The organism is Mesorhizobium sp. WSM3224 (genome assembly GCF_000427725.1).
In the GTDB taxonomy this organism is placed as follows: domain Bacteria; phylum Pseudomonadota; class Alphaproteobacteria; order Rhizobiales; family Rhizobiaceae; genus Mesorhizobium.
The window spans coordinates 75,816-120,792 of sequence record NZ_KE386578.1 but is presented as its reverse complement, the minus strand read 5'-3'; the positions used below and the strand labels follow the sequence as shown (position 1 = coordinate 120,792).

At 60.3% G+C, this 44,977-nt stretch carries 48 protein-coding genes and 1 pseudogene (1 of these 49 running past the window's edge); 26 read left to right on the top strand and 23 right to left on the bottom strand.

The window, feature by feature from the left end:
- Positions 1 to 328, top strand: a pseudogene (locus YU3_RS0135705) (IS5/IS1182 family transposase); the annotation flags it as partial.
- Positions 329 to 467: 139 nt separating this feature from the next.
- Complete coding sequence (locus YU3_RS0135700) at positions 468 to 827, top strand: L-lactate permease (protein WP_027170593.1); 360 nt, start codon at positions 468 to 470, stop codon at positions 825 to 827.
- Between the two features lie 323 nt (positions 828 to 1,150).
- Here YU3_RS0135700 and cydB read toward each other — a convergent pair whose 3' ends face one another.
- From cydB to YU3_RS38980, 7 genes are all read right to left on the bottom strand, one after another.
- Entirely contained in the window at positions 1,151 to 2,161 is a 1,011-nt protein-coding gene (gene cydB, locus YU3_RS0135695; protein WP_027170592.1) for a cytochrome d ubiquinol oxidase subunit II, read from the bottom strand.
- Positions 2,158 to 3,561, bottom strand: coding sequence for a cytochrome ubiquinol oxidase subunit I (locus tag YU3_RS38530; RefSeq protein WP_036260472.1), 1,404 nt, complete (start codon positions 3,559 to 3,561; stop codon positions 2,158 to 2,160). The genes cydB and YU3_RS38530 overlap by 4 nt, the downstream gene beginning before the upstream one ends.
- 330 nt (positions 3,562 to 3,891) lie before the next feature.
- On the bottom strand, positions 3,892 to 4,446 hold the full coding sequence (locus tag YU3_RS42210) for a redoxin domain-containing protein (RefSeq protein ID WP_280799228.1): 555 nt from the start codon (positions 4,444 to 4,446) through the stop codon (positions 3,892 to 3,894).
- Complete coding sequence (locus tag YU3_RS0135680; RefSeq protein ID WP_027170591.1) at positions 4,409 to 6,427, bottom strand: hydantoinase/oxoprolinase family protein; 2,019 nt, start codon at positions 6,425 to 6,427, stop codon at positions 4,409 to 4,411. The genes YU3_RS42210 and YU3_RS0135680 overlap by 38 nt, the downstream gene beginning before the upstream one ends.
- A 4-nt stretch (positions 6,428 to 6,431) precedes the next feature.
- Positions 6,432 to 6,770, bottom strand: a complete 339-nt coding sequence (fdxA, locus tag YU3_RS0135675; RefSeq protein WP_027170590.1) for a ferredoxin FdxA — start codon at positions 6,768 to 6,770, stop codon at positions 6,432 to 6,434.
- A 10-nt stretch (positions 6,771 to 6,780) separates the two neighbouring features.
- The gene (locus tag YU3_RS0135670) at positions 6,781 to 7,473 is read right to left on the bottom strand and encodes a CBS domain-containing protein (protein ID WP_156913719.1); all 693 of its coding nucleotides are present in this window, start codon (positions 7,471 to 7,473) and stop codon (positions 6,781 to 6,783) included.
- A gap of 11 nt (positions 7,474 to 7,484) precedes the next feature.
- The gene (locus tag YU3_RS38980) at positions 7,485 to 7,994 is read right to left on the bottom strand and encodes a hypothetical protein (protein WP_051334237.1); all 510 of its coding nucleotides are present in this window, start codon (positions 7,992 to 7,994) and stop codon (positions 7,485 to 7,487) included.
- 15 nt (positions 7,995 to 8,009) lie between these two features.
- Between YU3_RS38980 and YU3_RS42060 the strand changes: the two genes are divergently transcribed.
- From YU3_RS42060 to YU3_RS0135640, 4 genes are all read left to right on the top strand, one after another.
- The gene (locus YU3_RS42060; RefSeq protein ID WP_245273754.1) at positions 8,010 to 8,612 is read left to right on the top strand and encodes a hypothetical protein; all 603 of its coding nucleotides are present in this window, start codon (positions 8,010 to 8,012) and stop codon (positions 8,610 to 8,612) included.
- 93 nt (positions 8,613 to 8,705) lie between these two features.
- Positions 8,706 to 8,912 carry a hypothetical protein gene (locus tag YU3_RS0135655; RefSeq protein ID WP_027170587.1) on the top strand — a complete coding sequence of 69 codons (207 nt, stop codon included), beginning with the start codon at positions 8,706 to 8,708 and terminating at the stop codon, positions 8,910 to 8,912.
- A 306-nt stretch (positions 8,913 to 9,218) separates the two neighbouring features.
- Positions 9,219 to 9,677: a nucleoside diphosphate kinase regulator gene (gene rnk, locus YU3_RS0135650; protein WP_027170586.1), complete on the top strand. Its 459-nt coding sequence runs from the start codon at positions 9,219 to 9,221 to the stop codon at positions 9,675 to 9,677.
- 162 nt (positions 9,678 to 9,839) lie between these two features.
- Positions 9,840 to 10,403 (top strand): hypothetical protein, encoded by a 564-nt coding sequence (locus YU3_RS0135640; RefSeq protein WP_027170585.1) that lies wholly within the window; start codon positions 9,840 to 9,842, stop codon positions 10,401 to 10,403.
- Positions 10,404 to 10,411: 8 nt separating this feature from the next.
- Here YU3_RS0135640 and YU3_RS0135635 read toward each other — a convergent pair whose 3' ends face one another.
- Both YU3_RS0135635 and YU3_RS0135630 read right to left on the bottom strand, forming a co-directional pair.
- Positions 10,412 to 10,957, bottom strand: coding sequence for a DUF488 domain-containing protein (locus YU3_RS0135635; RefSeq protein ID WP_027170584.1), 546 nt, complete (start codon positions 10,955 to 10,957; stop codon positions 10,412 to 10,414).
- Positions 10,958 to 11,026: 69 nt separating this feature from the next.
- Positions 11,027 to 11,872 (bottom strand): LysR family transcriptional regulator, encoded by an 846-nt coding sequence (locus YU3_RS0135630; protein ID WP_027170583.1) that lies wholly within the window; start codon positions 11,870 to 11,872, stop codon positions 11,027 to 11,029.
- Between the two features lie 121 nt (positions 11,873 to 11,993).
- Here YU3_RS0135630 and YU3_RS0135625 point away from each other — a divergent pair, with 121 nt between their 5' ends.
- The 3 genes from YU3_RS0135625 to YU3_RS38515 all read left to right on the top strand — a co-directional run bounded on the left by YU3_RS0135625 (position 11,994) and on the right by YU3_RS38515 (position 15,029).
- Complete coding sequence (locus YU3_RS0135625; protein ID WP_027170582.1) at positions 11,994 to 12,656, top strand: 5-formyltetrahydrofolate cyclo-ligase; 663 nt, start codon at positions 11,994 to 11,996, stop codon at positions 12,654 to 12,656.
- 102 nt (positions 12,657 to 12,758) lie between these two features.
- Entirely contained in the window at positions 12,759 to 14,354 is a 1,596-nt protein-coding gene (gene ctaD, locus YU3_RS0135620) for a cytochrome c oxidase subunit I (RefSeq protein ID WP_027170581.1), read from the top strand.
- A gap of 54 nt (positions 14,355 to 14,408) precedes the next feature.
- Positions 14,409 to 15,029 (top strand): Tim44/TimA family putative adaptor protein, encoded by a 621-nt coding sequence (locus YU3_RS38515; RefSeq protein ID WP_051334236.1) that lies wholly within the window; start codon positions 14,409 to 14,411, stop codon positions 15,027 to 15,029.
- Between the two features lie 190 nt (positions 15,030 to 15,219).
- Here YU3_RS38515 and YU3_RS42325 read toward each other — a convergent pair whose 3' ends face one another.
- Positions 15,220 to 15,573, bottom strand: coding sequence for a universal stress protein (locus YU3_RS42325; RefSeq protein WP_348631208.1), 354 nt, complete (start codon positions 15,571 to 15,573; stop codon positions 15,220 to 15,222).
- Positions 15,574 to 15,595: 22 nt separating this feature from the next.
- On the opposite strand from YU3_RS42325, the gene YU3_RS42050 reads away from it, so the two are divergent.
- Positions 15,596 to 15,955, top strand: a complete 360-nt coding sequence (locus YU3_RS42050) for a hypothetical protein (RefSeq protein WP_245273753.1) — start codon at positions 15,596 to 15,598, stop codon at positions 15,953 to 15,955.
- Between the two features lie 212 nt (positions 15,956 to 16,167).
- On the opposite strand, the gene YU3_RS0135605 is transcribed toward YU3_RS42050, so the two are convergent.
- The 8 genes from YU3_RS0135605 to YU3_RS38975 form a co-directional block, all read right to left on the bottom strand.
- Positions 16,168 to 16,464 (bottom strand): hypothetical protein, encoded by a 297-nt coding sequence (locus YU3_RS0135605; RefSeq protein WP_027170580.1) that lies wholly within the window; start codon positions 16,462 to 16,464, stop codon positions 16,168 to 16,170.
- Positions 16,465 to 16,547: 83 nt separating this feature from the next.
- Positions 16,548 to 18,080, bottom strand: a complete 1,533-nt coding sequence (locus tag YU3_RS0135600) for an FAD-dependent oxidoreductase (protein ID WP_027170579.1) — start codon at positions 18,078 to 18,080, stop codon at positions 16,548 to 16,550.
- A gap of 279 nt (positions 18,081 to 18,359) precedes the next feature.
- The gene (fsa, locus tag YU3_RS0135595) at positions 18,360 to 19,016 is read right to left on the bottom strand and encodes a fructose-6-phosphate aldolase (protein WP_027170578.1); all 657 of its coding nucleotides are present in this window, start codon (positions 19,014 to 19,016) and stop codon (positions 18,360 to 18,362) included.
- 126 nt (positions 19,017 to 19,142) lie between these two features.
- Positions 19,143 to 19,514, bottom strand: a complete 372-nt coding sequence (locus YU3_RS40315; RefSeq protein ID WP_027170577.1) for a DUF488 domain-containing protein — start codon at positions 19,512 to 19,514, stop codon at positions 19,143 to 19,145.
- Positions 19,514 to 19,732: a hypothetical protein gene (locus YU3_RS0135585; RefSeq protein WP_027170576.1), complete on the bottom strand. Its 219-nt coding sequence runs from the start codon at positions 19,730 to 19,732 to the stop codon at positions 19,514 to 19,516. The genes YU3_RS40315 and YU3_RS0135585 overlap by 1 nt, the downstream gene beginning before the upstream one ends.
- Positions 19,733 to 19,771: 39 nt before the next feature.
- Positions 19,772 to 20,179: a cytochrome c family protein gene (locus tag YU3_RS0135580; protein WP_084508537.1), complete on the bottom strand. Its 408-nt coding sequence runs from the start codon at positions 20,177 to 20,179 to the stop codon at positions 19,772 to 19,774.
- Between the two features lie 117 nt (positions 20,180 to 20,296).
- Complete coding sequence (locus tag YU3_RS0135575) at positions 20,297 to 22,066, bottom strand: GMC family oxidoreductase (RefSeq protein ID WP_027170574.1); 1,770 nt, start codon at positions 22,064 to 22,066, stop codon at positions 20,297 to 20,299.
- A gap of 27 nt (positions 22,067 to 22,093) precedes the next feature.
- The gene (locus YU3_RS38975; protein ID WP_084508535.1) at positions 22,094 to 22,945 is read right to left on the bottom strand and encodes a gluconate 2-dehydrogenase subunit 3 family protein; all 852 of its coding nucleotides are present in this window, start codon (positions 22,943 to 22,945) and stop codon (positions 22,094 to 22,096) included.
- A 105-nt stretch (positions 22,946 to 23,050) separates the two neighbouring features.
- On the opposite strand from YU3_RS38975, the gene YU3_RS0135565 reads away from it, so the two are divergent.
- Complete coding sequence (locus tag YU3_RS0135565) at positions 23,051 to 23,902, top strand: LysR family transcriptional regulator (RefSeq protein ID WP_027170573.1); 852 nt, start codon at positions 23,051 to 23,053, stop codon at positions 23,900 to 23,902.
- A gap of 17 nt (positions 23,903 to 23,919) precedes the next feature.
- On the opposite strand, the gene YU3_RS0135560 is transcribed toward YU3_RS0135565, so the two are convergent.
- The 3 genes from YU3_RS0135560 to YU3_RS0135550 form a co-directional block, all read right to left on the bottom strand.
- Entirely contained in the window at positions 23,920 to 24,750 is an 831-nt protein-coding gene (locus YU3_RS0135560; RefSeq protein WP_027170572.1) for an ATP-binding protein, read from the bottom strand.
- A 114-nt stretch (positions 24,751 to 24,864) separates the two neighbouring features.
- Positions 24,865 to 25,386, bottom strand: a complete 522-nt coding sequence (locus YU3_RS0135555) for a plastocyanin/azurin family copper-binding protein (RefSeq protein ID WP_027170571.1) — start codon at positions 25,384 to 25,386, stop codon at positions 24,865 to 24,867.
- Positions 25,383 to 25,796, bottom strand: coding sequence for a DUF5602 domain-containing protein (locus YU3_RS0135550; RefSeq protein ID WP_027170570.1), 414 nt, complete (start codon positions 25,794 to 25,796; stop codon positions 25,383 to 25,385). Before YU3_RS0135550 ends, YU3_RS0135555 begins: the two co-directional genes overlap by 4 nt.
- 419 nt (positions 25,797 to 26,215) lie before the next feature.
- Between YU3_RS0135550 and YU3_RS38495 the strand changes: the two genes are divergently transcribed.
- The 4 genes from YU3_RS38495 to YU3_RS41515 all read left to right on the top strand — a co-directional run bounded on the left by YU3_RS38495 (position 26,216) and on the right by YU3_RS41515 (position 28,203).
- On the top strand, positions 26,216 to 26,731 hold the full coding sequence (locus YU3_RS38495) for a PTS sugar transporter subunit IIA (protein ID WP_051334233.1): 516 nt from the start codon (positions 26,216 to 26,218) through the stop codon (positions 26,729 to 26,731).
- Between the two features lie 176 nt (positions 26,732 to 26,907).
- Positions 26,908 to 27,372 (top strand): group III truncated hemoglobin, encoded by a 465-nt coding sequence (locus tag YU3_RS0135540; RefSeq protein WP_027170569.1) that lies wholly within the window; start codon positions 26,908 to 26,910, stop codon positions 27,370 to 27,372.
- Between the two features lie 58 nt (positions 27,373 to 27,430).
- A complete protein-coding gene (locus YU3_RS0135535; protein ID WP_027170568.1) occupies positions 27,431 to 27,892 on the top strand; it encodes an Rrf2 family transcriptional regulator in 462 nt (153 codons plus the stop codon).
- 167 nt (positions 27,893 to 28,059) lie between these two features.
- A complete protein-coding gene (locus YU3_RS41515; protein WP_198021781.1) occupies positions 28,060 to 28,203 on the top strand; it encodes a hypothetical protein in 144 nt (47 codons plus the stop codon).
- Between the two features lie 107 nt (positions 28,204 to 28,310).
- On the opposite strand, the gene YU3_RS0135525 is transcribed toward YU3_RS41515, so the two are convergent.
- Complete coding sequence (locus YU3_RS0135525) at positions 28,311 to 28,571, bottom strand: hypothetical protein (RefSeq protein WP_027170567.1); 261 nt, start codon at positions 28,569 to 28,571, stop codon at positions 28,311 to 28,313.
- 326 nt (positions 28,572 to 28,897) lie between these two features.
- On the opposite strand from YU3_RS0135525, the gene YU3_RS40310 reads away from it, so the two are divergent.
- Positions 28,898 to 29,281 carry a hypothetical protein gene (locus YU3_RS40310; RefSeq protein WP_084508543.1) on the top strand — a complete coding sequence of 128 codons (384 nt, stop codon included), beginning with the start codon at positions 28,898 to 28,900 and terminating at the stop codon, positions 29,279 to 29,281.
- Positions 29,282 to 29,283: 2 nt separating this feature from the next.
- Positions 29,284 to 29,775: a thermonuclease family protein gene (locus YU3_RS38485; RefSeq protein ID WP_245273757.1), complete on the top strand. Its 492-nt coding sequence runs from the start codon at positions 29,284 to 29,286 to the stop codon at positions 29,773 to 29,775.
- 443 nt (positions 29,776 to 30,218) lie between these two features.
- Here YU3_RS38485 and YU3_RS41150 read toward each other — a convergent pair whose 3' ends face one another.
- On the bottom strand, positions 30,219 to 30,908 hold the full coding sequence (locus YU3_RS41150; protein ID WP_245273756.1) for a PAN domain-containing protein: 690 nt from the start codon (positions 30,906 to 30,908) through the stop codon (positions 30,219 to 30,221).
- Between the two features lie 518 nt (positions 30,909 to 31,426).
- On the opposite strand from YU3_RS41150, the gene YU3_RS38970 reads away from it, so the two are divergent.
- From YU3_RS38970 to YU3_RS38465, 9 genes are all read left to right on the top strand, one after another.
- Positions 31,427 to 33,085, top strand: coding sequence for a serine protease (locus YU3_RS38970; protein ID WP_051334232.1), 1,659 nt, complete (start codon positions 31,427 to 31,429; stop codon positions 33,083 to 33,085).
- Complete coding sequence (locus YU3_RS0135495) at positions 33,082 to 34,398, top strand: hypothetical protein (protein WP_027170564.1); 1,317 nt, start codon at positions 33,082 to 33,084, stop codon at positions 34,396 to 34,398. The genes YU3_RS38970 and YU3_RS0135495 overlap by 4 nt, the downstream gene beginning before the upstream one ends.
- Before the next feature lie 76 nt (positions 34,399 to 34,474).
- A complete protein-coding gene (locus tag YU3_RS0135490) occupies positions 34,475 to 37,597 on the top strand; it encodes a virulence factor SrfB (RefSeq protein WP_027170563.1) in 3,123 nt (1,040 codons plus the stop codon).
- A gap of 15 nt (positions 37,598 to 37,612) precedes the next feature.
- Positions 37,613 to 40,318 carry a putative virulence factor gene (locus YU3_RS38475; RefSeq protein ID WP_051334231.1) on the top strand — a complete coding sequence of 902 codons (2,706 nt, stop codon included), beginning with the start codon at positions 37,613 to 37,615 and terminating at the stop codon, positions 40,316 to 40,318.
- Positions 40,315 to 41,274: a hypothetical protein gene (locus tag YU3_RS0135480; protein ID WP_027170562.1), complete on the top strand. Its 960-nt coding sequence runs from the start codon at positions 40,315 to 40,317 to the stop codon at positions 41,272 to 41,274. Before YU3_RS38475 ends, YU3_RS0135480 begins: the two co-directional genes overlap by 4 nt.
- A gap of 62 nt (positions 41,275 to 41,336) precedes the next feature.
- Positions 41,337 to 42,077 carry a PAN domain-containing protein gene (locus YU3_RS0135475; RefSeq protein ID WP_027170561.1) on the top strand — a complete coding sequence of 247 codons (741 nt, stop codon included), beginning with the start codon at positions 41,337 to 41,339 and terminating at the stop codon, positions 42,075 to 42,077.
- A gap of 45 nt (positions 42,078 to 42,122) precedes the next feature.
- A complete protein-coding gene (locus tag YU3_RS0135470) occupies positions 42,123 to 42,995 on the top strand; it encodes a PAN domain-containing protein (RefSeq protein ID WP_027170560.1) in 873 nt (290 codons plus the stop codon).
- A 3-nt stretch (positions 42,996 to 42,998) separates the two neighbouring features.
- Positions 42,999 to 44,183, top strand: a complete 1,185-nt coding sequence (locus tag YU3_RS38470; protein WP_084508532.1) for a glycoside hydrolase family 3 N-terminal domain-containing protein — start codon at positions 42,999 to 43,001, stop codon at positions 44,181 to 44,183.
- A gap of 102 nt (positions 44,184 to 44,285) precedes the next feature.
- On the top strand, positions 44,286 to 44,977 hold the 5' portion of the coding sequence (locus YU3_RS38465) for a PAN domain-containing protein (RefSeq protein WP_245273752.1). Its footprint extends 304 nt past the window's final position; only the first 692 of its 996 coding nucleotides appear in the window; it begins with the start codon at positions 44,286 to 44,288; the stop codon falls past the right edge of the window.

Here is a 44,977-nt window from a genome sequence, read left to right as displayed (position 1 = left end):
TTTGCCCGGCCAGCGTCACGACAGCATCGGGGTCGAGCCTTTGATCGCCGGCCTCGATTTTGAGGCACTCCTCGGCGACAAGGCCTTCGACAACAACTGGCTGCGCGCCAACCTGAATGAACGCGGCGCCGTGGCGGTCATCCCGTCAAAAGCAGACCGGGCCGGGNGCATCCCTCACGACACCGANATGTACAAATGGCGCCATCTCGTCGAGAACTTCTTCTGCCATCTCAAGGCATTCCGACGCATTGCAACCCGTTACGAAAAGACCGATGCTTGCTTCGCCGGACTCCTCAATCTCGTCTCCGCTTTCCTCGCAATCCGATGAATGTAAACAGGCCTTAGTCGACGTGATCTCGAACGTGGTCACGCGGTCCTTCGCGGTGATCTCGATAAGTCGCTGACCTAGCGAGGAAGGAAGTGTCGGGCCACGGCAGCGGAATCGGCCGTCCACCCGAAGAGCGCAAATGGGTTCCCGGATCGGCCCCGCCTTCATCATCGTTGCTCCGCTGCTCGGCTTCATCGGGGTCGCCCTGTCGGGCAGCAACACTTCCACCAACGCAATGTTCGGCAAGTTCCAGGCGCTTGTCGGGCAACTCCTCGGCTTTCCGCCGCTGCTGTTGCCGACCGTCAACTCGGTCGGCGCGGAGATCGGAAAGCCGATCGCGCCGCAAACCGCCAGTGTCGGCGTTTCCACCACGCGCTTCGTGCGCAACGAAGGCGCGGTCATCCGGCACAATTTCTTCTGGTGCGTGGTGGTGCTTTGCTATCTCATCGTCGTCAGTGTTGCCTGCTATCTTTTCTTTCCCGGCATCGCCATCCTCTGAGCTGTTTACGACACCGCCAAGTCGTCCCCGGCCCCTCCTCCTCCAGGAAAGCATGGGCCTCGCTTCGGCCTCGCGACGCAGCGCCAGCGAGCGTGAGCGGGCAACAGAACTCATCACATCGTGATGAAATAGATGCAATCCAATGCAGGATGCAGGGTTCACGACATAAGTCATCCGCAACCGTCATGATCTAAAAATAGAGCGGCTAGCTGCGCTGCGGCTTCGTGTCGACAGGTTGCGAAACCTTTTGGTCGCAGCGCACAGCCTCCTTTGTTGAGCTGCCAGCGAGCAAGCAAGCGACTGAGTGGATCCGCACAGCGAAATCAATGGTATCCCACATCTGCTCGGACCTTGCCGCGAAACACCCAATAGGACCAGCCGGTGTACATCAGGATGACCGGCAGCAACACAAGCGTGCCGACAAGCAGGAAAGCCTGGGTACGTTCGGATGAAGCTGCTTCCCAAAGTGTGAAACGATAAGGAACAATCATCGGAAAGAGGCTGATCGCGATCCCGAGGTAAGAGAGCATGAAAAGACCTATCGCGCCAATGAAGGGCCTTATCTCGCTTGCGCTGTCCAGAGCCCGCCAGGTGAAGAATGCCACCGCGGCCGTCGCTACGGGCACCGGCGCCAAATATAGAACGTTCGGCCAGGCAAACCAGCGCGAGGCGATGGCGTCACTCATGAATGGGGTCCAGATGCTGACCACGCCTGTACCGACGAGGACACCGACAAGGCACATGCGGCCGTGGCGGCGCGCAGTCGCCTGCACCTCTCCCTCGGTTTTGAGAACCAGCCAGCCGGCGCCCAGAAGACCGTAGCCGAACAGCAGGGCGAAACCTGTCAACAGCGAAAATGGCGTCAGAAAATCGGAGGAACCGCCTGAAAACTGCCTGCCGGTGACCTCAAAACCCTGGATGAAGGCGCCAAGCACCACCCCTTGAGCAAAGGTAGCGATGGCCGAGCCATAGCAGAAACCATGGTCCCAGAAGGTCTTGTGCTCGGCATCGCGGAAGCGAAACTCGAACGCCACGCCACGAAACACCAGCGCCAGCAGCATGACGAGGATCGGAAAATACACCGCAGGTATGATGATGGCGAAGGCAAGCGGAAACGCCGCAAGAAGTCCTAAGCCGCCCAGCACCAGCCAGGTCTCGTTGCCGTCCCAGATCGGCGCGATCGAGTTCATGATCGCGTTGCGAGACGCCGTGTCGGGCGCGAAGCCGTAAAGCATGCCGACGCCAAGGTCGAAGCCGTCCAGAAGCACGTAGAAGAACACCGCCATGCCGAGGATCAGCGTCCAGATCGGCACGAAATCGAGGACCTGGCTCATCGCACTTCCCCCTCTCGAAGTTCGACCGCTCCGGCTCGGACCGGCGCCTCGGGCCTGCCCCCTTCGATCTCAGCGCCGTCGTCGGCGACGATGGACGGGCCGCTGCGCACGATGCGCAGCATCAGGAAGAGGCCCGCGGGATAGATGATGAGATAGACAGCGATATAGCCAAGCAGCGAGATCACAACATCGGACCTCGTTAGTGACGGTGTCACCGATTCCGCCGTACGCAGAAGGCCATAGACCGTCCAGGGCTGACGTCCGACCTCGGTGGTGATCCATCCGGCGATAACCGCCACGAAGCCAATGGGCGCCGCGATTTGAGTGGTCGTGAGAAAAGCCCGCGACGTGTCCATCCGGCCGCGCCAGCGAAGCCATCCGCCAAAGAGGACGAGGCCGAGCATCAGGAGGCCGCAGCCGACCATGACGCGAAAGGCGAAGAAGGGGACCGCGACGGGCGGACGCTGGTCGGCCGGAAAGTCCTTGAGGCCCTTGACCTCGCCATCGAGCTCGTGGGTGAGGATGAGGCTGCCGAGCCATGGAAGGTCGATGGCAAAGAGGTTGCGCTCGCCCTTGTCGTCCGGAATGGCGAAAAGCGTCAGCGGCACCTGCCGCTCGGTTTCCCAGCGCGCTTCGATCGCAGCGATCTTGGCCGGCTGGTGGTCGAGCGTGTTCAGACCATGCTGGTCGCCGATGAATATCTGTAGCGGGACGAGCACCGTTAGCAGCCACAACGTCATCGACAGCATCGTTCGCCCTTCCTCGGTCGACCGCCCGCGACGCATCAGATAGGCGCCGACGCCCATGACCACGAAGCCGGTCGTGACGAAGAAGGCGACGACGGTATGCGCCAGCCGGTAGGGAAAGGAAGGATTGAAGACCACCTTGAACCAGTCCGTCGGAAAGAAACGACCATCGATGATCTCGTAGCCGGCAGGCGTCTGCATCCAGCTATTGGCCGACAGGATCCAGAAGGAAGAAAGCAAAGTTCCGAATGCCACCATCAGTGCGGCAACGAAATGCGCCCAGCGCGGCACCAGTTGCCGTCCGAACAGAAGGACGCCGAGGAAGGCCGCCTCAAGGAAAAACGCCGTCAAGCCTTCATAGGCAAAAAGCGGGGAGAGCACGTTGGCGGTGGCGTCGGAAAAGCGGCTCCAGTTCGTACCGAACTGGAAAGGCATGATAACACCGGTGACGACGCCCATCCCGAACGCAATCGAGAATATTTTGATCCAGAACGTCGAGATGCGGAGATAGATGTCCCTTCCGGTGAATAAATTGAGGCCTTCCAGCATCGCAATGAATGCGGCCAATCCCACCGTAATGGCAGGCAGCAGAATGTGCCAGCCGATCACCCAAGCGAATTGCAGTCGCGACAGGAATACAGGATCAAAGTCCATACTCGTCTCTCCTGCAAGCGAGCCGGCGAGAATCACTTTATCTGCTGCAGCAGCCGCAAACGGTGACCACGGCTCGCTTCAACGCCGTGATCAAGCTACAGAAATTGGCGGCGGTGTCGATATCGGATTTCGAAACCGATCTTCCGTCTAGCCATCAACCGGGAACCAGCCCACACTTCCTAATGAGCCCTCGAAGGAGCCAGCCAAAGGAGTCGTCCAGCGGCTACTGCGTCGAGATGGGACGGTCGGCGGCGCCCCGTTCGCCGCTGTAAAGAATTGATCGCAAAGCCTACGGGCGAACCTGCAACTTGGAGCGGCATTTGCGGGCATTCAGTCCTGCAACTGCGCCATGCGGAGACAAGGCCGCAGTTCCGTCCAGCCTTGCGGAAACCGTTCCTTCGCCTGCGGGTCTGTGAGGCTTAGTGAGATGATGACCGGCTGATCCGGCTCCCAGTTCACCGGCGTCGAGACGTTCTGGTTGTCGGTGAGCTGCAGGCGGTCGATGGCGCGCAGGGTCTCGGAAAAATTGCGCCCGGCGCTCGGCGGATAGGTCAGGCTGAGACGAATTTTCTTGTTTGGATCGATGACGTAGACGGCGCGCACCGTCACATTGGGGTCGGTCTCGGCGTGGATCATGCCGTAGAGGTTGGCGACCTTCTTGTCGGTATCGGCAAGCATCGGGAAATTGAGCGCATGGCCTTGCGTCTTCTCAATGTCTTCAAAAAGCCCGACCGGTCGGAATGGATTTTTTTGGTTTGGATACGGAAAGCCTTCGACGGCAGCGGGCTTTTTGCGACCCTGATCCCGTAAGACGAGCCAATCGGTTGCTGAATCCGTCCCTATGGCGTTACGACGCGATGCGTGGCCGCCCAGTAGCGGTCGCAACGACAATGGCTTCGACGAAACTGCGTTCGCCCTCGATTGTAGCTACCCGTATTTCCCGCGCGATTTCGATCCGCGCCTGATCGGTCCCGGCGCGCTCGGCGAGACCTGCCGCCAAGGCACGAATGTGGGCCTCGGCGGCAGCCATCGCTTCGTCCTCGGTGTCGTAGTCATCCAACCGCGCGCCGGAATTGAGACGGAAAAGCCCGATCTCCGGCTGGGTGACACGCGCTTCCGCCGACATTCGCACCTGTCCAACCACGGCGCCCAACGCATTCGCGACATCGGCGTGTTCGGCAATGCTGCATTCATTGCCGATCAATCGCGGCAGCCCGGCATAGTGCAGCGAAGCCGAGGCCCCGAGGCCGATCACCGGCCGATCGAGCGTGATCGACAGCCGTGCCATGCCGCCTTGCCCGCCAACCGCCCGCTGAACCAGCGGATTGGCAACGGAGACGCCGCCATCCAGCCCGTCCTCGGCAAAGACCGATTCAAGAATTACTTCGGCAGAACGCCGGGTGACGGCGGTGAGGACCATCTCGGAAAACGCTTCCGCTCCTTTGGCGACACGATGGCCCTGGCCGTCGCGCTTGCGTGCGAATAATTCGGCGCCCAGTCGAGCCACGGCAGGATCCCAATTCGCTTGCCGACCGAGCACATGGGCCGCGTCGGACGGTGTGAAGCCCGCGATGTGCACGAGGCCACGGGCGACCAGGCGATTGAGTGTAGCCACCTGTGACGTCGATACGAGCAGCCGATCAAGCGCGGCGGGAATTGCCGAAATTTCAGCATAAAGCCGCGTCTCGGTAACTGTCAGGCCGGCAGCGAGACGCTCGGGCACGCCTGTGCGCAATGCGAAACGGCCGTCCAAGCGGCTGGCGTTAGGGCTGAGCAATTGCCGCTGGAGGCCTTTGCATATGGCGTCGCCGTGTTTCACCGCGGCCAGCGCCAGCGGTACAAGCCGACGGGGGCCGAGGACGATCGTCGAAGCCAGCGACAGCTGATGGAGCGAGACTTCCGAATCTCCACCAAGACCAAAGGTGCGCATGGCGACGGCTTCTACCATGGTTCGCATTCCGCCGACGGTGGCGCCTTCCGGATCGAGCCGCAGGCGGCCGCCGTCCAGAACGGCGATGTCGGTGGTGGTGCCGCCGATGTCGGACACCACCGCATCATCGATGCCGGTCATGTAGCGCGCCCCCACCAGGCTTGCTGCTGGTCCTGACAGAATTGTCTCGATCGGCCGTGCGCGGGCGAATTCAGCGGTGACCAGCGCGCCGTCGCCGCGCACGACCATGAGCGGAGCGGCGATCCCGCGTCTTGCCAGAAAGCCCTCGGTGGCGCCGATAAGGCGATCGATCATCGAGATCAGTCGCGCATTGAGAAGCGTGGTCAGCGCCCGACGCGGTCCGCCGAGTTTCGACGACAGCTCATGCGAACAGGTCACAGGAAGCCCAGTACGCTCGCGGATGACATCGCGTACCGCGACCTCATGTTCGGGATTGCGAACGGCAAAATAGGAGGCCACGGCGACGCCTGAAACCGTGTCGGCGAGAGAGGGCAACGCAGCCACGAGAGCGTCCAGCACCAGCTGACGCGGATCGCCGTGGACGTCGTGCCCGCCCGGGCAGAAGAGCACCGGATCGGAGCCGAGAGCCTTTGACAATCCATTCCGGGCAAGGTCGGCTTCAGCGAAGCCGATCATCACCAGCGCGACCCGTCCGCCTTGCCCTTCGACGAGGGCGTTAGTCGCGAGCGTGGTCGACATCGAGACGAGCTTGATAGCGCCGGGTTCGATGGCAGCCTCGGACAAAACAGCGTCGACGGCGCCGGCGATGCCCTCGGCAAGATCGTGCCGCGTGGTCAACGATTTGGCCTTGGCCACGATGCCTGTAGATTCCGACCACAGCACGGCATCGGTGTACGTGCCGCCGGTGTCGATGCCCAGATAAAGTGGCGACGGCTGGTGCGCATGTGCGTTCATGTGATCAGTCGCCCAGCCCCGGTTCCGGCGAGAAATATTTCGCGAGCTTGTTCGCTTCGCCGTCGAACGCCTTGGCGTCGACGGGTGGATTGCGCTTGACGGCGATGTTAGGCCACACAGACGCGTACTCAGCGTTCAGCGCGAGCCAATCGTCCAGACCAGGCACGGTATCGGGAAAAATAGCTTTCGCCGGGCATTCGGGCTCGCACACGCCGCAGTCGATGCATTCGTCGGGGTGGATGACGAGCATGTTCTCGCCTTCATAGAAACAGTCCACAGGACAGACCTCCACGCAGTCCATGTATTTGCATCTGATGCAATTGTCAGTGACCACGAACGTCATTCGGTGGCCTTCAGACCAAGCCGTAGGTCATATCGAGGGGAATGCGATGGTCATCGATAGCCCGTACGCCAGCGGTGTTTTCAGCCAAGATGATCGAGGCCTTCCGCTCCTGCTCCGAGAGATACGTTCCCCACAGGGTGACCACGCCGTTGTTCACGGTCACGTCCGAAGTCGAGGGCCACGATTCGGATCGCAAGGCATCGACGATCTCCATCCTGATGCTGCTGTCGTCATGCAAGGCTGGAGCGCGCCAGCCTTTCCTGGCAACGACCAATGCTCGCACAAGATTGGCGCGACTGACGATCCCCACCACCTGTCCGTCGCGAAGCACCGGAACCCGCTTGATCCGATTATGATCAAGCAGGGTTGCGATCTCGGCGACTGGCGTGCTCTCGATCACCGTCGCAACCTGGTGTGTCATGACGTCGGTCACATGCTCGGAATGAGACTTGAGATAGCCTTCCGCCTGGGCCGCGTTGTTGGTGAACAAATGAAGCCACCAGGTACGACCCTGCGGCACCGTGCCGATCTCCGCCCGGCGGATCAGGTCTCCTTCGCTGACGATGCCCAGCAGCGTACCTCGGTCGATCACCGGCACGGCGCTGATCCCGTGCGACAGGAGAATATCGGCGACCTCATCCACCGTGCTGTCAGGCCCGACCGCGATGACAGGCGACGTCATGACGTCCTTGGCGTCCAGCATTTCGTTCTCCTTCACCTGTCTGCGTGGTGCAGAACCGGCGGAAAGGCCGTTCCAGAGCCCTGCCCGTTGACGGAGTGGAGGTGGATCGCGCGATAGAACTCCCTTGCATGGAAAGCATAGGCCTCCAGATCGGCCGGATCGCCATCGAATAGCCCCATATTCTCGGCTTTCCGGAAGAACCAGGGAGCGGGCAGACCGGGCTCAAGCGCCTTCACGGCAACAGCTGCAAGCAATGGCTGGCCTTCGCCCGCATCGTCGTCCATCAGCTGTTCGAGCGCGTCCCGGATCACGCCTGTTGCGTCCGAACCGACCATGCACTCGGCCAGTCTTGCATAGGTGATCGGCAGCCGGGCCTGTGCCTGCAGGAGCAGTTCCTCACGCAGCCGTGCTTTGAGAGCATTGGCATTCGCGGGCGCACCTGCGTCGAGGCGGTTGGCCGATACCAATGGACCGACCACGTGATGCTGCAGGTCCGAGCCGGAAACCGTTCTGCCGATATCGTGTTCAAAAGCGTCCGTCATCGCCGCCGAGCCTGGATGCCTTCGCGCGATATCGCCAAGACTTCCACTTCCTGGCGTTGGGACCTGCTGCTGGCACCCATCCTGTCAAATTTGCTGCGCCGAAGCCTGCCTCATCCTTACATGCAAGACAAACGAAATTTATTGCCGCTTCAGCACAACTATTTTGCATCATTAATTTCGCTTTCGACGCGTGAAGCTGCCCTTCCCTTTTCGGATTCGATATTTATTTTGGACGATGAAGCCGCCGCGCCCGGACCGTCTCGGCCTTCAACAGGCGGTGATTTCGCTCCCAAATGCGGTCCGGCAGGAGATTTTACGATGATCACCGGTGCTCAATGCCGCGCCGCTCGCGCGCTTGTCGAATGGACCCGTGAAAAGCTCGCAAGCAATTCAGGCGTGGACGCGCTGACCATCGAAGAATTCGAGCGCCGTATCAGCCTTCCCGGCCAGGATGTCTGCGACACGCTGCAAACCGCGCTTGAAAACGCTGGCGCCGTTTTCATCGCCGAGAACGGCGGCGGTGTCGGCGTTCGCCTGAAACTCAACCGCTCGGAAGTCAGACGGATCGGCGTTCTGGAGAACGAGGGCGGCATCGTCGGAACAGATGCCGTTCCATAGACTCAGGTTTTGCGGGATTGATGAATGTCACAGCCGTCGCTGGATGATTCATAATCCCGCATTGGCCGACCAGGTGCCAGCAAGGAAAGCGTCATGAAGGTTGTATGGGGTGATCTCACCGAGGAGGAGCAGACAGCGCTTAAGCGTATGAATCGCGGTCGCTACCCGGCTCTATCGCAAGCATTGGCCGAACGCCTCGTCTTCCTTGGGCTGGCGGAAGAGAGGCCGCTCGGAACCGGCATAAACAGGATTGGAAGAGAACTCGTGATAAACACGTTGCTCGGCGTTCGCCCCGAATAGCTCAAGACTGACGCCGCTGAGGCGGCTGCCTTGACTTCCCAGATTGCCTCCCCAACTATGACCCTATGAACGCCGCCGCTAAAATTCTTTGTGATTTTCTTTTCAGGGTTTGTCCCATCGCGGGATCGTAACCCCCGGCTCGGCCGTCATGTGCCCCGAGCCGAGGGGCATACTTCCGTCGACATGGGATGACCGCGGGGCTGAACGTCCCTTAGGCATCGTCGCTTCAAGCAAAAAATCTCCCCGGATTGGCCAGTTTCCGCCACCTCGATGACGGCTGGCTCACTAGAAATTATGAGAATTCAAATGCAACAAAACACGAAAATGCGTAAGCCGAATATCCGCATCTCGCAGTCGGATCATGCGCGTTTATCGGCGCTCGCGAGCACTGTGGCCGCACGAAACCCAGAAGCATCAGATGAACTGCTCGCCGAACTCGAGCGCGCGCGCGTCGTCGCCGATGGTTGGGTCTCTGCCGGCACCGTCCGGATGGGCTCGACTGTGACATTCAAGCCCGACACAGGCGATCGGAAAACGGTCACGCTGGTTTATCCGGGAGATGCGGACATCTCCGAGGGCAAGGTTTCAATCCTGACGCCGATCGGCACGGCCCTGATCGGGCTCTCGGCTGGACAGTCGATCATGTGGACCGCCCGAGACGGGCGCCGGCATGAACTGCTGGTGCTTGGCGTGAACCATACCGCCGCGGAAGGCGAAGCAGCCGGCCGCCTCGCGCCTGCGTCTCCGATCGCGGCGAGCCTCTAGTCATGGGCGTCTCCGTCCGTCTCCTCAATCATGCAGGCAGCCTGATCGCGGGAGTCTGACCCCTGGGCCGGCCTATCCTGGTCGGCGCAGGGGTAGCTTTCCAACCATCCGATCAATTGCTTGTCGCCGGATACCCTTCATTGGTCCGGCTGGAGACGTGTCATGCCCACTATCGATAGCTGTCAACTGACCACCAAGGATTACACCATTCTTGAGGTGATACGGGAGCGCCATCCGATCTACGACGAAACCTTCTCGACTATTCTTCAACGGAAGATTTCGAACGCAGTTGTAATGTTTCGGGAAGACATCCCGGCAAACGTCGTGACACTCAGCAGCCGCGTGGCTTATCGGGTGAACGACGGCCCTGCCGATACCCGCATCGTCTCCCATGACCAGATGCGCGGTCTGGTTGGCCTGCTATTGCCCATCACCAATCCGCGCGGTCTGGCGCTGCTCGGTCTGGCCGAGGGTCAGTCCATTTCCATTCCGAGAGCGGACGGCAGCCTTGAAACACTGACCGTGCAGCAAGTGGTCTATCAGCCAGAAGCCGCAAGGCGCGAGAGACTGAAGCTGGCGAGAGTTGCTGCGCCGGGCTCGTACCGGCTGGGCGGGTCGGGTCTGCGCGTCGTCCATCGTTCCGACGAACCGCACGACGAAGGTCAGAACAAGGTTGCGGCAGCCTTCGATGCCGAGTTCGACGACCCGGGTCCGTCGGCCGCCTGAGAACTCGTCTATCCCGAAGGCTGTGAAGGCGGGTAGACAAGCGTTCCGTCAACCTTCGCCCTCACGCCGTCGGTGAGTTTTGCCGGCTCGACCTTGTCATCGCCCATCAGATGAAAGACCGTCTCGCCGCGGCTGATCAGATAGTCCGCAACGATCCTCCTGTGACAGCGCCACCATAGCGTTTCCGAGCACATGACGGTGCACCGCCGCTGCCTGCCGAGGGACACAAGCCGGTTCAAGCCGCCATGAAACTCCGCCGACAGCGCGTAATCGGCATAGTTGTGAAAACTCTGGTTGATCCAGAATGCGTTGAGCGTCGGTGGAATGTCGCGCGCCTTGCCGCGCAAGCCGCCAAGCTCGGCAATATGCTCATATCCCACGCCGAACGCCGCTAGGCTTTCCGGAAACGCGTCGCTGTTGAACTGCGGGTTCGCCCGTGATCGCCTGACGGTCCTGATATCGACGACCAAAGCGATCTCTCCGACCCGAATCAGGGCGACGAAGTCGGCAACCGACCGGGTCGAATGACCGATGGTGTAGAACGGATAAGGCATGGTCGGTCAATCCAGGGCGAGCCATCCTTTCCAGTCACGCGACCCATGGTCTCGCGCCTGGAGGGGCGATCATTTCACAACTTGCTTCAAGCCGCGGAGCGCCTCCTGCACGTCGGCTCGCGCCTCGTTTGCTTCCGGATAGACTGCATAGGCCGGATAGGTGAATTCCGGCGCGCCCTCCACGACCTCGAGCTGCCCCGCCTCGATGTGAGGAGCCGCGGCGCCCCTGCGGAAATAACCCATTCCGCCCGCGCGCAGAATGTAGTTTAGACCCAGCGGTCCCAGGCCGACTAGCAATCCGGGTTCCCCGAACGTGGTCGAACTTGCGTCGTGCTGAGCCGCAAACAGCGGCCCCCAGTCGACATAGACATAGTCCCTGGAACCGACCGGTTCCCCGTCTCGGTCTCTGGTCCGTACCAGGACGAGTTGCTCCTCGACGAGAAGCTCCACCCTGAATCCCGGCAGCAGCTTCGGCGCATAGAGCACGGCGATGTCGAGAACGCCGGTCCTGAGTTGCTCGATGAGTTGGTCCGGCACGCCGACTTGGGCTTGGATGGCGATTTCCGGCCTGGCTTTCTTCATCCAGACCAGCCAATCGAGCAGCAGCGGGTTCCATAGGCTGAGTTCTCCGCCCAAGGCAACGACGCTCGTCCGTCCCGAAGGGATGGCGAGCTGGTGTCGAGCGCGTTCCCAGATCTGCACGAAGGACTGGGCGTACCGCTCGAACTCGCGCCCCGCCGGCGTCAGTTGCGCACCGTTGCGGTTTCGGATGAAGAGCTGGCGTCCGAGCTCCTCCTCCAGCGTGCGAATGCGCGCGCTCACAGTGGTCTGCGTGACATGAAGGCGATCCGCCGCCTTCAGGAAACTGCCCGAATGGACGATTTCAAGGAAAGTGCGCGCTCGATCGATGTCCACGGGCTCCTCCTATGAGCGCAATAATTTTGCACTGATACAGCATTTAATTCCGTTTGCCTTTCTGTTTCCTGCGGGGCACGTTTCCAGCAAACGTGTGGGGCGCACGGATACGGAGCTACCGATGGCCGAGAAGAGATACCCCGACCCTGAAACCCACGAATACGCATCCCCGCCCTGCTTCGCGCACGAGCTTTCGCCCGAATATGGCGGCCATCCGGAGCCTGGAGAATCCTGGAGCGAAATCTTGCGCTGGCGAAAGGCGGAGCGGCAGAGGCTGATCGAGGAGCGGCTCGCCATCGACATCGATGAGAGAAAGGCCAGGTCGGACCGCATCGCTTCGAGCCTCAATCTCGCGGTCGGCAAGGTCAGCGGGCGCATCGTCAGCGGGTATTGGCCGTTCCGCGGCGAGCCCGACCTTCGCAACTGGGCGATCAAGATCATCGAACGCGGCGGCAGGATAGCGCTTCCCGTTGTCATCAGGAAGGGCTGGCCGCTTGAGTTCCGGTCCTGGCGGCCGGGCGATCCGCTCGAGCGCGGCGTTTGGAACATCCTGGTTCCCTCACGCGGGCCTTCGGTCCTGCCGGATATCGTGATCGCTCCGGTGGTCGGCTTCGACGGCGCGAACTACCGGCTGGGATATGGCGGCGGCTTCTTTGACAGAACGCTCGCGGCGATGCACAGGCGGCCGCTAGCTGTCGGAGTGGGTTACGCGGGAAGCCGGCTCCGAACGATCCATCCGCAGCCCCACGATGTTCCGATGGACGTAATCGTCACGGACACCTGAAGCACGAAGCAGACAGCGCCTGGTTTTCCGGTTGCGACGGCGACTGAGCGCCGTCCATCGTGGCAACCATCCTGCATGCCTGAATGAAAGCAGGAGAGCACAATGTCGAATCCAGCAACAACATTCGACGACCACAAGCCCGTGTTTCTCGTCAGGTGGCTGTGGTCGACCAACCACAAGGATATCGGGACGCTTTATCTGCTGTTCTCGATCATGACTGGGATCTTCGGTACCGCGCTTTCGGTGCTGATCCGGATGGAACTCCAGGAGCCCGGCCTGCAGATATTCAGCGATCCGATGGCCTACAACGTCGTCGTCAGTTCCCATGGCCTGGTCATGATCTTCTTCGTTCTCATGCCGGCGCTGATCGGCGGCTTCGGCAACTGGATGGTGCCGATCATGATCGGCGCGCCCGACATGGCGTTTCCGCGCATGAACAACATCTCGTTCTGGCTGCTGGTGATGTCGTTCATCCTCTTCATCATCTCGATGTTCGTGCCGGGAGCGCCCGGCACGCTCGGCCATGGCGGCGGCTGGACGCTCTATCCGCCGCTCTCGACCTCTGGCCAGCCCGGCCCCGCAGTCGACCTCGTCATTCTGTCGATCCACCTTGCAGGAGCATCATCTATCCTCGGCGCGATCAACTTCATCACCACGATCTTCAACATGCGCGCGCCGGGAATGACGATGCACAAGATGCCTCTGTTCGCCTGGTCGATGCTGGTCACAGCCTTCATGCTTCTCATGTCGCTGCCGGTGCTTGCCGGCGCGATCACGATGCTGCTCACGGATCGCAACTTCGGCACCACCTTCTTCGTCCCCGACGGCGGCGGAGATCCGATCCTCTACCAGCATCTGTTCTGGTTCTTCGGTCATCCCGAAGTCTACATCATGATCCTGCCTGGCTTCGGCATCATCAGCCATGTCATCTCGACCTTCGCTAAGAAGCCGATCTTCGGCTACATCGGCATGGCCTATGCGATGGTGGCCATCGGCATGATCGGTTTCGTCGTCTGGGCTCACCACATGTATACAACCGGTATCTCCGTCGACAGCCAGCGCTACTTCGCCTTCGCCTCGATGGTCATCGCCGTTCCAACAGGCGTAAAGGTGTTTTCGTGGCTGGCCACGATGTGGGGAGGATCGATCGAGTTCAAGACGCCGATGCTGTGGGCTTTCGGCTTCGTCCTCCTCTTCACCATCGGCGGCGTCACCGGCATCATGGTCGCCAGCCCCGGGATCGACCGCTCGTTGCACGACACCTATTTCGTGATCGCCCACTTCCACTATGTGCTGTCCTTGGGAGCTGTCTTCGCCATCTTCGCCGGCTTCTACTACTGGTTCCCGAAGATGACCGGCTACATGTACAATGAAAGGATGGGCAAGCTGCATTTCTGGCTGATGTTCATCGGCGTCAATCTGGTCTTTTTCCCACAGCATTTTCTCGGCATGGCCGGCATGCCGCGCCGCACCGCTGACTACCCCGATGCTTTCGCCGGCTGGAACTTCGTATCGTCGATCGGGGCTTACATCTCAACGGTCGGGCTTGTCGTCTTCTTCATCACGGTTGCGGAGGCTTTCGCTCGCAAACGTCAAGCTGCCGCCAATCCATGGGGCGAAGGAGCGACCACGCTTGAATGGCAACTGCCGTCGCCACCACCCTTCCATCAGTGGGAAAAGCTGCCGCGCATTGCCTAGTGTTCGCTCCGGTCGGTGCCAGCTGTCGCTTCGACATATTGTCGGGAGAACGTCATGAACGAAACCACAGATCCAAACAACCAAATCCTGCTCGTGGGGATCATCGCGTTTTATTGGGCATTACTGAGCAGTTGGGGCCTAACCCAGCCGCGTCAAGGCAACGACAAGGCCAAGCGGGATGATGCGCCGACGAGCCAACGGAGCGACAGTGACGAACGCAGGGCCGCCGCCGACACCTCCTTGGATGGGATTCGAAAGATCGACCCGGATTTCGACGTCGCCGCGTTTCTGGCTGGCGCCAAGGCAGCCTACGAAACTATTCTGCGGGCCTATGCGGACAGTGACATCCAGACGTTGAAGCGCCTTGTCGGGCCGGAAGTGCTTGATGCCTTCGAGCTAGCCATTGCCGGACGCCGGGATCGCAAGGAGACGCTGCATCTCACCTTCATCGGCACCAGCGAAGCAAAGATCGTCGATACTCTTGAGGAGGACGGAGCCGCTGAGATTGTTGTTCGGTACGTTTCCGAGTTGGTCAGCGTTACACGCTCGGTCAACAATGAGATCGTCGCCGGCGATCCCGAGCAGATTGTTGGGGTGATCGACAGGTGGACGTTCGCCTGTGAAACCCGGTCAATGAAGCGGAATTGGATGTTGGTCGCCACGTCAGGCGAGTAACCGGTATGTGCTCTTCGGCAAGCCTGGCTGACAGCCTGGTCGCAGTCCCGGACGCTGCGCGGCACCCGCAGATTTGCCAGCTTATGACGATGTGCATCCACTATTTGCTATCTTGATCAGTTCGACATGACTCGGTTCAGTCGATCATTTTCAAGCAGCAAGCGTGTAGCACCGCCGAAGATCCGCTCCCTCAACCTGCTGTCGCCGTAGGCGCCGATATGATCAGATCCGCATGCGTCGCGTCGGCTACATCGGCGATCGTTCCGCCATCGGATTTTTCGGGAAAAACGGACGCCTTCGCCTTTACGCCGTGAAAGGAAAGTGAGGCAACAACATCGTCCAGACTGCTCCAGGTTTCGTCGGATGCGTCATTGTCGATCGTAATGACATGAACCTCCTGAGCCATTTGCAAAAAGGGCATGGCGTCAATAACCGCGCGCCTGGCTTCACGCGTGTCCTTCCATCCGACAAGGATCTTGTTGATGCGGAAATTTTCCTGGTTGCTCGAGGCGACAAAGACTGGCCGTCCTGCCTGAAGGATCATGTTGCCGAGGGTCTGTGGAACGATGAACGTTGCCAGAAGAGGCAACCTCGGGCGATGCCGTGACGATGAGATCGGCCACGCGGGCCGAGTCGACCAGAAAGCGGGTCGGATTGGCCACAGCCCCACGCCATTGCGTATCAACCGTTGTGCCAGCAAGGCCTTCGAATTCCGCGCGGAGGTCCTCAATTCGTCGCTCGATGTTCTTCCGCTGGCGCATCATGCTCTCTCCTTCGAAGGCCACTCCTCCTTCCATCACGACGGGCGGAGGAACGTCGGCCGCCGAGAGACCGATCAGGCACGCTTCGAATCGCTGGGCCAGGTCGACGCCAAGCTTGACTACAGGAGCGATCATACCGTCGATGTCGAGATTGAGAACGATTGACTTGTAGCCCATTGGGCGTTCCTTCCACGTTGGAGATGATGCCGGCTCGGCCAAGGGGAGAACGTCAACAGACATCCTGCCGCGCAACGCGGCTTCACAAGGCGGCAACCCTCAAAGCCGGAGGTCTACCTGCACAGTTTCAAAAAAGCCGATGATGAACGATCGTTGTGGTGAGGAGTGCGCCGGCCAGCGTGACCGAGAACGTCCTCTCCCTACTCGAACATGATCCGAGCGGTACCTCTTTTTGCGATCAACAGTCTCCGAGCCTCCTGGATCCGCTCAGCCTGTTGTTTGGTATAGGGCCCCATCGGCCGGGTCTTTTCATCGCCGCGACGGACCCTACAGTACCAGCGGCCCCTGTCCGAAAAGATTTCGACCGAGGTGGGTGCATCGTTCGCAGCCTGCCTGGCGACCTCGTCGATGAATTTCACGACCTTTGAATAGTGCTGGGCGGACCCAACAGTGCGCAAACCGTCGGTGACGCCAAGTTCCTGCTGCAGTGTGGACATAGTCGAACTCCTTTCAGTTACAACCACATTCCCGTTCGCCATTTGACCGCGCTCTTTCGACCCTGACTGCCGCAGAGCGCTTGCTAGGCTATTTGGCGCTCTATCCCGGCCTCGGCCTCCAGGTTCTCGATGTCACGGAAGATCGAAGCGACAGCCAGCGTGCGCCCTTCGTGCTTGAAGCGCAGCAGGCAGTCCCTGGCACTGATGTCTCCATCGACAGCAATCTCGTCCCATTGCCCAGCATGGCCGACATAGTTGATGGGTACGTCGTAGTGCTGGCTCCAGAAGAACGGCACGGCTGCGAATTTCTCGCGATGGCCGAGCATGTTCAGGGCCGCGGTTTGCCCCTGCCTCTCCGCAACCGCCCAATGCTCGACCCGAATGTTCTCGCCACTATGAGGATCTGGCCACCGCGCAATGTCGCCGGCCGCGAATATCCCTGGCTCGCTCGTCTCCAGAAAGCCATCCACAACGACACCATGATCAACGACCAGCCCCGCCGTTTCGGCAAGTCCGGTTCGCGGCCGCACGCCGATGCCGACGACGACGAAATCGGCCGCCAACGTACCGCCGCTGCTAAGTTTCACCTTCCTACCGTCGATGCTGGCCGGCGTGTTCTCGAGATGGAATACGACGCCATGCTCCTCGTGGAGTGCGCGGATGAAGTCGCCCATTTGCGGACCGAGGACCCGTTCCATGGGCCGTTTATCCGGCGCCACGACATGAACTTCGATATTGCGCGCGCGCAGGGCTGCGGCAACTTCCAGGCCAATGAAACTGGCGCCAAGCACGACGGCGCGGCGCGCAGTCGTGGCTCGCTCGATGATCGCCTTGCAATCTGCAAACGAGCGCAGCGTGTGAACGTGTGGCTGGTCGGCACCGGGGATGGTCAGGCGGACGGGTTCGGCGCCAGTCGCAATCAGCAGCCTGTGGTAAGGAAGCCTTCCTTCATCGATGAGGACGACCTCGCGGGAACGCAGGTCGATATCAACGGCCTTCGTATCGAGGCGCAGGTCGATGTTGTTTTTTGAATAGAATTTCTCCCCGCGGAGCGGGATCCAGTCCTCCGGGGCCTTTCCGGCGAGGTAGTCCTTTGAGAGGTTCGGCCGGTCGATGGGCGGCGCATGGTCGTCGCTAATCATGACGATGCTGCCCTGGTACTGTTCCCGCCGCAGCATTTCGGCCGCCGCGAAACCAGCCGCGCCGCCGCCGACAATCACGATTTTCTCGGGTGGCCCGCCAGCGCTTCCGCCGCGCGGCTTCGGCGTCGTCCGTTTGAGTTTCTCGCCCACGAATATCCGACCATCGCGCTGTTCCACCGACCAGCAAGCGAGTGGATTGAAGGCAGGCGCTCGCAAGGCTTCGCCTGTGCGCAAATCGAAGCAAGCGTGATGCCACGGGCATCGAACGGTATCCGCTACTACAAGACCGTCACCGAGCGGCCCGCCATAATGTGTGCATGTCGCGCCGATGGCGAAGATCTCGGCCCCGCGGCGCACCAGCAACACCTGCTCGTCGCCGCAATGGCCGACAAGCTTTCCGCCATCGGGAAGGTCGGACAGCGCGATCCCCTGGACCAGATCCGGACCGTTTGATTTGGTATCAGCTTCAGCCATATTCTTCTCCTTGGCGATCCGGTGTCAAAACCGCTCGGGGGCGAAGCGGCAATCCCACTGCTTCGGGATGCGTTCTGCCTGGCTAGTGCGCCTTCAGATTCTCAGCACCACCTGCGCCAACATTCCGAGCGTGTCACGCCCTGGGCTGAGTGGCTTCACACCGCAGTTTCCCGCTCTCGCGGATATCATGCAAACGAATTTAATCGGTAATTGAATGCAGTTTTCATGATGGCTTCAGTCGGAGATTCCACTGCGCCCAATTACAGGATTTGCGCCCAATTACAGGATTGCCTGCCCAGTCTTTCCCCAGTCGGCAAGAAAGGACTCCAGGCCCTTCTCGGTGAGTGGATGTCTGGCGAGGCCTCTGAGTATCGCTGGCGGTACGGTCGCGATATCTGCGCCTGCGATCGCCGCCTGTTTGACATGGAGAGGGGTGCGAATTGAAGATGCCAGGATTTCCGTCGTGAAGGATTTGTCGTTGTCGTAGATCTTGCGGATCTCTCGGATCACCTCCATGCCGTCCAGACCAAGATCGTCGAGCCTGCCGACGAACGGCGAAATGAAGGTCGCGCCCGCCTTGGCTGCGAGCAGCGCCTGGTTGGCTGAAAAGCACAGGGTGACATTGACCTTGTGGCGGAGCTGACTGAGCGCCCGGCAAGCCCTGAACCCATCCCAGGTAGATGGCACCTTGACAGCCACATTGGCGGCGATGCCGGCCAAAAGCTTTCCCTCGGCGACCATGCCGTCGAAATGGGTCGCGGTGACTTCCGCTGAAACCGGACCCTCGATAGCCTGGCAAATCTCCTTGATCACATCCCTGATCGGTCGTCCCGTCTTTGCTACAAGCGACGGGTTTGTGGTCACCCCGTCGAGAACGCCAGCGGCGGCAAGCTCGCGAATTTCGGATATATCGGCAGTATCGACGAAGAATTTCATCGTCTTCTCCTCTAAGGTGAACGCGCCCATCGATCATTGGATGAGTGTTTTCTGCTTTGGTTCCCGGAGAGTTTGTTGTCGCGGCCGTGATCGCACGCCCAATGGCGGTGGAGGAGCGACCCGTCTCTATCGGTGTCTCAGCAAAATCTCTCTAAGGACGACGGCATCGTTATGAGCCTCGTCATGAGCCGAGTAGACGAGGGTGACGGCACCCTCGTGCATCATGTCGCGCAGTCGCTCGAGTTCACCGCGATGTTCGTGGATTTCCGCCGCATATCGCCGGCGGAATTCCTCCCAACGGGCTGGATCGTGTCCGAACCATTGCCGAAGCTCAGTGCTTGGCGCGAGTTCCTTCATCCAACAGTCGATGGCGGCTTCGGTCTTCTTGACCCCTCGCGGCCAAAGCCGGTCGACCAACACTCGCTTGCCATCGTCGGTAGCGGGACTCTCATATGCCCGTTTCAATTTCACCTTCTCGCCGAGGACGTTTTCGTTCATTAGCGTCGTGTCCCGTCTGTCTCCGTCTCGTTGACCGCATCAAGAAGGTCGGAGAATTCATTTCTAAGGATCGCCTCGTCGGCTTTGTCTGATACGACCAGAAAGACGTCGCCGCGATATCGCTCGATCCAGTGACGACCCGCACCATGGCTGCGCAGGTAGTCACCGATCTGGTGGATCGAGGAATATCCCAGGCCCTGGTGGAGCAGGAACTTCATAAAGGTCGTGCTTTGCGATCCGGAAGGTTGCCGCCTGACTCAAAGACCGACCTTCTGGCCCTGTGCGTTGAACTGTTTCAGATAGGCGATCACGTCGGCGATCTCCTGGTCCTTGCTGAGACCGGCAAATGTCATCTTTGTGCCGGGCACCAGTTTGCGTGGTGCGTGCAGATACGTCGCCAGCGTCGGTTCATCCCAGGTCAGACCGGAATTCTTGTTCGCCGCGGAATAATCGTAGCCAGGATATACGCCGGCCGCCCGGCCGACGACGCCATTCAAGACCGGACCTACTCCGTTCTTTGCGTCTGGGCCGACCGAGTGGCAGGCCATGCACCTCTTGAAGACGGTTGCGCCGGCTTCGGCGTTGCCTTGGGATGCGTCCAGCGCATGGGCCGACCCGACTGCAGTGAGAATTGCGGTCATCAATCTAAGCATGCTCGATTTCATGTTTGCTTCTTTCAACGAGGTACGGGTTGATTCCGGTCGACTGGCCTTGGCAATATGGGGTCGAACGCACCCAGTCTGCCGGACCCGAACCGCGGATCCGGATCCGGCAGCGTTGCCTCAGGAGGTAACCAGTGGGCCGGGGTTCTTCAGATACTGGTTCTTGATCGCGTCTACCGCCCAGTAGGCAAGAGCGCCTACTGGTCCGGTCGGGTTCTTTCCGGCGTTCTGGGGAAACACGCAAGCGCCGGTCACGAACACGTTCGGGACATCCCAGACTTGAAGGTATTTGTTCAGGACACTGGTGTTCGGATCGGCTCCAAACACTGCCCCACCCGTGTTGTGCGTGCTTTGATAAGGCACGATCGAATAGGGCACGGGGGGAATGCTCCGATCGACCTTGGTCGCACCCATCTCCTTGGCGATCTTCACACAGATGTCGGCCTGACCGTTCATCTGCTTGACCTCGTTGTCCTGGAAGTCGAACGTCATCCTCATCAACGGACGCCCGAAGACGTCGGTGTAGGTCGGGTCGAGGCTGAGATAGTTCTGCCGGTAGGCCATCACCGCGCCTTGGTTGCCGACGCTGGCCGCGTGGTCGTAATTGTCGACCACCGCCTTCTTCCAGGCGGAACCCCAGCGCGGCGTGCCGTGCGGAGTTGGATGCGACTGGATGGGCCGGGCGCCCGAGTTGCTGCAGCTGATGCCGCCGCCGCCGATGTAGCCAGCCTTCACGAAATCGTAGTTGTCGCCGTTGAAATCGTCCATGGTCGTGCCGAGCGCGCCGGCGCCCATGAAGCGATTGAGGATGGTTTCCTTGTCGAAGAAGGCCGTAGCCCCGCCGCCGCACTGGTACGCGTAATTGCGGCCGACCACGCCCTTGCCCGTGGCCGGGTCATAAGGCACGCCGATGCCCGATTGCAGCAGCAGGTTGACGTTGCCGAGCGCATAGGCCGACAGGATGATGAGGTCGGCAGGCTGTTCGAACTCCCGGCCGCGTGCGTCGAGATAGCTGACGCTGACCGCTTTCTTGCGGGTCGAGTCGAGATTGACCTTCAGCACGATCGAGTTGGTGCGCAGTTCGAAATTCGGGTTCTTCAGCGCCAGCGGAATGACGGTGAAATGCGGGCTGGCCTTGGCATTGGCCTCGCAGCCGAAACGCTCGCAGAAGCCACAATAGTGACATTGGCCGAAGGCCACGCCATCGGGATTGACGTAATCCCGCGACGCGTTTGAGGACGGATTGGGGAAAGGATGGTAGCCGAGATTACGGGCCGCCTTCTCGAACATCACCATGCTCTGCGCAGCGATCATCGGCGGATTGGGGTATTCCTCCTTTCGCGATCCTTCGAAGATGTTGCCACCATCGATCTTTCGGCCGTTGATGTTGCCGGCCTTGCCGGAGGTGCCGCAGGTCTTTTCGAACCTGTCGTAATAGGGCTCGAGATCGTCATAGGTGATCGGCCAGTCCTGCAGGTGCATATCCGAAGGGATGATCTTTTCGCCGTATTTGTCGACCGTCCGGGTGCGCGCTTGATGATCCCATTCGAGCCAGCGCCAGGTGACACCGTTCCAGTGCACGCCGGCGCCGCCGACACCCTGGCCGGGCAGGAACGAGCCCAGCTGGCGCATCGGCAGCGCGGTTTGCGATTCACCGTTGCGGAAGGTGATGGTTTCCCGCCGCACGTTTTGCATGAGATCGTAGCGGGCGGCGTAGCGCAGCTCGTCATGGATCTGCGGGTCGATGAAATCCGGATTGGTGTCACGCGGGCCTCCCCGCTCAAGGGCGACGATTTTCAGCTTGGTCGAAGCAAGTTCCTTGGCAATGATGCCGCCCGTCCAGCCCAGGCCGACAATCAGGACATCGACCGCGTTTAGTTTGGTGGCCATGTTATAGTCTCCTTCTTCTTGCGCCGATCACACGAGATCCTGGATGCCCTTCGGTTCAGCCGTATAGGGCTTGTTCCGAAACGGTCCGATCTTGTCCATGTACATGGCGTCGGCACCCGGGAATCCGATCATCTTCCAGGCCGCCCTGTCCTTGTTTCCGCCATACATCGGGTCGGCCAGATAGCCCTCGATCGTGAGTTGGAGCAGAAGCCCGAAGAAGGTCGCGGTCGGCACCGTCGGAAGCTCGACCTTCTTGCCGTCGAGTTCGGTCATCACCGCGGCACGATCCTTTGCCGAAAGGCCGTCGAAGGTGCTCTTGTGGTTTTTCTGTACGTAGGCACTGACATCGGCGATGCCGGCACGGATCAGTTCCGATGGCGTCATCGGCAATTGATAGCCCTGCTCGGGCGTACCCTCGCCAAACGGCCCTTCCAGGTACAGGCGGTCGCCCTTGCCGTATCCGGCGGCCATCTGACGGTCGATGTAGGTCGCGACGCCGAGTTCCTTGGCGCCGGGGCCTGTCGAATCGCTTGGAATGAGCGTATCGACGGCCGCCTCGATGAAAGCCGACTCATCGACATTGAAGAATTCATAGCCAATGCCTCCAGCGTGAGGTTCGGTGGCGGCGGTCACGTGATGATGTTTTGTATCGGCCGTCGCAGCCATGATTTCGTCCGCCGACGCCGATGCCCCAAGCGGCAGGGTGCTCGCCGCCGCTCCGGCAGCGCCGGCGGCGCCGAACAGCTTCAGAAAATCGCGCCGCCCCACATCGCCTTGGCTCTTTTCTCTTGCCGACATGATTCCTCCTGTGACGCTGCAGGCACAACGATGGGGAACTGGAGAGAGCTTGCGCCCGCTCCAACCGGCGCTGCGCAGCATCCAGCGCTAGGCTTGGTGGATTTCGATGAAGCCTATTGCTCGCGCTTGCTATCTAGCAAACGAAATTCATTGACATTTAAGCGCAATTTTTATGCTATGTGTAACATGGACATTGAGCTGGCCCGCACGTTTATCGAAATCGTTGCGACGGGGAGTTTCATTCGGGCCTCGGAGCGCCTGAATGTCGCCCAGACGACCGTAAGCGCACGGATTCGCAACCTCGAGCAGCAATTGGGCCGCGCGCTTTTTGTCCGCCACAAGGGCGGCGCGGCGCTCACCCCGGCTGGTGAACAGTTCCTGCGCCACGCCCCGATGTTCGTCCAACTATGGCAACGCACCCTTCACCAGGTTGCCGTGCCCCCGGGACGCCGAGCCGTTCTGACGGTCGGCAGCGAAGTCAGCCTTGCGCAACCCCTTCTGCTCGATTGGGTCCGGTGGATGCGCCGCTCGCTTCAAGACATTGCCCTTCGAGTACACGTCGATGTGCCGCAGGATTTGATCAATCAGGTGGCATCGGGAATGGTCGACTTAGCGATCATGTACAACCCACCGCATAGACCGGGTTTGAAGATCGATCTACTTCTGGATGAAAAACTCGTCCTCGTGACTACCAATTCCGAAGCGCGCCTCCTGGACGAATCCGATTATGTTTATATGGATTGGGGGCCGGATTTTGGACTTCACCACGGAATGAATTTCCCGAGTGCTGCGCCCGATCTTTCTTTCGATCTCGGTCCGCTCGCACTGAGCTATGTTCTTGCGACTGGCGGCTCCGGGTATTTCAGGATGAGTTCTGTGCAGCCTCACATAACAGCCGGCCGGCTGCATCTTGTGCCTGAGATGCCGCAATTCTCCTATCCGGTGTACGCGGTGCAATCCGCAAGTGCGGACGAAAGCGTCGTAGGTCCCGCTCTTGCAGGACTGCATTCCGTCGCACGCGACGAGACCCAATTATAGGAATTCTTGTTGGACGTTTACGTGTCCGCATGGATTGCAGGGAATAGGATATCGACGGTCGTTCCGACGCCTTGCTCGCTCGCAACCCGGATCTGGCCACCAACCATCTGCGCCAATGCCTGCACGTGCGACAGTCCTATCCCTGTGCCCTTCTCGCCCTTCGTCGTGAAGAAGGGATCGAATGCCTTTTGCAAGACCTCCGGAGGCATGCCGCAACCGTGATCTTTCACGCGAACGCACGCGTAGGTTCCCGGCCCTGGCGGATCAGGTGATGCGTTCGTCTGTACCAATCGCCCGGTAGTAACCTGGATCTCGCCGCCATTTGGCATGGCATCCCGCGCGTTGATAACAAGATTAAGCACCGCTGCGTCGAAAAATGCGGGATCGATCAGGCAGTGCGGGATACCTGAACCAAGTTCGAGTTTCACCCTGATGTCCGGTCCCGCGCCATACCTGAGGAAAGGCTCGAACGAGCTGAGGAACTCATTCAAGTCGCCAGCGTGGGCATCGAGTTCCTGATGCTTTGCGAAGGCGAGCAGCTGCGACGTCAATTCGATCCCTCGGTCGATTCCTTCCCGTGCGGCGGCAATGTAGGCCCGCACACTTTCGGGCTCGTCGGCTCGTCTCTCCGCAAGCCTCAGGCCGGATTCGATTACTGCCAGGAGATTCCTGAAATCATGGGCAATACCGCCAGTCATCTCGCCCAAGGCGGCAAGCCGATGTGTCGCACGCTCACGTTGTTGGGCAGCAGTTCGGACATCGAGAGGCATGTCCGATACATGAGCGCTCTCGTCGCGCTCCACCTGGGATCGTGATTGAATATCGTCCGGATAAATATTGCCTGTCATGAAGGTCGCCCCCAATCGATCGATAACTGGCGACGCTCAGGAAACTCGCGCTTCCACTAGCATCGTCGTGTTCAGTCCTCCCTGTTGCCGATAGTCGTATGTCTCATGGATGGCCTAAGCGCGCCGGACGATCCCTTTCGCCATGATGTCTTCGACCGTCGGAAATGCCTTGAGGGCCTCCTCTGGGAGGCCGTCATCCGCCCCGGCAAGTTTAGTCCAACCGTTCGCCTCGGGTTCGCCGACAATGATGCGGCCGACCATTCCAGCGTGCTCATGCGGGATGCAATAATAGTCGTAGACCCCCTGTTCAGTGAAGGTGACCGAAAAGCTTTCGCCCGGCATGAGGTAGTCGGAATCCCACGATTTTGCCGCCCTGGGCATGCGGAGCGGTCGCCCCGAATTTTTCGGGCTGTATGCAGTCGTCGTGTGCGAATTGCCAGGATTGAGATTGGTCCAACGGACCGCTTGATCTAGCTTGACAAGAATGCCGATGGGATCGAACCAGACTTGCGAGCCATCGTTGCGACCCTGCATCTCGATTTCGACGATCTCGCCGGACCATACGGCCGAAGAAGAAAGCGAGAGGGCGGCGAGACCGCCGCCCGCACCAAGTATCTCACGACGCGTGAGTGTCATTTGGCGACCCGCGCTTCGTCGGCGACCGAGACATGCCACAGCACGAGGTGGGCATGCGGGACTTCGACGCCTGGATGGCCGGCATTGTAGTAGACGTCGACATGGTCGACATTTCCGCCCGGGGCCGCGAGGTTGTCAAAACGTTTGTCCGGATTGAGATCCTTGATCGGCAGCATGTAGATGGTGCTGACAAGCTTGCCGTCGTGGTCATAGGCAAGGAATGGTCCCGCCGGCAATGTAGCCGGATCAACGAAGAGCTGGCCCATGCCTGGTAGGAAGTCGGGCAATTTCACAAGCTTGCTGACCTGTTGGTAAGGAGCAGTTGGTGGAGATTTGGTGACATCATTCGCCGCCATGGCGCAAAACGAGCTGGCCATTGTCATGACAACTGCGAGGGCGAGCTTTTTCATCACGGTAACTCCTTGCTTAAGTAGAAGCCGCGCGACTGCCGAAATTTGGAAGACCTAAACTCCGACCCTTGTCGCTGACACGGCCTGTTCGGACCCGCCCAGCAAGGAGGAGACGGCGATGTTCGTCAAACGAAATTAACTGCCATTTCAGTGCATTATTTCTGTTCGCCAGCCATGCACTGTTCGCTTGATTTCGAAAGAACCTTCACTACCTCTGAATAGCTATGAATATTTTCAGCCTCGATTTTCGGCGAGAGCCGAAACGCCTCAAAACAAGCCCCTAGCCCGGACGCGAGAAGGCGCTGGCTTCGCGTCCGGGACAGCCAGGACCTCCACTTCATTCCCTGTGAACTCTGCCCTGCTTAAGCAGTGCGGCTGGATGCCCGTTTGCGAGTGCGTGTCACACGAGGTTGGCTCTGATGATCTCCCCCACCTTGTTAGAAGAGGACATTTTGCTTGGCCTTGTGACCAAGGGAAAGCAATCAGCCTTGTCAAAAATTGCGATCAGGATTGCTCGGAGAACTGGGCTTGACGAGCAGATGGTTCTGCGCGGTCTTTTCGACCGCGAGCGTCTCGGTTCAACGGGCATCGGTCGTGGCATCGCAATCCCCCACGCTCTACTCAGTACAATCTATTCGCCTGTCGCGTCTTTGACACGCTTGGCCCAGCCCGTTGATTTCGAGGGCCCTGACGACGACCCCGTAGATCTCATTTATACCGTGCTCTGGCCGAGCTCTGCGACTTCCACCTTTCTCCCTGCCCTTTCGCAAATATGTCGCCTGCTTCGGGCACCTCAGGTTCGGGAGCGACTCCGGCTGGCACGTTCATCTGATGAGGCGTTGGCGATTCTCGAAACTGAGCCGCATCAGCAATGCCCCAATATTTCCCACCTCAAGCCTTGGGTTGTGATCTCCTGGCAGTTCGGAAATGCCTAGGAATCAGGGCTACTCGTCATTGGCGGCTGGGTCGGACAAACCCACTTCTGGTGCAGGTCATCATGGGGTTTGTTGCGCAATAAGATAGATTGACAATCTATCTTTTATAGACGATTCATCGAAGGGCGAACCCATGGCTTCAGCCTGCTTGCGTCGGAGAAAACAGGAGCTTCAGGATGACCGCGAACGGTCGAAGCAAGAGAACAATCGTGGTCGACGGCGTGCCATTGCCCGATATACTCGACGAGGCAATGATCCGCCGTGTAGTCCACGGTTTCTATGACGAAATTCGCCACGATGAGCTTCTTGGCCCCATTTTCCATCAGAGGATACAGCCCGACGAGTGGCCTCATCATCTGGCAAAGATGTGCGACTTCTGGTCTGCGACACTGCTGCGAACGGCCCGGTACGAAGGGCGACCACTACCGCCACATCTGGCAATAGCCAGCCTTGGCGAAGCGCATTTCCAGCGTTGGTTGAAGTTGTTTCGCGCCACGGTGCGGAGCATCTGCCCGCCCGAGGTTGCCGCGCTGTTCATGAACCGCGCGCTGCGCATCGCTCACAGTTTCCGACTCGCGGTCGCCTTTAGCCGTGGCGAAGCCACGATTGGAATCGAACCTATCGTCGAGGACGACCTGTGATGCCGAATTGATTTGTGAGTTGTTCCCATAGCAGCCCGATCCAAGGGAGGAACCGCCCGTGAGGCTGACCAATTTCTCGGACTATGCTTTGAGGATGCTGATGTACGCGGCCTCCGCTGGCGATCGCCTGATCACGATCGAGGAGACTGCCCGCACCTTTAAGGTGTCAAAGACACACCTCAACAAAGTCGCCAATACCCTGACGCGCGGCGGTTACCTGAAGGCGGTACGCGGCCGTTCTGGCGGCCTTGTTTTGCGACTCCGGCCCGAGATGATCCGGATCGGCGATGTCATACGGCTGACCGAGCCGGATTTCGCGGTCGTGGAGTGCTTTGCCACGGGAAACCAATGTGTGCTCACCGGCTCCTGCAAGCTTTCAAGTATGTTTGGTGAAGCGATAGCCTCCTTCCAGAGCATCCTTGACCGTTACACGTTGGCCGACGTCGCACTGATGCCTCAAGATTTCCTCGGCAGGCTGTCAACCCCTCAAGCTTCCAGCGTAGCGCGAAGCCGCGGGTAGGTCGACATCTCTTTACGATCGGAGACAAAATGTTTCGCGGCGAAGGATCAGGAGTCGCACCATCTCGCCGCATCAATTTGAGGACGGAGCAGACCCGCCGTCACGCTGCCCTAGCTGGCGTTGCTTCTTTACGAGACATACCAATTTTTCTCGCACGGAGACGAGCCATGGATGAACCAAAGAAGAACGATAAGCCGATAACGAAGCCGTTTGAGTCTGGCGTCGACCCGGACAACAGTCTGTTGCCGATGCTTATCGGCGGACTTGTCCTTATCGTCATCGGCGCGATAGTCGTCATGATGTTTGTCTAATTCGCAATGAGGGCGTGTGGCGCAATCGAGAAAGCGGCTCGTGAACTTGGGCGCCGCAGCAATGCTGCGGCGCCTCACCAGCGCTAGCTGTATTGACGATTTAACGGTTAAAGGTCTTCGCGACCTGCACTAGCGGTGCCGAGTTCGGAAACGCTCATCCGCTGGAATGTGCCCTGGCCGAGATGGACCCAACTCTTGCCGACGGAGGTTGCCAGATAGTGGTCCGCATACCCACTTTCTATTTCCTGCTGTGGATTGGTTGGCAACACCAGCGTTTTCATGAGCAAATAGTATAGCACCACACCGAGCGGGAAGCCGATGACGAAGGCATAATCCGAATAGTATGCCGCGATACCACCGGCAACCACCCAGGCGATGATGCCCGCCCAGTTGACGCCACCGGCCTGGCAGTGGCTGCGGGAGCGGCAGCAAAGAATGGCGGCGGAGGCTATTACACGCCGCCTCCGACTTACAGCGTCGCTTGGGATCAGTTCTACGGACCGAACTATAGCCTGATGTGGCGGTGCCGCGACATGGCAACCGGACGGTTCGTTTATGACTACTACTGCGCCGGTATGTCGATGATCGACAACAGGTGGCCCGGCTGGTCGGCGTGAGTCGCAAAGCAGGCTCACGACTTGCAGATTTGCAAAATATATCTCCCCGTGTCATCGTCCTTTTGGGGGTGGGGATAATGCACAGGCGAACTCTATTTTGCCTTGCGGCGGTGCTGGCAGTATCCGGCTGCGCCGCCGACTACCTGAACAACTATGACACGATGGCGCTGGCGTCCGGCGACGCCAACAATAACAATCGCCTGTTGCAGACGGTCGATCCGTTTAACCCAAATAGCAACAACACCCATATCGAAGGCGACGGACAACGAAGCGCTGGTGTTGTGCAACACTATCGCGGCCTGCCACTCGCGCCGGACCAAGCTTCTTCCCAAGGGGGTGGTGGCGATTCCGGCAACCACCCCTGCGATCTGCGAACGCAGGTCGACAGCTTGGGCCGGCCCTGTGGTGAACGAGCTGCGGAAGCTAAGCCGGGTGGCCGCACCGGGCACGAGGCGGATTGACGATGCGCTGGCAACGAAGGCGATCGCGCAACGCGGTGCCAAGGCGGCTGATCTTCCTCACCGTTGCCGCTGCCGGCGCACTGGCTGCGCAGACCCTCATCCAACATAGTGATCGCCTGCCCGACATCAGCGTTTCGAACCTGCTCGGTCCTAAGCCGCAGCCGATCGCCGGCGTCGCATCGGTCGTCGACGGCGATACGATCGAAGTTCACGGGCAGCGGATCCGCTTCAACGGCATCGACGCGCCGGAGAGCAAGCAATATTGCGACGACGCCAAGGGCTTCGAATACCCCTGCGGCCGACGATCGGCCGAAGCGCTGGATGGCTTCCTGGCGGCTTCGCGGCCGGTGCAATGCACGTTCGTGACTTGGGACCGCTATCACCGGTTCGTGGGCGACTGCCGGCGCGCAGACGGCACCAGCGTGGCAGCGTGGATGGTCGAGCACGGCCAGGCGCTCGATTGGCCCCTATGCGCCGCAACAGGCGAAGGCTGAAGCGGCGAAGCTCGGTCTTTGGGTAGGCAAGTTCGACGCGCCGTGGGATTGGCGCGCGTCACATAGCGATGGCGCTGCGCCGGCGAGCCAGCCGCTCGGCATAGTCAGCCGCAAGTTGGTCGCGCAAAGCGGCGGCCTTTCATGCGAGCCGCGGCGGTACTGCGCGCAAATCAGCTCTTGCGAAGACGCCCAATGGTATCTGCACAACTGCTCCTGGGGCCGAAAATTGGATCGGGACGGCGACGGCGTGGCTTGCGAAACGTTGTGCTAGCAGCCACCTTCAAGCCGACCAGATGGAGTGGCATCTAGATACAATTGCAGATCGCAAGATAATTGGATTGTCAGTCCACGGACGGAATCGGACAATAGCGAGATCCTTCTCCCGGTTGTCGCTTTTCCGGTTTACCACCTGGTCCGCGAGCTCCGTCCCTGAGAGCGAGCTTTTATAGATGGCTAAGCCATATCTCGATGCGATAGTCGTCAACGTCTCGGGTCGACAATGTGCCGTCTGCGCGCGCTCCAATTCCTAGAGAGCGGAGGAGCGGTTCCATTTCCTTTAGGGCCGCAACTACCCTCCACTTCTCCGCGTTTGCCGAGACATATCCGATCGCTTTAGGCGCGCCAGAGCATTGCGGAGCCTTATTCCTGTCAAAACGTTCGATCCGGCCAGGGATGAGGCGGAGCGCCTCAAAGACGAAATCATTCACCGATTTGCGCAGGGCTGACGCGTTGACAGGTGCTCCGGAACACACGTTTATATACACCCAACCAATGGGTCGACGGTCCCCAGGAATCCCTCGATAGCTGACCTTGCGGCCGCTGACATCCGAAGCCTCTGGCGCGGATGGATTGGTTTGTGAAAGGGGTGGCAAGGGTTGAAGAGGTGGGTTCGAGGGAGGAGGGTAGCCAGCGACCAGCGTTCGCGTGCCAGCTGTATGTTCCGGACTGTTGTGTGCGGAATCTACTTTTTCGAAAAGTTTGCAAACGCTAGCGCCGTTGCTGGACGAAAAGTCGAACCCGAGGCAACCCGAACGCGAGGAACAAAGGGAGCGGCATTGCTCCAACGGAACTCTCGCCTGAACGCTCACTTTTCCAGAAAGTTCGCTCTCTGGATAACTGAAGAGTTCGCCCATGGACTGGCCGTTCGTCCTCTGAACTCCGGACGCCAGCAATGACAGCGTTCCGATCGCAAGTTGGAGCGCCAGCCGACGAACTGTATAGTCAAACATCCACCCCCCAGTAATGCCGCCCTACGCGGGTGACAGCCGGCTTGTCATCTCCCAGCCGGATCTGGTCAACCGAAGAGAGCAGCGGCTAGAATCGTGCGGCAAGCCCACACCAAGACTTATCTCCACAAAACCACCGCCTTACCAATGCGACGTCTGCTTCAGGATTCTGCAATACGACACAGCGGCGACCCTATCATTTCAACTATTTGTACGCGATACCCGACACGGGATATGCGTGCGTGCAATCTTTGTGACATTCTCGCTAGCTCAGAATTTGCAAAGAAAACATGGCCTCGGGCCTTGCGGTTAAGCATGGCGTCCAAATCCATTAACAGCTTGTTGACTCAGAGTTTGTTTCCGCCGAAGTATGCCCTCGGGGATGCCGCGCTTAACAGGCAGAAGCTGCGGCTGGGGAAGACCTGATGGCTGGGCGCAACAACGTCCACTTCATTCGCACAACGCATGCACGCGCCGTCGACGTATTGGCCGTCGCCGGGAAGTCGCTTTGGCGTGATTGCGAGCCGACATTCGCCCGTATAGACGAACTATGCGGGGACGGTGCCTCACGGCTTTTTTCCGAGCCTAACGTCAAGGAGCAGGATGGCGGTCGCCTGATCGTTGCGTGGTTTGGCGCCTTTGATGATGATGCCAAACAGATGGAAGCGCTAGACCGCGCAATGCGAGCGCGGGTCGCCTCGACCTTGACGGCACGAATCGAGGCGCTCCGCCCGGCGCTGGCCGATCGTCAAATCGGCGAGACCGTCGCGGCGATGCTAAATGTCGCGGACGAAAGCTCGATCGTGGCGGTGGGGGAGAACCCCGTTCTCACCAATTGGGGGACACTGCCACCGGAGGCCTTGTCCTCGCAGGCCGCATTTGCGCGGCATAACGAGAAAACAGTAGGAGCTTACCTGCCGTTCGGGATCTCGCCGCGCATACCCGGCCAGCCATGGACGGTCGGCGGGGCAAGTCCTGGCGCGGCGCGGATGGCTCCGGCACAAGCTGCCGAGCCCTCCCATGCAACAGGCTCTCCCCCACAGGCTCAGACAAACTTCATAGCGAGACCGAGACGCATCGCGCCCTGGCCGCTCCTGGCGGTTTCGCTCGTGTTCGCCACCTGCCTGATATACGCGGCGTGGCCGGGCAACCTGCTTTATCCCGAAGCCCTGCAGGCGCCTAAGCCGGCTTCCCTGGTGGATAACGCCGAAGTCAACCGGAACCTCGAGGAGCGGATCGGAAAGCTCAAGGCCGAGCTTGCGAAAGCCGCATGCAACGCCGACCCTTCAATTCTTGGCCCCAAGATGTCGGATCCGCCGAAACCTGCTGCCGCCGCCGGACAGCCGCCCCCGGCACCCGGATCGCCTCAGGCCTTGGTGGCATCGCTCGACGCGGCCACCGTGCTCGTTCTCGCGCCCCTTTCGGGCAACACGCTCAGCACCGGAAGTGGATTCTTCGTCGACAAACAGGACATTCTCACCAACAACCATGTCGTGGAGGGTGCAGGCGACACGGTGTTCGTCGCCAGCAAGGCACTCGGCCGGGCGGTCCCGGCGCATGTCGTGGCCAAAGCCGCCGCGAGCGCGTCCGGAGATCCCGACTTCGCCCTACTGCGCGTGGATGACGCTCCAAGCGGCGTCAAGGCCCTTCAGCTCTCGACCGCGATCGGCAGGCTGGATAGCGTCGTTGCTGGAGGTTTTCCGGGCTTTGTAATGTCCATGGACAAGACTTACCGGGACATCATCAACGGCAACACCGACGGGATCAGTAATCTCGAGATGGTTGTCACGCAGGGCAACGTTATGGCCATGCCGCAGGACGGGACGACAAAGGTCATCACCCACTCGGCAAACATTTCCCGAGGCAACAGCGGCGGGCCGCTTTCGGACGCTTGCGGGCGCGCGGTCGGGGTGAACACCTTCATAATCCTGGACGGAGAAAACGCCCAGAAGCTCAACTTCTCGCTGAGCGCTCGCGACGCGATCCAGTTCCTGTCGGCGAATGGCGTGGCTGTAACCACGGCGGACAAGCCGTGCGTCCCGGCTCCCCTTCCGGCCGCAGGGCAGCCGGGGCCTGCCCAATGAGCCAGTTCGTCGCCACCACTACGCTCAGCCTCATGCGTTCGCTGGGGTCTACCGCGGAACGTTCCGTGCACCGGATGCAGGCGATCCTCAGCCGTGAGTTCCCAAACGGAATCGGGCTTGAACTGGCTGAGCCGGTGCCCCGCAAGGACGGCTCCGGGATCGACTGGTATACAGAGCGCGAGGATGCGCTCGTGCGCCTGAGCGATCTTCCCAATGAAACCGCAGACATCTACAGGGCACGCCTACGCCAGTCCGTTCAGGCGGTTCTGCGCGCGGCCTCGGCGCAAGATAGCCGAGGTGACGCTGCCGGCAGGTCCACGGCGACGGCGCTTCGCAATGCCGTGACCTTCCCGGGAGACGATAACGTCTGGATCTCGGGAGGTTCAGGCAGGGGCGACGGTATGCTCGTCCTGACGGCATGGGGATACGAAAGACACGACGCGGAGACGAGCGGCAAGGGCGAGATATCGGGCAAAACCGACAAGTTGCCGCCAGTTGCCGCCCCGCCTCCCCCCACGCCGCCGTCTCCTCGCTCCCGGGGCTGGCTGGCTGGCCTGTTGTGGCTCATCCCAATAGTGCTGGCCGGAGCCATAGCTTGGCTGCTGCTGCCCGCTTGCGGCGTTACGCTTCCATTCGGTCTCACGGCGTTCGGAAAGGGGGGAGGCGCCTACTGTGCACTTACGGCGCCGGCGCCCGAATTGGACCGGAAAAGCCTGCGCACTCAGGAACTCATGGCGGAGGCGGCGGTACTGGAGGAACAACTCAGGCGGCATGTGAGCTCTTGTGTGCCAACGCCGCCAAAGTCGGACCTTTCGAAGCGCATCGACAAAAAGGTGACAGGGGAAGGCGGCCATACAGGTAAGCTGCAGGTGACATTGTCGTGGCATACTCGCGACGACCTTGATCTAAATTCCTTCTGCCCCGGCGGAATGCTTGGCGGTAATCAGAGCATCAAAGGCCCCACTTGCGGCGATGGCATCAAAGACATCGATTCAAACAAAAACCTTACGGAAAACGTAAGTTCGGACCCGGTTGAGAACCTCGTCTGGAAAGAAAATATCGCTCCTGGCTCCTATAAATTTGCGGTGATCGCATACGTGACAACTGTCGGCGACAGGGATGTCACAGTTCCCTTCGACCTAAGGTTCAGGCTTGACGAGCAAGAGGTTATTTGTTCGGGAACGGTCACGCATTACAGATCCGGAGGAGGCATCGGGCAAGCACTGATCTGGAACTCGGACGATCCGCTGCCATCGTGCAACTTGGTCCCGCAGAAGATCACTCGTTGTTCCTCGAACGACTGTAAGCGGTAGTTCGCGTCATGTTAGGAGCGTGCATGCAACTGAACCTACTCGACGATCTCAAGCAGCACGGCTGCGAGGCTTTGGAATGCTAACCAACCTTGTCGACTTCAGCGACGGCTTCACGCTCGTGCCGGACAGCGGCATCCAGTTCGTTGAGTTCGGATTCGACTTCGACGCTTCGCCCCGGCTGTCGAGGTCGTTCATCGAACGGACTTCGCTTGCCGAAACGGGTTCGGACGGCAAGGCGGTGGTGCGCCTCCTGCCCAACTGGACCGACGATGATCCGGAAGCCGACCAGCAACCCTATCCTCAGCAAGGCGCCGACGAGGCATACGACATCACAAAGGCGGTGGCGCTCAACACCTTCCTCGACCGCTGGGTTCCGATGCCGTTCTTCAAGATCGAGCCCGGCAAGGACGACCTCGGCAACGAGATTTACGCGCAGGGACCGACAGACTGGGTTCGGGTGAAGGTGACGGAAACCAGAAACGCCCATGGGGACCGGAAGGGTACTCACCGGGCGGTTTTCGCGTTCGACAGCTCACTGGCGCCGCGCAGGGCGAACCGTCCTTACCTGGCGCCGTGCCCAGAAGACGCTATGCGGACCGAGTCGTTCCGTTTCGTCAGCCGTCTTCCCGATGTCATATCGTTCCTGTCTCACAAGATCGATGTCCCGGGACAAGGGCCTGTCGACGCGCAGAAATGGCTGGACGACTGGCTCAAGGACATTTTCCACGCATTCAAGAAGCTGCAGAGGAAAGGTAAGGAGCTTCGCCCGGAAGATTTTCCTTACCAGTTCGAGCACCTAGCGCGCTACATCACTTTGGTCCAGTTCTTGGCTAGCGTGATCACGCCCGTGCGCGTCACGCTCATCGACACCGTCAGCGAAAACAGAAACGTCCAGCCTGTCGATGTGGACCTCGTGCTCGACATCGGAAACTCTCGCTCGTGCGGATTGCTGATCCAGTCGTTCCCAGACGATGTGAATGTCGACCTCAACAACTCGCTGGTGCTCGAGCTTCGGGATCTCTCGAAGCCCGAGTTGGTCTACCGCGACCCGTTCGAAAGCCAGTGCGAGCTGGTGGCCGCCGAATTTGGTTCGGAAGACATCGCCAGGCGATCGGGGCGTCCCCGGGCGTTCTTCTGGCCCAGCCTGCTGCGCATCGGCCCCGAGGCGTCGCGATTGCGGGGCGAATCGGAAGGAACGGAGGCGGCGACCGGACTATCGTCGCCAAAGCGATATCTTTGGAGTTCCGATCCAGTCCTGCAGGAATGGAGGTTCCGCGCGGCTTCGCAAGGCCATGCTGGAACGGAACCGCTGATCGAGCGCTCGATGTACCGCTTCGTCAACGACAGGGGCGACGTCCTTGAGCAGGTCGAGAGCGACAGGCGCCAGTTCAAGGTGAAGGTCAAGGACAGCGACCTGCAGACCGCAAGCCGCTTTTGCTTTTCGCGCTCCTCCTTCTTCACCTTCATGCTGGTCGAGATCATCGCACAAGCGATGTCGATGATGAACAACCCCGGTACACGGCGAGAGCGAAGACTAAAGGACGCTCCGCGACGGCTACGCCGCATCATAATGACCATCCCTTCTGCGACCCCGGTCCAGGAACAGCGCATTTTGCGCTCGCGCGCCGAGGCGGCTGTCAAGCTGTTGTGGTCGCTGTCGGGATGGGGCGAGAGTAACACGGGGATCAACAGCCAGCGGCCGGAGATCCATTGCTCTTGGGACGAGGCAAGCTCGGTCCACCTGGTCTATCTTTACGGAGAGGCCGTGCAGAAGCTCGGCGGCTCGATCAGGACGCTGTTCGACGTGCTCGGCAAGGACAGGGAAAGGCCGGCAATGCTTCCGGCTTCCAAGTCCAAGCAGAAGGCCGAACGGTCCCTGCGCATCGCCAGCGTCGATGTGGGGGGCGGCACGACCGACCTGATGGTGACGACTTACTACCAGACGGACAACGTGGCGCTCTATCCCGACCAGAATTTCAGGGAGGGCTTCCGCATCGCCGGCGACGACCTGATGAAGACGGTGATCGAGCGCCTGGTTATCCCAAGGATCGAGGAAGGCCTCGCCCAGGCGGGCGTGGCGAACGCGCGGAACTACCTGAGGGACCGCTTCGCTGGCGACAACCCGAACATGTCCGAACAGGAAAAGCACCTGCGCCGTCAGTTCGTGCTTCAGGTCCTGCAGCCGATAGCCATCGGCGTGTTGTCCGAATGCGAGACCTTGCCGCCAACGAGCCACAAGACGGAAATTCGCAAGGCGGGAAGCTTCTTCGAGACCGAAGGAAGAACTGGCCCCGATGGCGAGATCCCGGTCGACGCCCGTATCCTGGGGTATCTCAAGGAAAACATGGGACTGGAAGCCGGCCAGTTCAGCATTGCCGACTGCGACATCGCGATCGACCCACAGGCCGTGGACGAATGCGTTTTGTCTATATTCGACAGCGTGTTCGACAACATCGCCGAGGCGATCAACCACCTCGACGCGGATGTGGTGCTCTTGACTGGGCGGCCGATGCGGCTGCCGCCGATGATCAACTTGTTCATGAACAAGATGTCGGTACGCCCCGACTGCGTCATCCCGATCAAGGACTACCGCGTGGGCACTTGGTATCCATTCCGTGGCGTCAGCAACACCCACATAGACGACCCGAAGACCACCGCAGTGGTGGGCGCGATGCTGTGCGCGCTGTCTGAGGCGCAGATCACCAATTTCACGCTTTACTCCAAGTACCTGCGGATGAAATCGACGGCCCGCTATATCGGGAGGCTCCAGGGCAACGCCACGCTCCCTGACGAGACTCTGCTTTTCTCCGATATCGATCTCGACCGGACGGAGGCGTCGGCTGAGGCAGAATTCGACTATCACAGTCCGGTTCGCATCGGCTTCAGGCAGTTGCCGCTCGAGCGATGGGTGGCGACCCCCCTGTACAAGCTGATGGCCGGCTCCTCGCGCTCGGCAAGGGGCATGCGAAAGCCGGTCCGCGTGACCATCGCGCGCAATGTCGAGTTGCCTAGCGAGGACGACAGGAGCGAAGTGGAACTTCTGTCGAGCGAGGCAACCCGCGAGGAGTTCGTGATCGAGGACGCGGAAGATGCCGACGGCGCTCCAGTCAAACGCATGATGGAACTGAAGCTGGACACGCTCGCGGTCGAGACGGGCGACGGCTATTGGCTCGACACGGGAATTATCTCCATCCAGTGAAATGGCGACTGAACAATGCGTGAAGAGTTGAAAAAAAGCTGCGGTGCCGCGCTGAAGTCGGCGCAGGACGGTCTTGCGTGGATCGGGACCGCCGCCAATGCCGAGCGGGTCGGCGACACGCGTGCCAGCGGTGAACAACATCTCAGGAAATCGGTTGTCGCGGCCCGCAAGGCGATGGAAGCGATAGACCGGCCGATGTGCGTGGGAATATTCGGCCCCAGCCAGGCCGGCAAGTCCTATCTGGTGTCTGTCCTTGCCCGCAACGGCAACGCCCCTTTGATGGCACGCTTCGGCGACCTTGGACGGCAGGTCGACTTCATTCGCGAGATCAATCCGGGCGGCGACCGCGAGTCGACTGGTCTGGTGACCCGTTTCTCGGTGAAGGAAGAGCCCAGCCCGGCCGGCGCTCCGGTCGTCCTGCGGTTGCTCAGCGAGACCGACGTCGCCAAGATACTGGGCAACAGCTTCTTCCTCGACGGCGATGCGAAGAAACGCACTCCGCTGACGCCTGAGGCCGTCGTGTCCACGCTGGAGGCGGCGCGCAGACGCGTCGCGCCGCAGGCCGGATCCGGTGGGCTCATCGAGGAGGACATCTGGGACATCCAGGAGTATTTCGAAAAGCAATTCGCGGGCCTCCCCAACATTGAGACGCTTGGTGCCTACTGGGAAGAGGCGGCGATGCTGGCGCCGCGGCTTTCGATCGCGGACCGCGCCGATCTCTTCTCCGTGCTATGGGGAGGTTTTGGGAAATTCACCCAGGTCTATCTCGAGCTCGCCACCGCCCTTGAGAAGCTCGGCTTTGCGAAGGATGCCTATTGCGCCATTGAGGCGCTGGTTCCCCGGGACCGGAGCATCATCGACGTCGAGACGCTTCTCGGGCTCGGCAAGCCCGGCCAGGATGAGCTGTTGATAAGGCCGCTGAAGGGGCCTGCGGTTTCGCTTCCACTGCCTGTCATCACCGCCCTGGCGGCCGAGCTGCGCATCGCGGTTTCCGAGCGGCCCTGGCCGTTCTTCGACCACACGGACCTTCTCGACTTCCCCGGCGCGCGCAGCCGGCAGAAAGTGGACCTGCAAGCGTACTTCGACGACAATCCGCAGGCTCTCAAGGACCTCTTCGTAAGAGGTAAGGTTGCCTACCTGTTCGACCGCTACGTCGCCGAGCAGGAGCTGTCGAGCATGCTGCTGTGCATTAAGGATTCCACACAGGACGTCGCCACGCTTCCCGACACGATCGACGACTGGATCAGGATCTCGCACGGCGAGACTCCGGCGGACCGGACCCGCACGGATACAGCGCTTTTCTTGGTCCTGACGATGTTCGATAAGCACTTCAGCGAAAAGGCCGGCGAGGAAGGGCAAAGCCTTTCGGACCGTTTCAGCGCGCGGATGGGTTCCTCGCTTACACGGTATTTCGGTAAGGCCCACAAGTGGCCGTTCGAATGGACGCCTGGCAAGCCGTTCAACAACACCTACTGGCTGCGCAATCCCAACTTTAAGGCCGAATTCCTGATCAAATATCAGGGTCCAGACGAGATCGAGATTCTGCCCGATAAAGTCAAGAAGGTCGCCGCGCTTCGTAAGGCCTATCTCCAGGTCCCAGAGGTGCAGCAGCATTTCCGCGATCCGGCGAAGGCATTCGACGAAGCGCTCAGGCTTAATGACGGCGGCGTGGGCTATCTGGCCGAGAATCTGGCGGCGATCTGCCGGCCTGAGATCAAGTACGGGCAGATACGGGGCCGCCTCGCCAACATCGCGCACGAAATACGCCACGTGCTTGCCCCCTATTTCGTCGAGAGCGATATCAACAAGCGCATCGCCGAGCGCCGCGAGGTGTCGGACCAGATCCTGGCCTGTCTTACCGAGGCATGGGAGCGCGAACAGTTCGGCGTCGCCATGAAGATGCTGCAGATTTCGCAGAACGGAATTTCCGAGCATCTCCACATCGAGTACGGCAACCGCATCAAGCGGCAGAACGCCCCCGACGAGGGGGCGGATGGCCGAGGCGAGCCTGCCGTGAAGAAGCGCGTCGCTCCGCCGCGGCCAGGCGCGCCTCCGCTACCTGGAAACAAAAGGAAGACGGTCGCGGCCGCGACCCCTTCCGGTTTGACGGTTTCACAGAAGGCGCTTGCCCGCGAAGCTTATCTCGCGCGCTCCGCGATGCGGCATTGGTTGGACGGGCTTCTGGCGCTGTCGAGGAACGATGGCGCTCTGCAGGCCATCAGCATTACCCACAAGCTGGCCGGCGAGTTGGTCGCAGAGCTTGCCGCTGCGGCTCGGCGCACGGGGCTCGAAGACCAGATCGCCGAGGATCTCGCCAAGCTCTCCGGAAGCTCGGTCGAGAGGCCTGACATCCTGCTCGAGAGGGCTGGATTCCTTGCGACCAGCCGCATCAACCGTTTCGTCAGCACACTGGGCTTCGAGGCCTTGCCGGAGGACAAGCGGCCAACGGCGCCGGACGGCACGGAAGACGGCGAGATCCGGGTATTCGCCCGCAGGCCGAACGTCACGAACTGTGACGGGCTTGGCAAGGAGCGGCGCAACTTCTCTTACCTGGCGCTGTCTGAGTGGATGTACGCGTTCAACCAGCTCGTCACCGACAATGTCCTTTCGGGCGAAGGTATCACGGTCAACGTCGACGAGAACGAAAGGCTCAGAGCTATCCTGGAAGCTCTCGATTCGTTCACGCCGTCCTCTGTCGAGGCCGTTGGGCCGGTGCGATGACGCAGGTTCCGCTGAAAGTCGCAGAGGACGAGTCGCAACTGTTCGGGCATGCGCTGCTTGTGTTTGCGCAGGACCTGGGGAGTTCCAAGCGCCTTCGCCTCGCGATCACGCGCAAGTCCGCGGACACGCCCTATCTCGGCGACGACGGCTGGCAGGCGCGTCCGGCCAGTGTTGCGGCAGAGGTCGTCAATCGAACCCAGGGGTCGACGACCTTATCGATAGGACCCGAAGTCTGCGACCGGATCCCCGTCGACCTCCAGGTGAAGGTGGAGGTCGAGGGTCAAAACGTCTGGGGCAACGCATTCTGGCCTCCGGTCACGCCACAGCCGGGCGGATGGTCAAAGGAGCTGACCCCGCCTCCGCTGCCATCCCCTCGACTGCCGGAACGGATCATCGATCTTCCCGAACCGCCCGTTTCGCCGCCACCGATAAGGGTGCCTGAGCCAGTCGCCACGGAACCAAGGAGCAGGTCGCGACACCTTTATGTCCTGATCCCGCTGTTGTTGCTGCTGGCGACGGCCGGTACCTATGCCGGATACAGGCTTGGCTGGATGGATGCCTGGCTGACCCGACCAGAGCCGCTGGCCGCGCGTTTCGAGAGGCTCAAACAGACGGACGCGGATGGCCACGAACTCCTGGCTTTGAGCGGGGAGGCATACCGCCAGGGCGACGCGGGAATCGGCATGCAGGCGATCAATCTCGCTATGGAACGAGGCAACAAGGACGCCAAGCTTCAGATCGCGCGCAACTACGATCCGAACTCCTTCGATCCGTCCAAGGCCGACCGTCCCGATGCCAACAAGGCGGCCAGGTTCTATTTCGAGCTCGTGGTCGAGGGTAAGTCGGAAGCCGCGGGCTTGCTCAGGTCGCTTTGTGAAAAGAATGCGAGCTCCCCTCAGGATCCCGCCTTCAACGGGTTCCTGACGAACACATATTGCGAGGGCACTTTGGAATGACGACCAGAAACAGCAAGGCTCGGCAATGCGGTTGCCAGGGTGCCATGAAAGGACCCACGCAAATGCCGACCAATGGGTTTCGCAACCGCTCGGGCCTGCCCACGCTCGCCTTGATCATGGCCGCCGCGATGCTGATCTTGGGCAACCAATCGCCGGCGACAGCGCAAAGCACGAGGGCGGACGAGCTGTTCAACTATCCCGACACGATCCTGGACGGCCTTCCCAGTGCACAGGTCTCCACACCCCTGGAGGAATGCCTGAAACTGTGTCAGCAGCGATCAGGTTGCGCCGGCGTCAGCCACACGGCGAAAAACGAATGTCGCCTGTACGCAACGGTCAACGGTGGCAAACGCGACGCCGGCTCGACGGCGCAGACGCGAAGCCTCATACCGAACTATTCCGATCCGACAAACCCTCCGCTCGCTGCAAGACTTGAGAAGCTCAAGTCGACAGACTCCGATGGCCATGAACTCTTTGCGCTTAGCAAGGATGCCTTCGAGCGCGGCAACAGGGACGTCGGGATGCAGGCGATCTACCTTGCGACGCAAAGAGGCAACCAGGACGCCAAGCTCGAGATTGCCCGCTGGTACGATCCGCGGACGTTCGCGCAGGACAGGGTGGATGCCGCCGATGCGAACAAGGCCGGCCGATCCTATTTTGAGCTTGCGCTGGAGGGGAATTCCCAGGCCCAGACGCTGCTGGTCTCACTTTGCCAGGATGCCGCCGATAGTAACTCGAGCCGCACCACGGCATATGGCGGCTTCCTTCGCACCACTTACTGCGAAGGGTCGATCAATCCCTGATCCAGCGCGTAGAAGTAAATTTCAGGGAATTGGGGAACTATGGGGATGCAGGTAAATCGTCGGAGTCGCTTTGGCGCAGCGAAAATCGCTGGCGTGCTGCTCTTCCTGTCGCTTGCCGTTTCGGCGACCGCGCCAACGGTATCTGCCGACGCGCAGCCGGACATCTGGGACTATCCGCAGACTGCTTTGATCGGAACCACGAGCGCCGAGTTCAAGCAGCCCCTCGATGGCTGCAGGAAGCTTTGCCAGGAGCGGTCGGGCTGCGCCGGCTTTGACCACTCTTCGGCAACCAACATTTGCCGTCTTTATGCCGGGTTTGCCTCGGCCCAGACAGACACGCTCTCCACGGCGGGCACAAGGAGTCGGATACCCGGTTATCGCGATCCCGCGAACGCCGAGACCTGGTACTTTGCTTCCTACAGTGGCGTCGACCTTTGGGGCGGTGACCTGGTCGCGAAAGGCATGACCGCCCAGGGTGCGGAGAACTGTCGCGCGATATGCGACAGCCAGCACGCCTGCCGGGCCTTCACCTACAATGTCGAGGCAAACCGCTGCTTTCTCAAATCCGGCTTCGAGTTCGTGCAGTCTTACGCGCTCGGAACGTCGGGCCTCTACTTCAAGGCCGGGCCAGCGGCCGCTCCGCCCAGCTTAACGGTCGGATGGGAGCTTTTCACGACGAGCGCCTTCATCGGGGACAGCACCCTCTCCTATGCGGCGACGTACCAGGAATGCATGCAGCAATGCGACGCGAACGGACAGTGCGGCGGCATCACATGGACCAACACACGGCCTAACCGCTGCTATCTGGTCTATGGTTCGAACCTTTACCCGGTCCGAAGGAAGGGCATGACGTCGGCCCGCAAGAACAGCCGTACAGTCACGCCTGACTTCGTTCGACCCGTCAGCCCAAGGAATTGAATCATGCCACGCTGGATTTCACCTTTCTTGGCGGCGGCATTCGCGCTGATTGGCCTGTCCGCGCCGTTGCGGGCAGACCCGGCGCCCCAGGCTCCGACGAAGGGCACTGACCTGCACCGCACGATCGAAGACGGCAAGCTGAAACAGATGATCGGGCAGATGGTTCTGGTCGGCTTCATCGGCGACAGTGTCGGAGACGATGGCTACAAGCGGGTTGTCCAACAGGCACAAGCCGGCGAGATCACAGGAGTGATCTATCTGGGGCGTAACATTGCAAGCCTCAACGCCGTGAGGCAGCTGAACGATGGCCTGCAGAAATACGCAATGACCCGCCTCCTCATCGCCATCGACCAGGAGGGCGGTCGCATCCAGAGGCTTACAGGCGAAGTCGGGTTCAAGTCAGTGCCAAGCCAGGCGGACGTGGCTAAGACCCTGAGCCCCGACGAGGCGGGAGCCGTTTACGAGAATCTCGCGGCAGCGCTGGCGGGGCTGGGATTCAACCTCAACCTCGCCCCGGTCGTCGATCTCAACGTCAATCCCGCCAATCCTATCATCGGCAAGCTTGGCAGGAGCTTCTCCGCCGACCCGCAGGAGGTCGAGGCGTATGCCAGGGCCTTCGTGCAAGCGCATCGGGCCAAGGGGGTGCTGACGGCACTGAAACACTTTCCGGGGCATGGCTCCAGCACCAAGGACAGCCATAAGGGCATAGCCGATGTCACCAAGACATGGAGCAAGAAGGAGCTTCTCCCGTATGAGGACCTGATTGCTTCAGGGGACGTCGACATGGTCATGGCTGCGCACGTTATCAACGCGAAGCTTGCCTACTCGCCCGATATCCCCGCCTCGCTTTCGCGCCCGACGCTGACCGCTCTTCTGCGCGACACCATGCACTTCAAGGGCGTGGTCATCAGCGACGACATGCAGATGCAGGCCATCACCGACAACGTCAGTTTCGAGGACTCGGTGCGCAGGGCGGTCATGGCGGGAAACGACATCCTGATCTTCGCCAACGACAAGCATCCTGACCCGGCGATCCCGGAAAAGGTAGCCGCGATCCTTTCCGAAGAGGCGCGACGCAATCCAGAGATGCTCGAGCGCATCAAGAAATCATATGAAAACGTCATGCTCCTGAAAAGGAAATTGGGTGCGGCCGTCTCGCAGGATACGAGCCTGGTGAGGGAGCAATAGCGACCAGACATGCGCGGTCACGTCAGGCCAGAAGAATTCCCAACATCAGCGCCCAACTCCATGCGGGCGCCTGCGTGGCTTCCATGGGTGGCGGCGATTGCCATGGTCCTGGCTACCGGTGCGGTCAGAGCCAAGGCAGACAGCACCTTTTTCGATTATCCGCAGACCACGCTCGATGGAAAAGTCACCGCGAACCTGAGCATCCCGCTGGAGCGCTGCCGGGAGATCTGTTCCGAGCGTTCAGGCTGCATGGGGTTCGACTACTCGCATGAGACCGGCGTCTGCAGGATGTTCGAAAACGTGGCGGGAGCGAAAGCCAATTCGGCGCGTACGGCCGGCGCCCGACACAAGGTTGCGGGGTACGGGTCGCCTTCCAACCCACCTACAAATGAAGCAGCCGTCGCGTTGCTTGCCCGATCCTGGCAATGCCTGCCTGCGAGCGGGAACGCCAACAAGCTGCACCTGTCGTGGACAGTGGTTTTCGAGCGTGGCTGGAAGACGGCCAGCGGCGAGGCCACTTTCGTCGACCGGCGGATCCAGACTGTTCGAAACACCGACGCGAATTCCGCGACCACGCTATCCCTGGAGACGACGTTCCAAGTGGGTTGGTCGAAGGTCGCAGGGGTCGAGATCGACCGAAACCTGATCACTTTGCGGTGCGCCAATGGCGACAGTTGCATCCGGGACCTTTCCTCGACCAGCCTGTCAACCGACTGCCGCGGCTTTTGCAGTGGCCAGCCGTGGATCAGCGAAGCGCAAAAGAGCAGCCAGCGGCTTCGGTTCTGCAGCGCCGA

What these genes read in the sequence shown, in the direction of transcription:
- YU3_RS0135480 (WP_027170562.1), top strand. Translation starts at nt 40,315, where the DNA reads ATGACGCAGGTTCCGCTGAAAGTCGCAGAGGACGAGTCGCAACTGTTC.
- YU3_RS0135700 (WP_027170593.1), top strand. Translation starts at nt 468, where the DNA reads ATGGGTTCCCGGATCGGCCCCGCCTTCATCATCGTTGCTCCGCTGCTC.
- YU3_RS0135495 (WP_027170564.1), top strand. Translation starts at nt 33,082, where the DNA reads ATGAGCCAGTTCGTCGCCACCACTACGCTCAGCCTCATGCGTTCGCTG.
- YU3_RS38515 (WP_051334236.1), top strand. Translation starts at nt 14,409, where the DNA reads ATGAACGAAACCACAGATCCAAACAACCAAATCCTGCTCGTGGGGATC.
- YU3_RS0135575 (WP_027170574.1), bottom strand. Translation starts at nt 22,066, where the DNA reads ATGGCCACCAAACTAAACGCGGTCGATGTCCTGATTGTCGGCCTGGGC.
- YU3_RS41150 (WP_245273756.1), bottom strand. Translation starts at nt 30,908, where the DNA reads ATGGGCGAACTCTTCAGTTATCCAGAGAGCGAACTTTCTGGAAAAGTG.
- YU3_RS0135605 (WP_027170580.1), bottom strand. Translation starts at nt 16,464, where the DNA reads ATGTCCACACTGCAGCAGGAACTTGGCGTCACCGACGGTTTGCGCACT.
- YU3_RS0135625 (WP_027170582.1), top strand. Translation starts at nt 11,994, where the DNA reads ATGGCCGAGAAGAGATACCCCGACCCTGAAACCCACGAATACGCATCC.
- YU3_RS38975 (WP_084508535.1), bottom strand. Translation starts at nt 22,945, where the DNA reads ATGCTGCGCAGCGCCGGTTGGAGCGGGCGCAAGCTCTCTCCAGTTCCC.
- YU3_RS0135655 (WP_027170587.1), top strand. Translation starts at nt 8,706, where the DNA reads ATGAAGGTTGTATGGGGTGATCTCACCGAGGAGGAGCAGACAGCGCTT.
- YU3_RS0135600 (WP_027170579.1), bottom strand. Translation starts at nt 18,080, where the DNA reads ATGGCTGAAGCTGATACCAAATCAAACGGTCCGGATCTGGTCCAGGGG.
- YU3_RS0135475 (WP_027170561.1), top strand. Translation starts at nt 41,337, where the DNA reads ATGCCGACCAATGGGTTTCGCAACCGCTCGGGCCTGCCCACGCTCGCC.
- YU3_RS42060 (WP_245273754.1), top strand. Translation starts at nt 8,010, where the DNA reads ATGCCTTCGCGCGATATCGCCAAGACTTCCACTTCCTGGCGTTGGGAC.
- fsa (WP_027170578.1), bottom strand. Translation starts at nt 19,016, where the DNA reads ATGAAATTCTTCGTCGATACTGCCGATATATCCGAAATTCGCGAGCTT.
- YU3_RS41515 (WP_198021781.1), top strand. Translation starts at nt 28,060, where the DNA reads ATGGATGAACCAAAGAAGAACGATAAGCCGATAACGAAGCCGTTTGAG.
- YU3_RS38495 (WP_051334233.1), top strand. Translation starts at nt 26,216, where the DNA reads ATGATCTCCCCCACCTTGTTAGAAGAGGACATTTTGCTTGGCCTTGTG.
- YU3_RS42050 (WP_245273753.1), top strand. Translation starts at nt 15,596, where the DNA reads ATGAACGTTGCCAGAAGAGGCAACCTCGGGCGATGCCGTGACGATGAG.
- YU3_RS40310 (WP_084508543.1), top strand. Translation starts at nt 28,898, where the DNA reads ATGCACAGGCGAACTCTATTTTGCCTTGCGGCGGTGCTGGCAGTATCC.
- YU3_RS38530 (WP_036260472.1), bottom strand. Translation starts at nt 3,561, where the DNA reads ATGGACTTTGATCCTGTATTCCTGTCGCGACTGCAATTCGCTTGGGTG.
- YU3_RS0135540 (WP_027170569.1), top strand. Translation starts at nt 26,908, where the DNA reads ATGACCGCGAACGGTCGAAGCAAGAGAACAATCGTGGTCGACGGCGTG.
- YU3_RS0135565 (WP_027170573.1), top strand. Translation starts at nt 23,051, where the DNA reads ATGGACATTGAGCTGGCCCGCACGTTTATCGAAATCGTTGCGACGGGG.
- YU3_RS0135585 (WP_027170576.1), bottom strand. Translation starts at nt 19,732, where the DNA reads ATGAAGTTCCTGCTCCACCAGGGCCTGGGATATTCCTCGATCCACCAG.
- YU3_RS38485 (WP_245273757.1), top strand. Translation starts at nt 29,284, where the DNA reads ATGCGCTGGCAACGAAGGCGATCGCGCAACGCGGTGCCAAGGCGGCTG.
- YU3_RS0135555 (WP_027170571.1), bottom strand. Translation starts at nt 25,386, where the DNA reads ATGACACTCACGCGTCGTGAGATACTTGGTGCGGGCGGCGGTCTCGCC.
- YU3_RS38980 (WP_051334237.1), bottom strand. Translation starts at nt 7,994, where the DNA reads ATGACGGACGCTTTTGAACACGATATCGGCAGAACGGTTTCCGGCTCG.
- YU3_RS38970 (WP_051334232.1), top strand. Translation starts at nt 31,427, where the DNA reads ATGGCTGGGCGCAACAACGTCCACTTCATTCGCACAACGCATGCACGC.
- YU3_RS0135680 (WP_027170591.1), bottom strand. Translation starts at nt 6,427, where the DNA reads ATGAACGCACATGCGCACCAGCCGTCGCCACTTTATCTGGGCATCGAC.
- fdxA (WP_027170590.1), bottom strand. Translation starts at nt 6,770, where the DNA reads ATGACGTTCGTGGTCACTGACAATTGCATCAGATGCAAATACATGGAC.
- YU3_RS0135670 (WP_156913719.1), bottom strand. Translation starts at nt 7,473, where the DNA reads ATGCTGGACGCCAAGGACGTCATGACGTCGCCTGTCATCGCGGTCGGG.
- YU3_RS0135635 (WP_027170584.1), bottom strand. Translation starts at nt 10,957, where the DNA reads ATGCCTTATCCGTTCTACACCATCGGTCATTCGACCCGGTCGGTTGCC.
- YU3_RS40315 (WP_027170577.1), bottom strand. Translation starts at nt 19,514, where the DNA reads ATGAACGAAAACGTCCTCGGCGAGAAGGTGAAATTGAAACGGGCATAT.
- cydB (WP_027170592.1), bottom strand. Translation starts at nt 2,161, where the DNA reads ATGAGCCAGGTCCTCGATTTCGTGCCGATCTGGACGCTGATCCTCGGC.
- YU3_RS38475 (WP_051334231.1), top strand. Translation starts at nt 37,613, where the DNA reads ATGCGTGAAGAGTTGAAAAAAAGCTGCGGTGCCGCGCTGAAGTCGGCG.
- rnk (WP_027170586.1), top strand. Translation starts at nt 9,219, where the DNA reads ATGCAACAAAACACGAAAATGCGTAAGCCGAATATCCGCATCTCGCAG.
- YU3_RS0135470 (WP_027170560.1), top strand. Translation starts at nt 42,123, where the DNA reads ATGCAGGTAAATCGTCGGAGTCGCTTTGGCGCAGCGAAAATCGCTGGC.
- YU3_RS0135550 (WP_027170570.1), bottom strand. Translation starts at nt 25,796, where the DNA reads ATGAAAAAGCTCGCCCTCGCAGTTGTCATGACAATGGCCAGCTCGTTT.
- YU3_RS0135640 (WP_027170585.1), top strand. Translation starts at nt 9,840, where the DNA reads ATGCCCACTATCGATAGCTGTCAACTGACCACCAAGGATTACACCATT.
- YU3_RS38470 (WP_084508532.1), top strand. Translation starts at nt 42,999, where the DNA reads ATGCCACGCTGGATTTCACCTTTCTTGGCGGCGGCATTCGCGCTGATT.
- YU3_RS0135490 (WP_027170563.1), top strand. Translation starts at nt 34,475, where the DNA reads ATGCTAACCAACCTTGTCGACTTCAGCGACGGCTTCACGCTCGTGCCG.
- YU3_RS0135580 (WP_084508537.1), bottom strand. Translation starts at nt 20,179, where the DNA reads ATGAAATCGAGCATGCTTAGATTGATGACCGCAATTCTCACTGCAGTC.
- YU3_RS0135560 (WP_027170572.1), bottom strand. Translation starts at nt 24,750, where the DNA reads ATGACAGGCAATATTTATCCGGACGATATTCAATCACGATCCCAGGTG.
- ctaD (WP_027170581.1), top strand. Translation starts at nt 12,759, where the DNA reads ATGTCGAATCCAGCAACAACATTCGACGACCACAAGCCCGTGTTTCTC.
- YU3_RS42325 (WP_348631208.1), bottom strand. Translation starts at nt 15,573, where the DNA reads ATGATCCTTCAGGCAGGACGGCCAGTCTTTGTCGCCTCGAGCAACCAG.